Annotated in this window: 55 protein-coding genes, 1 tRNA gene and 1 riboswitch (1 of these 57 running past the window's edge); of the genes, 49 read left to right on the top strand and 7 right to left on the bottom strand. The window is 74.5% G+C overall.

The window, feature by feature from the left end:
- From Q0963_RS10695 to Q0963_RS10635, 13 genes are all read left to right on the top strand, one after another.
- Nucleotides 1-292, top strand: partial view of a hypothetical protein gene (locus Q0963_RS10695; protein WP_299445532.1) — the 3' portion only. Its footprint begins 89 nt before the window's first position; 292 of the gene's 381 nt are visible here — the last part of the coding sequence; the start codon falls outside the window, past its left edge; it ends in the stop codon at nt 290-292.
- 121 nt (nt 293-413) lie between these two features.
- Nucleotides 414-1,046, top strand: a complete 633-nt coding sequence (pyrR, locus tag Q0963_RS10690; protein WP_299445531.1) for a bifunctional pyr operon transcriptional regulator/uracil phosphoribosyltransferase PyrR — start codon at nt 414-416, stop codon at nt 1,044-1,046.
- The gene (locus Q0963_RS10685; RefSeq protein ID WP_299445529.1) at nt 1,043-1,987 is read left to right on the top strand and encodes an aspartate carbamoyltransferase catalytic subunit; all 945 of its coding nucleotides are present in this window, start codon (nt 1,043-1,045) and stop codon (nt 1,985-1,987) included. Before pyrR ends, Q0963_RS10685 begins: the two co-directional genes overlap by 4 nt.
- Nucleotides 1,984-3,291: a dihydroorotase gene (locus Q0963_RS10680; protein ID WP_299445527.1), complete on the top strand. Its 1,308-nt coding sequence runs from the start codon at nt 1,984-1,986 to the stop codon at nt 3,289-3,291. Before Q0963_RS10685 ends, Q0963_RS10680 begins: the two co-directional genes overlap by 4 nt.
- A complete protein-coding gene (gene carA / locus Q0963_RS10675; RefSeq protein ID WP_299445525.1) occupies nt 3,285-4,424 on the top strand; it encodes a glutamine-hydrolyzing carbamoyl-phosphate synthase small subunit in 1,140 nt (379 codons plus the stop codon). Before Q0963_RS10680 ends, carA begins: the two co-directional genes overlap by 7 nt.
- Nucleotides 4,425-4,497: 73 nt before the next feature.
- Nucleotides 4,498-7,809: a carbamoyl-phosphate synthase large subunit gene (gene carB / locus Q0963_RS10670; RefSeq protein WP_299445523.1), complete on the top strand. Its 3,312-nt coding sequence runs from the start codon at nt 4,498-4,500 to the stop codon at nt 7,807-7,809.
- A complete protein-coding gene (locus Q0963_RS10665) occupies nt 7,806-8,681 on the top strand; it encodes a dihydroorotate dehydrogenase electron transfer subunit (protein WP_299445522.1) in 876 nt (291 codons plus the stop codon). Before carB ends, Q0963_RS10665 begins: the two co-directional genes overlap by 4 nt.
- Before the next feature lie 8 nt (nt 8,682-8,689).
- Entirely contained in the window at nt 8,690-9,640 is a 951-nt protein-coding gene (locus Q0963_RS10660) for a dihydroorotate dehydrogenase (protein ID WP_299445521.1), read from the top strand.
- Nucleotides 9,637-10,497, top strand: coding sequence for an orotidine-5'-phosphate decarboxylase (pyrF, locus tag Q0963_RS10655; RefSeq protein WP_299445519.1), 861 nt, complete (start codon nt 9,637-9,639; stop codon nt 10,495-10,497). Before Q0963_RS10660 ends, pyrF begins: the two co-directional genes overlap by 4 nt.
- A gap of 97 nt (nt 10,498-10,594) precedes the next feature.
- Nucleotides 10,595-10,912: an integration host factor, actinobacterial type gene (gene mihF, locus Q0963_RS10650; RefSeq protein ID WP_299445517.1), complete on the top strand. Its 318-nt coding sequence runs from the start codon at nt 10,595-10,597 to the stop codon at nt 10,910-10,912.
- Nucleotides 10,909-11,490 (top strand): guanylate kinase, encoded by a 582-nt coding sequence (gmk, locus tag Q0963_RS10645; RefSeq protein WP_299445515.1) that lies wholly within the window; start codon nt 10,909-10,911, stop codon nt 11,488-11,490. The genes mihF and gmk overlap by 4 nt, the downstream gene beginning before the upstream one ends.
- A 3-nt stretch (nt 11,491-11,493) precedes the next feature.
- Nucleotides 11,494-11,781, top strand: coding sequence for a DNA-directed RNA polymerase subunit omega (gene rpoZ / locus Q0963_RS10640; protein ID WP_299445513.1), 288 nt, complete (start codon nt 11,494-11,496; stop codon nt 11,779-11,781).
- A 5-nt stretch (nt 11,782-11,786) separates the two neighbouring features.
- Entirely contained in the window at nt 11,787-13,091 is a 1,305-nt protein-coding gene (locus Q0963_RS10635) for a phosphopantothenate--cysteine ligase family flavoprotein (RefSeq protein ID WP_299445512.1), read from the top strand.
- A gap of 48 nt (nt 13,092-13,139) precedes the next feature.
- On the opposite strand, the gene Q0963_RS10630 is transcribed toward Q0963_RS10635, so the two are convergent.
- Together Q0963_RS10630 and Q0963_RS10625 are read right to left on the bottom strand one after the other, a co-directional pair.
- Nucleotides 13,140-14,390 (bottom strand): hypothetical protein, encoded by a 1,251-nt coding sequence (locus Q0963_RS10630; protein WP_299445511.1) that lies wholly within the window; start codon nt 14,388-14,390, stop codon nt 13,140-13,142.
- Entirely contained in the window at nt 14,390-15,880 is a 1,491-nt protein-coding gene (locus Q0963_RS10625) for a hypothetical protein (RefSeq protein WP_299445509.1), read from the bottom strand. Before Q0963_RS10625 ends, Q0963_RS10630 begins: the two co-directional genes overlap by 1 nt.
- A 131-nt stretch (nt 15,881-16,011) precedes the next feature.
- Between Q0963_RS10625 and metK the strand changes: the two genes are divergently transcribed.
- The 5 genes from metK to Q0963_RS10600 all read left to right on the top strand — a co-directional run bounded on the left by metK (nt 16,012) and on the right by Q0963_RS10600 (nt 22,130).
- Nucleotides 16,012-17,232 carry a methionine adenosyltransferase gene (gene metK / locus Q0963_RS10620; RefSeq protein ID WP_299445507.1) on the top strand — a complete coding sequence of 407 codons (1,221 nt, stop codon included), beginning with the start codon at nt 16,012-16,014 and terminating at the stop codon, nt 17,230-17,232.
- A gap of 70 nt (nt 17,233-17,302) precedes the next feature.
- Nucleotides 17,303-19,357, top strand: a complete 2,055-nt coding sequence (locus tag Q0963_RS10615) for a primosome assembly protein PriA (protein ID WP_299445506.1) — start codon at nt 17,303-17,305, stop codon at nt 19,355-19,357.
- 31 nt (nt 19,358-19,388) lie between these two features.
- Nucleotides 19,389-20,327: a methionyl-tRNA formyltransferase gene (locus Q0963_RS10610; RefSeq protein ID WP_299445505.1), complete on the top strand. Its 939-nt coding sequence runs from the start codon at nt 19,389-19,391 to the stop codon at nt 20,325-20,327.
- Between the two features lie 58 nt (nt 20,328-20,385).
- Nucleotides 20,386-20,748, top strand: coding sequence for an HNH endonuclease (locus tag Q0963_RS10605; RefSeq protein WP_299445504.1), 363 nt, complete (start codon nt 20,386-20,388; stop codon nt 20,746-20,748).
- Nucleotides 20,749-20,783: 35 nt separating this feature from the next.
- A complete protein-coding gene (locus Q0963_RS10600) occupies nt 20,784-22,130 on the top strand; it encodes a serine hydrolase (protein ID WP_299445502.1) in 1,347 nt (448 codons plus the stop codon).
- A gap of 3 nt (nt 22,131-22,133) precedes the next feature.
- On the opposite strand, the gene Q0963_RS10595 is transcribed toward Q0963_RS10600, so the two are convergent.
- Complete coding sequence (locus tag Q0963_RS10595; RefSeq protein WP_299445500.1) at nt 22,134-22,967, bottom strand: DinB family protein; 834 nt, start codon at nt 22,965-22,967, stop codon at nt 22,134-22,136.
- Nucleotides 22,968-23,065: 98 nt separating this feature from the next.
- Here Q0963_RS10595 and Q0963_RS10590 point away from each other — a divergent pair, with 98 nt between their 5' ends.
- The 4 genes from Q0963_RS10590 to Q0963_RS10575 are packed head-to-tail and all read left to right on the top strand — an operon-like array spanning nt 23,066 to nt 26,282.
- A complete protein-coding gene (locus tag Q0963_RS10590; protein ID WP_299445498.1) occupies nt 23,066-24,556 on the top strand; it encodes an RsmB/NOP family class I SAM-dependent RNA methyltransferase in 1,491 nt (496 codons plus the stop codon).
- Entirely contained in the window at nt 24,549-25,001 is a 453-nt protein-coding gene (locus Q0963_RS10585) for an SgcJ/EcaC family oxidoreductase (RefSeq protein ID WP_299445496.1), read from the top strand. Before Q0963_RS10590 ends, Q0963_RS10585 begins: the two co-directional genes overlap by 8 nt.
- 10 nt (nt 25,002-25,011) lie before the next feature.
- The gene (gene rpe / locus Q0963_RS10580; RefSeq protein WP_299445494.1) at nt 25,012-25,668 is read left to right on the top strand and encodes a ribulose-phosphate 3-epimerase; all 657 of its coding nucleotides are present in this window, start codon (nt 25,012-25,014) and stop codon (nt 25,666-25,668) included.
- A 2-nt stretch (nt 25,669-25,670) separates the two neighbouring features.
- Nucleotides 25,671-26,282 (top strand): pentapeptide repeat-containing protein, encoded by a 612-nt coding sequence (locus Q0963_RS10575; RefSeq protein ID WP_299445493.1) that lies wholly within the window; start codon nt 25,671-25,673, stop codon nt 26,280-26,282.
- 24 nt (nt 26,283-26,306) lie between these two features.
- On the opposite strand, the gene Q0963_RS10570 is transcribed toward Q0963_RS10575, so the two are convergent.
- Entirely contained in the window at nt 26,307-26,984 is a 678-nt protein-coding gene (locus Q0963_RS10570) for a PIG-L family deacetylase (protein WP_299445491.1), read from the bottom strand.
- Between the two features lie 51 nt (nt 26,985-27,035).
- Between Q0963_RS10570 and Q0963_RS10565 the strand changes: the two genes are divergently transcribed.
- The 10 genes from Q0963_RS10565 to Q0963_RS10520 all read left to right on the top strand — a co-directional run bounded on the left by Q0963_RS10565 (nt 27,036) and on the right by Q0963_RS10520 (nt 35,593).
- Complete coding sequence (locus tag Q0963_RS10565) at nt 27,036-27,632, top strand: GNAT family N-acetyltransferase (protein WP_299445489.1); 597 nt, start codon at nt 27,036-27,038, stop codon at nt 27,630-27,632.
- Entirely contained in the window at nt 27,610-29,403 is a 1,794-nt protein-coding gene (locus tag Q0963_RS10560) for a GNAT family N-acetyltransferase (protein WP_299445487.1), read from the top strand. Before Q0963_RS10565 ends, Q0963_RS10560 begins: the two co-directional genes overlap by 23 nt.
- A gap of 72 nt (nt 29,404-29,475) precedes the next feature.
- Nucleotides 29,476-29,606: riboswitch (FMN riboswitch) on the top strand.
- A gap of 122 nt (nt 29,607-29,728) precedes the next feature.
- Nucleotides 29,729-30,745, top strand: coding sequence for a bifunctional diaminohydroxyphosphoribosylaminopyrimidine deaminase/5-amino-6-(5-phosphoribosylamino)uracil reductase RibD (gene ribD / locus Q0963_RS10555; protein WP_299445485.1), 1,017 nt, complete (start codon nt 29,729-29,731; stop codon nt 30,743-30,745).
- Between the two features lie 3 nt (nt 30,746-30,748).
- A complete protein-coding gene (locus tag Q0963_RS10550; RefSeq protein WP_299445483.1) occupies nt 30,749-31,363 on the top strand; it encodes a riboflavin synthase in 615 nt (204 codons plus the stop codon).
- Nucleotides 31,360-32,604, top strand: coding sequence for a bifunctional 3,4-dihydroxy-2-butanone-4-phosphate synthase/GTP cyclohydrolase II (locus tag Q0963_RS10545; protein ID WP_299445482.1), 1,245 nt, complete (start codon nt 31,360-31,362; stop codon nt 32,602-32,604). Before Q0963_RS10550 ends, Q0963_RS10545 begins: the two co-directional genes overlap by 4 nt.
- 27 nt (nt 32,605-32,631) lie before the next feature.
- Nucleotides 32,632-33,102 (top strand): 6,7-dimethyl-8-ribityllumazine synthase, encoded by a 471-nt coding sequence (ribH, locus tag Q0963_RS10540; RefSeq protein WP_299445480.1) that lies wholly within the window; start codon nt 32,632-32,634, stop codon nt 33,100-33,102.
- On the top strand, nt 33,099-33,854 hold the full coding sequence (gene pnuC, locus Q0963_RS10535) for a nicotinamide riboside transporter PnuC (protein ID WP_299445478.1): 756 nt from the start codon (nt 33,099-33,101) through the stop codon (nt 33,852-33,854). Before ribH ends, pnuC begins: the two co-directional genes overlap by 4 nt.
- Before the next feature lie 156 nt (nt 33,855-34,010).
- Nucleotides 34,011-34,274 carry a phosphoribosyl-ATP diphosphatase gene (locus Q0963_RS10530; RefSeq protein WP_299445476.1) on the top strand — a complete coding sequence of 88 codons (264 nt, stop codon included), beginning with the start codon at nt 34,011-34,013 and terminating at the stop codon, nt 34,272-34,274.
- 18 nt (nt 34,275-34,292) lie between these two features.
- Nucleotides 34,293-35,138: an ATP phosphoribosyltransferase gene (hisG, locus tag Q0963_RS10525; protein ID WP_299445474.1), complete on the top strand. Its 846-nt coding sequence runs from the start codon at nt 34,293-34,295 to the stop codon at nt 35,136-35,138.
- Nucleotides 35,126-35,593: a PH domain-containing protein gene (locus tag Q0963_RS10520; protein WP_299445472.1), complete on the top strand. Its 468-nt coding sequence runs from the start codon at nt 35,126-35,128 to the stop codon at nt 35,591-35,593. Before hisG ends, Q0963_RS10520 begins: the two co-directional genes overlap by 13 nt.
- A 2-nt stretch (nt 35,594-35,595) precedes the next feature.
- Here Q0963_RS10520 and Q0963_RS10515 read toward each other — a convergent pair whose 3' ends face one another.
- Genes Q0963_RS10515 through Q0963_RS10505 form a run of 3 tightly spaced genes read right to left on the bottom strand, consistent with a single transcriptional unit; the run spans nt 35,596 to nt 38,544 of the window.
- Entirely contained in the window at nt 35,596-36,819 is a 1,224-nt protein-coding gene (locus tag Q0963_RS10515; protein WP_299445470.1) for a CynX/NimT family MFS transporter, read from the bottom strand.
- A gap of 43 nt (nt 36,820-36,862) precedes the next feature.
- On the bottom strand, nt 36,863-37,969 hold the full coding sequence (locus Q0963_RS10510) for an aromatic acid exporter family protein (protein WP_299445468.1): 1,107 nt from the start codon (nt 37,967-37,969) through the stop codon (nt 36,863-36,865).
- Nucleotides 37,966-38,544 carry an AAA family ATPase gene (locus Q0963_RS10505; protein WP_299445466.1) on the bottom strand — a complete coding sequence of 193 codons (579 nt, stop codon included), beginning with the start codon at nt 38,542-38,544 and terminating at the stop codon, nt 37,966-37,968. The genes Q0963_RS10510 and Q0963_RS10505 overlap by 4 nt, the downstream gene beginning before the upstream one ends.
- Nucleotides 38,545-38,580: 36 nt before the next feature.
- Between Q0963_RS10505 and hisF the strand changes: the two genes are divergently transcribed.
- From hisF to Q0963_RS10420, 17 genes are all read left to right on the top strand, one after another.
- Nucleotides 38,581-39,354: an imidazole glycerol phosphate synthase subunit HisF gene (gene hisF / locus Q0963_RS10500; protein WP_299445465.1), complete on the top strand. Its 774-nt coding sequence runs from the start codon at nt 38,581-38,583 to the stop codon at nt 39,352-39,354.
- Between the two features lie 62 nt (nt 39,355-39,416).
- The gene (locus tag Q0963_RS10495; RefSeq protein WP_299445463.1) at nt 39,417-40,070 is read left to right on the top strand and encodes a Pr6Pr family membrane protein; all 654 of its coding nucleotides are present in this window, start codon (nt 39,417-39,419) and stop codon (nt 40,068-40,070) included.
- Between the two features lie 35 nt (nt 40,071-40,105).
- The gene (gene hisI, locus Q0963_RS10490) at nt 40,106-40,474 is read left to right on the top strand and encodes a phosphoribosyl-AMP cyclohydrolase (RefSeq protein ID WP_299445461.1); all 369 of its coding nucleotides are present in this window, start codon (nt 40,106-40,108) and stop codon (nt 40,472-40,474) included.
- Nucleotides 40,471-42,039 carry an anthranilate synthase component I gene (locus Q0963_RS10485; protein WP_299445459.1) on the top strand — a complete coding sequence of 523 codons (1,569 nt, stop codon included), beginning with the start codon at nt 40,471-40,473 and terminating at the stop codon, nt 42,037-42,039. Before hisI ends, Q0963_RS10485 begins: the two co-directional genes overlap by 4 nt.
- Nucleotides 42,036-42,641 (top strand): Trp biosynthesis-associated membrane protein, encoded by a 606-nt coding sequence (locus Q0963_RS10480; RefSeq protein WP_299445457.1) that lies wholly within the window; start codon nt 42,036-42,038, stop codon nt 42,639-42,641. The genes Q0963_RS10485 and Q0963_RS10480 overlap by 4 nt, the downstream gene beginning before the upstream one ends.
- Nucleotides 42,642-42,705: 64 nt before the next feature.
- Complete coding sequence (locus Q0963_RS10475) at nt 42,706-42,933, top strand: HGxxPAAW family protein (RefSeq protein ID WP_299445455.1); 228 nt, start codon at nt 42,706-42,708, stop codon at nt 42,931-42,933.
- A gap of 13 nt (nt 42,934-42,946) precedes the next feature.
- Nucleotides 42,947-43,747, top strand: a complete 801-nt coding sequence (trpC, locus tag Q0963_RS10470; RefSeq protein WP_299445453.1) for an indole-3-glycerol phosphate synthase TrpC — start codon at nt 42,947-42,949, stop codon at nt 43,745-43,747.
- Nucleotides 43,744-44,994, top strand: a complete 1,251-nt coding sequence (gene trpB, locus Q0963_RS10465; RefSeq protein WP_299445451.1) for a tryptophan synthase subunit beta — start codon at nt 43,744-43,746, stop codon at nt 44,992-44,994. The genes trpC and trpB overlap by 4 nt, the downstream gene beginning before the upstream one ends.
- On the top strand, nt 44,991-45,806 hold the full coding sequence (trpA, locus tag Q0963_RS10460; protein WP_299445449.1) for a tryptophan synthase subunit alpha: 816 nt from the start codon (nt 44,991-44,993) through the stop codon (nt 45,804-45,806). Before trpB ends, trpA begins: the two co-directional genes overlap by 4 nt.
- The gene (locus Q0963_RS10455; protein WP_299445448.1) at nt 45,803-46,315 is read left to right on the top strand and encodes a MauE/DoxX family redox-associated membrane protein; all 513 of its coding nucleotides are present in this window, start codon (nt 45,803-45,805) and stop codon (nt 46,313-46,315) included. Before trpA ends, Q0963_RS10455 begins: the two co-directional genes overlap by 4 nt.
- Nucleotides 46,316-46,331: 16 nt before the next feature.
- The gene (locus Q0963_RS10450; protein WP_299445446.1) at nt 46,332-47,111 is read left to right on the top strand and encodes a thioredoxin domain-containing protein; all 780 of its coding nucleotides are present in this window, start codon (nt 46,332-46,334) and stop codon (nt 47,109-47,111) included.
- Nucleotides 47,108-48,004: a prolipoprotein diacylglyceryl transferase gene (gene lgt / locus Q0963_RS10445; RefSeq protein ID WP_299445444.1), complete on the top strand. Its 897-nt coding sequence runs from the start codon at nt 47,108-47,110 to the stop codon at nt 48,002-48,004. Before Q0963_RS10450 ends, lgt begins: the two co-directional genes overlap by 4 nt.
- A gap of 125 nt (nt 48,005-48,129) precedes the next feature.
- Nucleotides 48,130-52,671: a glutamate synthase large subunit gene (gene gltB / locus Q0963_RS10440; protein WP_299445442.1), complete on the top strand. Its 4,542-nt coding sequence runs from the start codon at nt 48,130-48,132 to the stop codon at nt 52,669-52,671.
- A complete protein-coding gene (locus tag Q0963_RS10435; RefSeq protein WP_299445441.1) occupies nt 52,664-54,124 on the top strand; it encodes a glutamate synthase subunit beta in 1,461 nt (486 codons plus the stop codon). The genes gltB and Q0963_RS10435 overlap by 8 nt, the downstream gene beginning before the upstream one ends.
- 75 nt (nt 54,125-54,199) lie before the next feature.
- Nucleotides 54,200-55,684 carry a pyruvate kinase gene (pyk, locus tag Q0963_RS10430; protein ID WP_299445439.1) on the top strand — a complete coding sequence of 495 codons (1,485 nt, stop codon included), beginning with the start codon at nt 54,200-54,202 and terminating at the stop codon, nt 55,682-55,684.
- Nucleotides 55,685-55,723: 39 nt separating this feature from the next.
- Nucleotides 55,724-55,806: transfer RNA gene (locus tag Q0963_RS10425), tRNA-Leu, on the top strand.
- Between the two features lies 1 nt (nt 55,807).
- On the top strand, nt 55,808-56,401 hold the full coding sequence (locus Q0963_RS10420; protein ID WP_299445438.1) for an ANTAR domain-containing response regulator: 594 nt from the start codon (nt 55,808-55,810) through the stop codon (nt 56,399-56,401).
- Nucleotides 56,402-56,474: the final 73 nt, after the last annotated feature.

Raw genomic sequence — 56,474 nt, 5'->3', positions numbered from 1 at the left:
CCGGGGCCTGACCCCCGGACGCGCCTGGGAGGGCACCGGCCCCGACGACCTCGTCGAGGTCCTGTTCGGCTGCTGGTTCGGGGATGCCGACGAGATCACCGCCCTCGTCGACGTCACCGCCGGAGCGCCCGTCGAGGACACCCAGCGGGTCTCCTACCGGCTCGCCCTGCGGACGCCCGACGGTGCCTACGCCGCCGAGCAGCAGGCGTACTACCGCGCCGACGGCGACCACATCGGGTTCCTGCGGATCCTCTGCTCCGGCTTCCGGCCCGCGGGCGCCACCGCCGGCTGAGCCGACACGGACCGGCGCCGTGGACGGTGTCGCCCGAGGCGCTCCGGACCAACTACAGTGGCGCCCGCCAGACATCCTTTAACGACCTGTCCCGTGAGGCAGGGAAGGAGGTCGCACGCGGATGACGCGCGCCGACGACACGCTGCCCCCCGGAGCCCTCGAGGCCTCCGCCACCGCCCGCACCGTCATGAGCGAACCGGACATCTCCCGGGCTCTGCGGCGCATCGCCCACGAGATCGTCGAGCGCAACAAGGGCGCCCACGACCTCGTCCTGCTCGGCATCCCGACCCGTGGAGTCGAGCTCGCCCGCCGCCTCTCGGAGCTGCTCCTGGAGATCGAGGGCGTCGAGGTCCCGGTCGGCGACCTCGACATCACGATGTTCCGCGACGACCTGCGCCACCAGCCCACCCGCGCCCCGATGCCGACCCGCATCCCGAGCAGCGGGGTCGATGACCGGATCGTCGTCCTCGTCGACGACGTCCTGTACTCCGGCCGCACCATCCGGGCCGCGCTCGACGCGCTCTCGGACCTCGGCCGCCCCCGCGCCGTCCGGCTGGCCGTGCTCGTCGACCGGGGCCACCGCGAGCTGCCGATCCGGGCCGACCACGTCGGAAAGAACCTGCCCACCGCGCACACCGAGCGGGTCATGGTCCGGCTCAGCGGGGTCGACGACACCCCGGAGTCGGTGACCATCGCCTCCGGGGAGACCCGGGCGGGCAGTCCGTCGACGCCGGCCGCAGGGGGGCACCGATGAGGCACCTCCTCTCCAGCGCCGACCTCAGCCGCGACGACGTCCGGATGCTCCTCGCCACCGCCGCCGAGATGCACGAGGTCCAGCGCCGCGACGTCAAGAAGCTCCCGACCCTGCGCGGGCGCACCATCATCAACCTCTTCTTCGAGGACTCCACCCGCACCCGCAGCAGCTTCGAGATCGCGGGCAAGTGGATGTCGGCCGACACCATCAACATCACCGGCAAGGGCTCGTCGGCGTCCAAGGGTGAGTCGCTGCGCGACACCGTGATGACGATCGACGCGATGAGCGTGGACTGCGTCGTCATCCGGCACATGGCCAGCGGCGCCGCCCACCAGGTGTCCCAGTGGGTCGACGCGAGCGTCGTCAACGCGGGGGACGGCACCCACGAGCACCCCACCCAGGCGCTGCTCGACGCGTACACGATGGAGCAGCGGCTCGGGCCGCTCGCCGGCCGCCGGGTCGCCATCGTCGGCGACCTCACCCACAGCCGGGTGTTCCGGTCCAACGCGATCACGCTGCGCACCCTCGGCGCCGACGTCACGCTCGTCGCCCCCCCGACCCTGATGCCCAGCGGCATCGGGGCGTGGGCGGCCGCCGACGGGCTGCACCTCACCGACGACCTCGACGAGGTCCTCGCCTCCGGCCCGGACGCGGTGATGATGCTGCGCGTCCAGCGCGAACGGATGAGCGGCGGCTTCTTCCCGACCCCCAGGGAGTACACCGTGGGCTTCGGCCTCACCCGCGACCGCCTCCGGGCCCTGACCGACGCGAACGGCGAGGCGGTCATCTGCCACCCGGGCCCGATGAACCGCGGGCTCGAGATCAGCGCCGACGCGGCCGACGCCGCCCAGAGCCTCGTCCTGGACCAGGTGTCCGCGGGAGTGGCGGTGCGGATGGCCGTGCTCTACCACCTGCTCGCCGGAGAGGAGGACGCGGCATGAGCGACCTGCTGATCACCGGCGTCACCTACCTCGGCCCCGACGGGGCCGAGCAGCGCGGTGACCTCGCCGTGCGCGACGGGCTCGTCGCCGAGGTCGGCCGGGTCGAGGACGTCAGCGGCCTCGACCGGCTCGACGGCGACGGGCTGACCGCCCTCCCCGGGTTCGTCGACCTGCACACCCACCTGCGCGAACCGGGCCGTGAGGACGCCGAGACGATCGCCTCCGGCTCGCGCGCCGCCGCGGCGGGCGGGTTCACCGCGGTCCTCGCGATGGCCAACACCTCCCCGGTCACCGACACCGCCGAGGCAGCCGAGCGCATCCTCGACCTCGGTCGCGCGGCCGGGCTCGTCGACGTCGTCCCGGTGGGCGCGGTCACGAAGGGCCTCGAGGGCGTCGAGCTGGCCGAGCTCGGCCTCATGCACCGCTCCCGCGCCCGGGTCGGGGTCTTCAGCGACGACGGGCACTGCGTGGCCGACGGCCGCGTCATGCGCCGGGCCCTGGAGTACGTCCGGGCCTTCGGCGGTGTCGTCTCGCAGCACAGCCAGGACCCCGCGCTCGCCGGGGCGCAGGCCTGCTGCCACGAGGGCGAGCTGTCCGGGCGGCTCGGCCTGCCCGGCTGGCCCCCGGTGGCCGAGGCGAGCATCATCGCCCGCGACGCGATGCTCGCCGAGCACACCCGCAGCCGGGTCCACGTCGCGCACGTGAGCACCGCGGAGGGCCTGGACGTCGTGCGCTGGGCGAAGGCCCGCGGCATCGCCATGACCGCCGAGGTCACCCCGCACCACCTGGCGCTGGGCACCGACCTGCTCGCCGGCTACGACCCCGTGTTCAAGGTCAACCCGCCGCTGCGCCCCACCGCCGACCAGGAGGCGCTGCGGGCGGGGCTGCTCGACGGCACGATCGACGCCGTCGCCACCGACCACGCCCCGCACGCCCGGCACGACAAGGAGCACGCCTTCGTCGACGCGGCATTCGGGATGCTCGGGCTCGAGACCGCGTTCGGGGTGGTCCACGACCTGCTCGTCACGACCGGCTCGATGGGGCTGGCCGACCTGGCCCGGGTCATGTCGGTCAACCCGGCCCGCATCGCCGGGCTGGCCGGCCACGGCCGGCCGCTCGCGCCGGGGGAGCCCGCCAACCTCGTCCTCGTCGACCCCGCTGCCACGGTCACCGTCGACCGCGCCGCCTCGCAGTCCCTGTCCCGTAACACCCCGTGGCACGGGCGGACCCTCACCGGAGCCGTCCACGCCACCATCCTGCGCGGCACCGTCACCGCGCGCGAAGGAGAGCCCGCAGCATGCTGACCCACCGCGAGCCCGCCGTCCTGGTCCTCGAGGACGGCCGGACCTTCCCCGGCCGCGCCTACGGCCACCGTGGCACGACCGTCGGCGAGGCCGTCTTCTCCACCGGCATGACCGGCTACCAGGAGACCCTCACCGACCCCAGCTACCACCGCCAGGTCGTCGTCATGACGGCCCCGCACGTCGGCAACACCGGGTGGAACGACGAGGACGACGAGTCGGGCCGGATCTGGGTCGCCGGCTACGTCGTGCGCGACCCCGCGCTGCGGCCGTCGAACTGGCGCTCCCGGCGCTCGCTCGAGGACGAGCTCGACGCCCAGGGCGTCGTCGGCCTCTGCGACGTCGACACCCGGGCCATCACCCGGCACCTGCGCGAGCGCGGGGCGATGCGAGTCGGCATCTTCTCGGGGGACGCGGCTTCCCGGCCGCCCGCCGAGCTGCTCGCCGAGGTCGCGGCAGCCCCCGAGATGGCCGGCTCGTCCCTGGCCGCCGAGGTCGCGACCACCGAGGCGTACGTCGTCCCGGCGGTGGGGGAGCGGCGCTTCACCGTCGCCGCCGTCGACCTCGGCATCAAGGCGATGACGCCGCGGATGATGGCCGAGCGCGGCATCGAGGTGCACGTGCTCCCGGCCACGGCGACCGTCGAGGACGTCCGGGCGCTCGCGCCGGACGGGGTGTTCCTCAGCAACGGCCCGGGCGACCCGGCGACAGCCGAGGCCCAGGCCGAGCTGCTCCGCGGCGTGCTGCGCGACGGGACCCCGTACTTCGGCATCTGCTTCGGCAACCAGATCCTCGGCCGGGCGCTGGGGTTCGGCACCTACAAGCTGAAGTACGGGCACCGCGGCATCAACCAGCCGGTCATGGACCGCACGACCGGCAAGGTCGAGGTCACCGCCCACAACCACGGCTTCGCCGTCGACGCGCCGCTCGACCGGGCGACCGAGACCGAGTTCGGCATCGTCTCGGTCAGCCACGTCTGCCTCAACGACGACGTCGTCGAGGGCCTGGAGGTGCGCGACGGCGAGCGGCTCGTCGCCTTCTCGGTCCAGTACCACCCGGAGGCCGCGGCCGGCCCGCACGACGCCGCCTACCTGTTCGACCGCTTCACCGATCTCATGCAAGGAGCAAAGAAGTGACTTCAACCGGTATTCGGGGTCCCCGCGAAGTATCGGAGCGAGGCACGAGCGCAGAACTTCGTGGGGTGAACTGATGCCCAAGCGCGACGACATCACGAGCGTCCTGGTCATCGGCTCCGGCCCGATCGTCATCGGGCAGGCCTGCGAGTTCGACTACTCCGGCACCCAGGCGTGCCGCGTCCTGCGGGAGGAGGGGATCCGGGTCATCCTCGTCAACTCCAACCCGGCGACGATCATGACCGACCCGGAGTTCGCCGACGCCACGTACATCGAGCCGATCACCCCCGAGATCGTCGAGAAGATCATCGCCAAGGAGCGCCCGGACGCCGTGCTGGCGACCCTCGGCGGCCAGACGGCGCTCAACTGCGCGATGGACCTGCACGAGCGCGGCATCCTCGAGAAGTACGACTGTCCCCTCATCGGGGCCAACGTCGAGGCGATCCAGCTCGGCGAGGACCGCGAGAAGTTCAAGGGCGTCGTCGAGCGCTGCGGCGCGGAGTCGGCCCGCTCGATGATCTGCCACTCGATGGACGAGGTGCTCACCGCCGCCGACGAGCTCGGCTACCCGGTGGTCGTGCGGCCCTCCTTCACGATGGGCGGCCTGGGGTCCGGCTTCGCCCACACCCCCGACGAGCTGCGCCGCATCGCCGGGGCCGGGCTGCAGTACTCGCCGGTCACCGAGGTGCTCCTCGAGGAGTCCATCCTCGGGTGGAAGGAGTACGAGCTCGAGGTCATGCGCGACCACGCCGACAACGTCGTCGTCGTCTGCTCGATCGAGAACGTCGACCCCGTCGGCGTCCACACCGGCGACTCCATCACGGTGGCGCCGGCGCTGACGCTGACCGACCGCGAGTACCAGCGGCTGCGGGACATCAGCATCGACATCATCCGAGAGGTCGGCGTCGACACCGGCGGCTGCAACATCCAGTTCGCGGTGGACCCCCGGGACGGGCGGATCATCGTCATCGAGATGAACCCCCGCGTCTCGCGGTCCTCGGCGCTGGCGTCCAAGGCCACCGGCTTCCCCATCGCGAAGATCGCCGCGAAGATGGCGATCGGCTACACCCTCGACGAGGTGCCCAACGACATCACCGAGGAGACCCCGGCCTCCTTCGAGCCGACGCTCGACTACGTCGTCGTCAAGGTGCCGCGGTTCGCGTTCGAGAAGTTCCCCGCGGCCGACGACACGCTGACGACGACGATGAAGTCGGTCGGCGAGGCGATGGCGATCGGCCGGTCGTTCACCGAGGCCCTGCAGAAGGCGCTGCGGTCGCTCGAGAAGGCGGGCAGCAGCTTCCACTGGGACGGCGCGACGCCCACCACCGAGGCCGGGCACGCGCTGCTCGACTCGGCCCGGCGCCCCACCGACGGGCGCATCGTGCAGGTCCAGCAGGCCCTGCGCGCGGGCCTGACGGTCGAGGAGGTGCACGACGTCACCCGGATCGACCCGTGGTTCCTCGACCAGATCGCGCTCGTCAACGACGTCGCGGCGGCCGTGGGCGAGGCCGAGCAGCTGACGCCGGACCTGCTGCGCCTCGCGAAGCGGCACGGCTTCAGCGACGTCCAGCTCGCCTCGCTGCGGGCGATGCCCGAGGCCGTCGTCCGGGGGGTGCGCCAGGCGCTCGGGGTCCGCCCGGTGTTCAAGACCGTCGACACCTGCGCGGCCGAGTTCGCGGCCCGCACGCCGTACCACTACAGCTCCTACGACGAGGAGTCCGAGGTCGCGCCGCGCGAGCGCGAGGCCGTCATCATCCTCGGGTCCGGGCCGAACCGGATCGGGCAGGGTGTCGAGTTCGACTACTCCTGCGTGCACGCCTCCTTCGCGCTGCGCGACGCCGGCTACGACACGGTCATGGTCAACTGCAACCCCGAGACCGTCTCGACCGACTACGACACGAGCAGCCGCCTGTACTTCGAGCCGCTGACCCTGGAGGACGTCCTCGAGGTCGTCCACGCCGAGCAGCTGGCCGGCCCGGTCGCCGGGGTCATCGTCCAGCTCGGCGGGCAGACCCCGCTCGGGCTCGCGAAGGCGCTCAAGGCGGCCGGCGTCCCCATCGTCGGCACGAGCCCGGAGGCCATCGACCTCGCCGAGGACCGGGGCGCGTTCGGCCGGGTGCTCGCCGAGGCCGGGCTGCCCGCGCCCAAGCACGGCACCGCCTACAGCGCCGCGACGGCCGTCGCCATCGCCCGCGAGATCGGGTATCCCGTCCTGGTCCGGCCGTCCTACGTGCTCGGTGGCCGGGGGATGGAGATCGTCTACGACGACGAGACCCTCGGTGCCTATGTCGAGCGGGCGACGGTCGCGGGGCCCGAGCATCCGGTGCTCGTCGACCGCTTCCTCGACGACGCCATCGAGATCGACGTCGACGTCCTCTTCGACGGCGACGAGATGTACCTCGGCGGGATCATGGAGCACATCGAGGAGGCCGGCATCCACTCCGGGGACTCCTCGTGCGCGCTGCCGCCGGTCACTCTCGGCGCCACCGAGATGGAACGGGTGCGCGACTCGACCCGCAAGCTCGCCGAGGGCATCGGGGTCCGCGGGCTCATGAACGTGCAGTTCGCCCTCGCCCAGGACATCCTCTACGTCCTGGAGGCCAACCCCCGGGCGTCCCGCACCGTACCGTTCGTCGCGAAGGCCACCGGTGTCGCGCTGGCGAACGCCGCGGCCCGGATCATGCTCGGCGCCTCGATCGCCGAGCTGCGCGCCGAGGGCGTGCTGCCCCAGCACACCGACGGCGGCCGGATGCCCGCGACGGCGCCGGTCTCGGTCAAGGAGGCCGTCCTGCCGTTCAAGCGGTTCCGGACCGCGGACGGCCTCGTCGTCGACAGCCTCCTCGGGCCCGAGATGCGCTCGACGGGGGAGGTCATGGGGATCGACACCGACTTCGGCCGCGCGTTCGCCAAGGCCCAGCTCGCGGCGATCAGCGGCCTGCCCACGGCCGGCACGGTCTTCGTGTCGGTCGCCAACCGTGACAAGCGGGCGATCATCTTCCCGGTCAAGCGGCTCGTCGACCTCGGCTTCCGGATCCTGTCGACCTCCGGCACCGCGGACGTGCTGCGCCGCAACGGGATCGAGGCCGACGTCGTGCTCAAACACGCCGAACGCGGGGCGGGCGGCACGTCGGTCGTCGACCTGATCAACGCGGGCGAGATCGCGATGGTCGTCAACTCCCCGAGCGGGCCCAGCGCCACGACCCGCGCCGACGGGTACGCGATCCGCGCCGCGACCACCGCGATGGACAAGCCGATCATCACCACCGTCCAGCAGCTCGCGGCGGCCGTGCTCGCCATCGAGGCGGTCCAGCAGGGCGGCCTCGAGGTCACCTCGCTCCAGGAGCACACCGCGGCGCTCGACCTGTTCGGTGTGGAGGCGGGCGCGTGAGCACAGGCGTCGTCCAGGTCGCCGGCGAGCTCATCGCGAACCGGCGGGTCGGGGCCTACCACCACCTGACGCTCGTCGCGCCGGGGGTCGCGGAGCTCGCGGACCCCGGGCAGTTCGTGGCGCTGGCGGTGGGCGGGCCCACCTCGGCCACCCTCCTGCGCCGGTGCTTCTCGATCCACAAGGTCAAGCCGTCCGGCACCTACGGGGGCACCGTCGACATCGTCGTCGCCGCGCACGGCCCGGGCACCCGGTGGCTCGCCGCGCTGCGGCCGCACGACCCCGTCGACGTCGTCGGCCCGCTGGGGCGGCCGTTCCCGCTGCCGGCCGAGCCGGTGGCGTGCGTCCTCGTCGGAGGCGGCTACGGGTCGGCACCGCTGTTCTGGCTCGCGGAGTCACTGCGGGAACGGGGCTGCCACGTCGAGATGGTGCTCGGCGCGGCCTCCGAGGACCGCCTCTTCGGGGTGGTCGAGGCCCGGCGCAGCGCGGACGCGGTGCACGTGACGACCGACGACGGGTCGGCCGGGCGCCGGGGCTGGGTCTCCGACGTGCTCGGCGAGGTCGTCGACCGCACCGAGGCCGCGGTCGTCTACGCGTGCGGGCCGATGGCGATGCTCCGGTCGGTCACCGAGGTGGCGGGGCGGCACGGGGCCGTCGCGCAGGTCGCCGTCGAGGAGTCGATGGCCTGCGGCATCGGGGTCTGCATGACCTGCGTCATGCCGGTCACCGGCTCCGACGGCGCCACCCGGATGGTCCGCTCGTGTGTCGAGGGCCCGGTGTTCCGCGGTGACCGGGTCCGCTGGGACGCGATCTCCGGCGGCGTCACCCGGGTGCCCGAGGACGCGGTCGGGGCGCCGCGGGCGGGGGGCCACTGATGGTGGACATGAGCACGACGCTCGCCGGGATGCGGCTGCCGAACCCGGTGCTGACCGCGTCGGGCTGCGCCGCCAACGGCAAGGAGCTGCAGCGGTTCTTCCCGGTGGCCGAGCTCGGTGCCTTCGTGACCAAGACCGTGATGCGCGACCCCCGGTCCGGGCGGCCGACGCCGCGGATGGCCGAGACGCCGTCCGGGATGCTCAACTCCATCGGGCTCCAGGGCCCGGGCATCGACGCGTTCTGCACCCAGGACCTGGTGTGGCTCGCCGACCACGGGGCCCGGGTGCTCGTGTCCGTGGCGGGCAACACGGCCGAGGAGTTCGGTGAGGTCGTGGACCGCCTCGTCGCCGGCCCGGCGTGGGACTGCGTCGTCGGGGTCGAGGCGAACATCTCGTGCCCCAACGTCGCCAACCGCGGGCTCGTGTTCGCCTGTGACCCGGAGTCCTCGGAGCGGGTCGTGCGGATCGTCCGCGACCGGGTCCCCGAGGGGGTCCCGGTGTTCGCCAAGCTGACCCCCGACGTCACCGACATCGTCGCGATCGCCGCGGCGGCGCTGGGTGCCGGGGCGGACGGCCTGACGATGATCAACACGCTGCTCGGCATCGTCATCGACACCGACCTCCTGCGCCCGCAGCTGGCCGGCGTCACCGGCGGCCTCTCCGGGCCGGCGGTGCGGCCGGTGGCGGTGCGGGCGATCTGGCAGGTGACCGCGGCGATGCGCGGGGGTCGCCTGCCCACGGCGCCGGTCATCGGGGTCGGGGGAGTGCGCACCGGAACCGACGCCCTGGAGCTCGTCGCGGCCGGCGCGGCGGCCGTCCAGGTCGGCACCGCCACGTTCAACGACCCGTCCGCGCCGCGCCGCGTGCTCACCGAGCTCGAGGCCGAGGTGCGACGGCACGGCTTCGACCGCTTCGCCGACGTCGTCGGCATCGCCCACGAGAGGATGGTCCGCCCATGACCCGCACGCCCTTCGGTGAGCGTCTGCGCGCCGCGATGGACGCCCACGGCCCCTTCTGCCCGGGGATCGACCCGCACGCGGCGCTGCTCGACGCCTGGGGCCTGCCCGACTCCGTCGACGGCCTCGAGCGGTTCGCCCTGACGTGCGTCGAGGCGTTCGGGGGCACCGTCGCGTGCGTCAAGCCGCAGTCGGCGTTCTTCGAGCGGTTCGGCTCCCGCGGCGTCGCCGTCCTCGAGCGCACGCTCGAGGGGCTGCGCGAGGCGGGCACACTGAGCCTGCTCGACGCCAAGCGCGGCGACATCGGCACGACGATGGCCGGCTACGCGCAGGCGTACCTCTCGGACGACTCGCCCGTGCGGGCCGACGCCGTGACCGTGAGCCCGTACCTCGGGTACGAGTCGCTGCGCCCGGCGCTCGACCTCGCCGCCGCCACCGGCCGCGGCGTCTTCGTGCTCACGCTCACCTCGAACCCCGAGGGCGCCTCGGTCCAGCACGCGGTCCGGGACGACGCCACGGTGGCCGCGTCGATCGTCGACGGTGCGGGCGCCGACAACGCGGCGGCGCGGGCCCGGGGCGCGCTCGGCAGCGTGGGCCTCGTCGTCGGGGCCACCGTGGGCTCGGCCGTCGCCGACCTCGGGCTCGACCTCGCCGGCTCGGCCGCGCCGATCCTCGCGCCCGGGCTCGGCGCCCAGGGCGGGACGCCGGACGGGCTGCGGCGGACCTTCGGCGACGCCATGCCCCAGGTCCTCGGCAACTCCTCCCGGGCGGTGCTCGGTGCCGGGCCGGGGGTGGCGGCGCTGCGCGCGGAGGCTCGGCGGGCCGCGGACGACCTCGCGAACGCGGCGAGCCGGCGATAGACCGGATCTCGCAGGTCGCAGGCCCGTCGGTTAGAGTCGCGACCGTACCGCCGGGCGTTGAGCAGCCAGCGTCTGCAGTGACAGCAAGGATCATTCCGTGGCACTTCCCCCGCTCACCCAGGAACAGCGCAGCGCCGCCCTCCAGAAGGCCGCCGCGTCCCGACGCGAGCGAGCCGAGGTCAAGCACCGGCTCAAGCACTCGAACGCCTCCTTGGAGCACGTGATCGCCGAGGGGCGGACCAACGACGTCATCGGCAAGATGCGGGTCTCCGCCCTGCTCGAGTCGATGCCGGGTGTCGGCCGGGTCCGCGCCCGCCAGATCATGGAGGAGATCGGCATCTCCGAGAGCCGGCGCCTCCGCGGCCTCGGCCAGAACCAGGTGACGGCCCTCCTCGACCGCTTCGGGCGGCAGTGACGACCCCCGCCCGCCTCACCGTCCTCGCCGGGCCGACAGCGGTCGGCAAGGGGACCCTTGCGGCGTACGTGCGCGAGCACCACCCCGAGGTGTGGCTGTCGGTGTCCGCGACGACCCGCCGCCCCCGCCCGGGCGAGGTCGACGGCGTCCACTACCACTTCGTCTCCGAGGAGCGGTTCGAGGAGATGGCGCGCAACGGCGACCTCCTCGAGTGGGCCGTCGTCCACGGCCGGGCCAAGTACGGCACGCCACGCCGTCCGGTCGAGGAGGTCCTCGCCTCCGGCCGGCCGGCGCTCCTCGAGATCGACCTCCAGGGCGCGCGGCAGGTCCGCGAGACCATGCCCGAGGCCTTCTTCGTCTTCCTCGCGCCTCCCAGCTGGGACGAGCTGGTCCGCCGGCTCGTCGGCCGCGGCACCGAGGACGAGGAGGAACGGGCCGCCCGGCTCGCCACCGCCAGGGTCGAGCTGGCGGCCGCCGCCGAGTTCGACGTGACCGTCGTCAACGACGACGTTCGGCGGGCGGCCGAGGAACTCGTATCATGGATGGGAACCCCCGTCCCCACGACGAATCGAGACTGACGCGTGTCTGGAACCATCGCGAACCCCATCGGCATCACCAACCCGCCGATCGACGAGCTCCTCGAGCGAGCCGACTCCAAGTACGCGCTCGTCCTGTACTCGGCCAAGCGGGCCCGCCAGATCAACGCGTACTACGCCCAGCTCCAGGAGGGCCTGCTCGAGTACGTCGGCCCGCTCGTCGACTCCGAGGTGCACGAGAAGCCGCTGTCGATCTCCCTCCGTGAGATCAACGAGGGTCTGCTGACCTCCGAGCCCACCCCCGAGGGCGGCGAGCAGCCCGCCGAGGGCTGACCGGCGTGAAGGTCGTCCTCGGGGTCGCCGGGGGCATCGCGGCGTACAAGGCGTGCAGCCTGCTGCGTCTCCTGTCCGAGGCCGGCCACGACGTCACGGTCGTGCCGACCGCCTCCGCCCTGCACTTCGTGGGCGAGGCCACCTGGTCGGCGCTGTCGGGCAAGCCGGTGCACACCGACGTGTGGTCCGACATCACCGAGGTCCCGCACGTCCGGATCGGCCAGGAGGCCGACCTCGTCGTCGTCGCCCCGGCCACCGCCGACCTGCTCGCGCGCGCGGCCACCGGGCAGGCCGACGACCTCCTCACCAACGTCCTGCTCACGGCCCGCTGCCCCGTGGTCATGGCCCCGGCGATGCACACCGAGATGTGGGAGCACCCGGCCACGCAGGCCAACGTCGCGACGCTCTCCGAGCGCGGCGTGCACGTCGTGCCGCCGGCGTCCGGGCGGCTCACCGGGCAGGACTCCGGCCCGGGCCGGCTGCCGGAGCCCGAGGACCTCTTCGCGATCTGCCAGCGCGAGCTCTCCCACCCCGGCGCGTCCCCCACTTCTCATGCTGGGGCCCGCGCGAGCGGGGCCGCCGGCGGCGTGTCGGCGGACGCCAGCCTGAAAAGTCGGGGAGATCTGGAGGGGCGGCGGGTGGTCGTCTCCGCCGGCGGGACCCGGGAGCCCCTCGACCCGGTGCGGTACCTCGGCAACCGGTCCTCCGGCAAGCAGGGCTACGCCCTCGCGGCCGTCGCCGTGCAGCGGGGCGCCGACGTCACGCTCGTCACGACGTCCGGGCTGCCGGTGCCGCCGGGAGCCACGGCCGTCCACGTCGAGACGGCGCTCGAGATGCAGGCCGCGGTCCGTGAGGCGGCCGCCTCCGCTGACGTCGTCGTCATGGCCGCCGCGGTGGCCGACTTCCGCCCGGCGCAGGTGGCGGCCCACAAGATCAAGAAGACCCACGGCCCCGATGCCGACGGTGCGGCCGACGACTCGGCGCCCACGGTCGCCCTCGTGCGCAACCCCGACATCCTCGCCGGGCTCGTCGCCGAGCGCGGCGGTGCCTCGGCCCCGGTGCTCGTCGGCTTCGCCGCCGAGACCGGCGACGGCACCGGGTCGGTGCTCGAGCACGGCCGCGCCAAGCTCGCGCGCAAGGGCTGCGACGTCCTCGTCGTCAACGAGGTGGGCGCGGGCGTGACGTTCGGCAAGGACGAGAACACCGTTCACGTCCTGCGCCGGGGGAGCGAGCAGGTCCTCGACGTCGGCCCGGCGACCAAGACCACGGTCGCCGGCGCCGTGTGGGACGTCGTCTCCGACCTGCTCTGAGGCCGGCCGGAGCGCCCGGCGGCCGCGTGAGCCGCCGCCGGTCCCGGGTCAGCGGTGCGCGGCCGCGCGCTTCTTCTTCTGCTTCCCGCCCTCGGCGTGGCCCTGGTCCGCCGCGTCCGCGCCGACCGCGTCCTCGGGCTCGACCTCTTCGTCGGCCTCTTCGTCGGAAACCTCGACGACCGTCTCCTCGGTCGACCCGTCCGTGGGGGCCTCCTCGTCGGCCGGCTCACCGTCGGTGGCGGCCTCGTCCGAGACCGTCTCGTCGGTGACCGTCTCGTCGGTGGCGGCGTCGTCGGTGACCGGCTCCTCGGGCTCCTGACCCGCCGCGGCGTCCTCGGCCGGCGGCGCCTCGGTGCTCGCGACGATCGCCTCGGCCGCAGCCGGGCCACCGAGGGTCGCGAGCATGTTGCGCACGTTGGACAGCTGCGCGGTGATGCTGTCGCGGCGGGCCGTCGCGGCGGCCAGCTCGCGCTCGGAGTCACGGCGCACCCGCTCGGCCTGCTCCTTGGACACCCGGACGATCTCGGCGGCCTCGGCGCGGGCCGACTCCAGGATCCGGTTCGACTCGGCGAGCTTGGCGGTGTGGTCCTCGTCGGCCTCGCGGGCCAGCAGGTCCGCGCGCTCCTGGATGGCGCGCAGCGCGTCGTCCTGGGTGGCCATCTGCTCGTTGAACTCCGCCGCGGACCGCTCGCGCCGCTCGCCGAGCGTCCGCTCGAAGTCGGCGGCCTGCGCGGCAGCGGTGGCCCGCTGCTTCTCGTAGTACGCCTCGGCCTCCTCATGGCGGGCGGCGGCCTCCCGCGCGGCGTCGTCGACGATCGAGTCGGCCTGCGCCTTGGCGCGCGAGAGGATCTCGGCGGCGTCGGTGTCGGCGCGGTTGCGCACCTCCTCGGCGTACCGGTCGGCCTCCGCGCGGACGAGCTGGCTCTCGTCGGTGGCGGCCCGGCGGACCTCGTCGGCCTGCGCGGTGGCGGCGTCGCGGATCGACCCGGCCTCCTCGTCGGCGAGCCCGAGCATCCGGCCGATCCGGTCGCCGAGGTCGGCGAAGGTCGGGTTGGAGACCTGCCGGGACTGCTCCTCGAGCTCGGCCACCTTCGCGCGGTGCGACTCGAGCTCCTCGCTCGCGGACTCCCGGTCCTGGCGCGCCTTCGTCAGCTGGACCGAGTTCTCGGCCGCCTCCTGCCGCGCGGCCTCCGCCTCCCGGCGGGCCGACTCGACGGCCTGGTGCAGCGCCGCGACGTGGGCGTCGACCTGCACGGGGTCGTAGCCACGGAAGACGGTCGGGAACTCCGGCTGGTTCATCAGGACTCCTGTGGATCTGAGGTGGAGATGTGGGTCTGGTCGACGGCGGCGGCGTCGCTGTCGGCGTGTGCCGGGCCCGCGGACCCGTCGTGGACGGCCAGGGCCTCGATGACCCCGGACAGCCGCCCGAGCTGAGCGTTGATGGCATCACGGCGCGCTGCGAGTGTATGCACCTCGGCGCGCGCGCGCTCGACGGCGGCGTGCGCCTCGGCCCGGACGCCGTCCGCCCGCTGCCGGGCCTGCTCGGAGGCCGTGACGATCTCGGCCCGGGCGGCACGGTGGTACTCGTGGGCCTCGCGGTGCATGCGCTCGACGTCCTCGGCGGCCGCCTGGCGGACGAGCCGGGCGCCGTCCTCGGCCTCGCTGAGCCGGCGGTCGGCCCGGGCGTTGGCCTCGACCTCGCGGCGGCGGGCCTCCTCGACGAGTCGCGCGGCTTCCTTCGCGGCGGCGTCACGGGTGCGCTCGGCGTCGGCCCGGGCCTCGGCGAGGACGGACTCGGCGAGCTCGCGCATCCGCCGGGACTCCGACTCGGCCTCGGCGAGACGGTCGCGCGACTTCGCCGTGGCACTCCCGAGGATGGTCTGCACCCGCTGCCGGTGGGTGCGGGTGCGGGCGGTGAGCTCCTGGTGGTGGGTGCGAGCCCGGTGTTCGCGCTCGGCCTCGGCCCGGTCGAGGATCTCGCGCACCGTGCCCTGCGCCCAGGCGAGGTGCTTCTCGGCGGTGTCGATCGTGTCGCGGGCCTCGGCCTCCGCGTCGCCGACCAGCCGGGCCGCCATCGCCCGGGCATCCTCGACGAGCCGGTCGACGTCCGCGCGGGACTGCTCCTCACGGGTCGCCACGTCCTCGAGCCGGGCGAGCGCCTCGGCCTCGGCGGCACCGCGGTGCCGGGCCGCGTACTCGTCGGTCTCCCGGCGCAGCGCGGCGAGCTCGGACCCGGTGGACTCGCGCAGGCTCGCGAGCTCGGCGGCGTGCGCCGCATGCTCGGCCTCCCACCGCTCCTGGTGGGCCCGCTCCTCCTCGGCCAGCCGGGCCATCGTCGTCTCGTGCTCGGTCCGCGCCCGGTCGAGCAGCGCGGTCGCACGGTCCTGCGCGTCGGCGACGAGCGCGGCGGCCTGCTCCTCGGCGATCGAGATGGCCTCGTCGCTGGCCTTGGTCGCGCGGGCCCGCAGCAGCGAGGCCTGGTCGGCGGCGTCGGCGAGCATGATCTCGACCTCGGACCGGGTCTCTTGCAGGCTGCGCTCGGCCTCGGCGCGGCCCTCCTCGACCCGGGTGGTCAGCTCGGCGAGCTCGTGCGCCGCGGCCGCGGCCTCGGCCCGGAGCCGGGCCGACTCGGCGCGCGCGTCGGTCAGCTCGCGCCCGGCCTCCTCGCGCAGCTGGTCGGCGAGCGTCTGGGCGCGGGTCAGCAGGGTGAGCGCCTCGTCGACCGGGCTCTCGGGCGCGCTCGACCCGGAGCCGAGCGTCGTTGTCACACCGTTGGTCCCGTCAGACACGACCCCCATGATTCCAGATGAAGCCCGGAGGTCGGACTCGCCGGGCGGCGCGCCCGCCGACAGGTAGATTGGGCCGGGTGCCCGCCGCCCCCAGCCGGTGGTCGCCACCCCCCACACGAAGGAGAAGCCGCGTGTCCGCACGCCTGTTCACGTCCGAGTCCGTCACCGAAGGTCACCCGGACAAGATCTGCGACCAGATCTCCGACAGCATCCTCGACGCCCTGCTCGCGCAGGACCCGCGCAGCCGTGTCGCCGTCGAGACCATGGTGACGACCGGGCTCGTCCACGTCGCCGGTGAGGTGACCACGGAGGCGTACGTCGAGATCCCGCAGGTGGTCCGCGAGACGGTGCTCGGTATCGGCTACGACTCCTCGACGAAGGGCTTCGACGGCGGGTCGTGCGGCGTCTCGGTCTCGATCGGCCAGCAGAGCCCCGACATCGCCCAGGGTGTGGACACGGCCTTCGAGAACCGGACGGGCGGGGTCGACCCGCGGGACAAGCAGGGCGCCGGCGACCAGGGCCTGATGTTCGGCTATGCCTGCGACGACACCCCCGAGCTCATGCCGCTGCCGGTCTTCCTCGCGCACCGGCTCTCGGAGCGGCTGTCCGCGGTCCGCAAGAACGGCGACCTCTCGTACCTGCGCCCCGACGGCAAGACCCAGGTGACGATCGCGTACGACGGCGACACGGCCGTCTCGCTCGACGCCGTCGTCCTCTCGACCCAGCACGCCGAGGACATCAGCCTCGACGGGCTGCTGGAGCCGGACATCCGCACCCACGTCATCGAGCCCGTCCTCGCCGAGCTCGCCGAGGCCGGGACCGAGCTGCGCACCGACTCCTACCGCAGCTACATCAACCCCACCGGCAAGTTCGTCATCGGCGGCCCGATGGGTGACGCCGGGCTCACCGGCCGCAAGATCATCGTCGACACCTACGGCGGCATGGCCCGCCACGGTGGGGGAGCGTTCTCGGGCAAGGACCCGTCCAAGGTGGACCGGTCCGGCGCCTACGCGATGCGCTGGGTCGCCAAGAACGTCGTCGCCGCGGGCCTCGCCCGGCGCTGCGAGGTCCAGGTCGCGTACGCCATCGGCGTCGCCCACCCGGTCGGGCTGTACGTCGAGACCTTCGGCACCGAGACCGCGCCGGTCGAGAGGATCCAGGCCGCCATCGACGCCGTCTTCGACCTTCGGCCCCTCGCGATCCTCGAGGACCTCGACCTGCTGCGTCCCATCTACAAGCCGACCGCCGCGTACGGCCACTTCGGCCGCACGACGGCGCCGGGCGTCACCGACGCGTTCACCTGGGAGCGCACCGACCGGGTCGAGGCGCTGCAGCGCGCCGTGGCCGGCTGACCGCTGCGTCATCCACAGGTGGAGCCCGCCGCCCCGTCGGGGGTCGGCGGGCTCCGCTAGGTTCGGGAACGTGACGGCGACGAGCGACGAGGGCGAGCAGCTGGCCCTCCTCGCGGGGGCGCGGCCGGCCCGCCCGCGCCGGCTGGCGGGCGCCGACCCCGTCACCGACGACCGCCCGGTCGCGCTGGTCCAGGTCGACACCGGGCTCGCCCACCTCGACCGTCCCTTCGAGTACGCCGTCCCCGAGTCGATGGCCGACGGGGCCGAGCCGGGCACCCGGGTCAAGGTGCGCTTCGCCGGTCAGGACCTCGACGGCTGGGTGCTCGAGCGTCGCGACGCGGCCGAGCACGTCGGGCGGCTGTCGGCGCTGCGGCGGCTCGTCTCGCCCGAGGCCGTCCTCACCCCGGCGGTCCTCGACGCCGCGCGGGCCGTGGCCGACCGCTATGCGGGGACCCTCGGCGACGTGCTGCGCCTGGCCGTGCCACCCCGGCACGCGCGCGCCGAACAGGCGCTCCCCACCGACCCGCCCGAGCACCCGGCCCTGCCGCCGCACGAGCCCCGGGCCTGGGCCCCGTACGTCGCCGGCCCGGCGTTCCTCACCCACCTGCGCGAGGGCGGGGCGCCCGCCGCGTCGGTCCTGGCGCTGCCCGCGGCCGACCCGACCGCGGCCTGGCCCGCACTCCTCGCCGGGGCCGTGCGGGTCGCCGTCGAGGCCGGGCGCGGAGCCGTCGTCGTCGTCCCCGACCACCGCGACGTGGTCCGGGTCGAGGCAGCCCTCGTCGCGGCGCTCGGCGCCGGGCGACACACCCGTCTGACGGCCGACCAGGGCCCCCAGGCGCGGTACACGGCGTTCCTCAAGGCCCGACGCGGCCACACCCCCGTCGTCGTCGGCACCCGCGCGGCGGCCTTCGCGCCGGTCCGGGACCTCGGGCTGGTGGTGTGGTGGGACGACGGCGACGACCTCCTCGACGAGCCGCGGGCGCCGTACCCGCACGTCCGGGAGGTCCTCCTCGCGCGGGCGCACCGTGAAGGGGCGGCCGTGCTCGCCGCCGGGCTCACCCGCTCCGCCGCCGTCGCCGACCTCGTGGCGCGCGACGTGCTCAAGGCCCTCGACGCGCCGCGCGCGGTCGTGCGCGCCGCCGTCCCGGCGGTGCACGTCGCGGGCGAGGGCAGCGACCTCGAACGCGACCCCGCGGTCGCCGCCGCCCACCTGCCGTCCGTGGCCTGGCGCGCCGCGAAGGAGGCGCTGGCGAGCGGGCCGGTGCTCGTCCAGGTCCCGCGGCGGGGGTACCTGCCCTCCCTGACGTGCCAGGACTGCCGGCGGCCGGCCCGGTGCCGGGAGTGCTCGGGTCCGCTCGGGCTGCCGGGTCCCCAGGGCCCGCCCGCCTGCCGGTGGTGCGGCCGGGTCGAGACGCGGTTCTCGTGCCCCGCGTGCTCCGGCTCCCGGCTGCGGTCCTCCGTCGTCGGGGCCCGGCGCACCGCCGAAGAGCTGGGCCGCGCCTTCCCGGGCGTCCCCGTCGAGCGGTCCGGCGCGGGGACCGTGCTCGACGAGGTCGGGCCCGGTCCGCGGCTCGTGGTGGCCACGCCCGGCGCCGAGCCGGTCGCCCCCGAGGGCTACGCCGCCGCGCTGCTCCTGGACGCCTGGGCCCTCCTCGACCGGCCGACCCTCGACGCCGGCGAGGAGGCGCTGCGCCGCTGGTGCGCCGCCGCCGCTCTCGTCCGGCCCGCCTCCGCCGGTGGCCGGGTGGTCCTGGCCGGGGCGCCCACCCATGTCTCGGTCCCCGCGGTCGAGGCGCTCGTGCGCTGGGACCCGGTCTGGTTCGCCGACCGAGAGCTCGACGAGCGGCGCGAGCTGGCGCTCCCGCCCACCGCCCGCCTCGCCGCGCTCACCGGCTCGCGCGCCGCCGTCGGCTCGGCCCTCACCGAGCTCGAGCTGCCCGCGTCGGCCTCCACGCTCGGCCCCCTGCCGCACGGGCCGGAGCGCTGGCGAGCCCTCGTCACCGTCCCGGTCTCGGACGGTCCGGCCCTCGCCCGCGAGCTCGCGGCGCTGCGCGCCCGCGCGTCCGCCCGCAAGGAGCCGGACCCCGTCACCGTCCGGGTCGACCCGCGCGACCCGGCGTCCTGACCACCCCGGCGGCGCCTCCTAGACTCGCCGGGTGCGTCTCGTCCTCGCCGGAACCCCCGCCACCGCCCTCCCGTCCCTGCGTGCGCTCCTGGCGTCGCGGCACGAGGTCGCGGCCGTCGTCACCCGGCCCGACGCGCGCTCCGGACGTGGCCGCGCGCTCGCGCCCTCGCCGGTCAAGGAGGTGGCCCTCGAGCACGGCCTCGAGGTCCTCACCCCGGGCACACCCCGCGATCCCGACTTCCTCGACCGCCTCCGCACCATCGCACCCGACTGCTGCCCGGTCGTCGCGTACGGGGCGCTCCTGCCGCCGGTCGCCCTCGAGGTGCCGGTCCACGGCTGGGTCAACCTGCACTTCTCGCTGCTGCCCGCCTGGCGCGGTGCGGCGCCCGTGCAGCGCGCCCTCATGGCCGGCGACGAGGTGACGGGGGCCAGCACGTTCGTCATCGACGAAGGGCTCGACACCGGGCCGGTGCTCGGCGCCGTCACCGAGACGGTGCGCCCCGACGACACCGCCGGGAGCCTGCTGGGACGGCTCGCCGACGTCGGCGCCGGCCTGCTCGTCGCGACGATGGACGGCCTGGAGGACGGCGCGCTGTCCCCGGTACCGCAGCCCGCCGACGGGGTGAGCCACGCCCCGAAGCTGTCGACGGAGGAGGCCGAGGTCCGCTGGGGCCTGCCCTCGCACGTCGTGGACCGGCACATCCGCGGCTGCACCCCCCACCCGGGGGCCTGGACGGTGTTCCGCGACGAGCGGCTCAAGGTCGGCCCCGTCGACCCGGCCCCGGCACCGCCGCCGGACTGTCCGGCCCTGGCGCCCGGGCACCTCCACCCGACGAAGCGCGCCGTCTTCGTCGGCACCGCCTCCGGTCCGGTGGTGCTCGGCGAGGTGCGACCGCACGGCAAGAAGCCGATGGCGGCCGCCGACTGGGCCCGCGGGGTCCGGATCGGACCGGGGGAGCGGCTCGGCTGACCCGCGGTCAGCGGGCGCGTCCCGGACCGGCCCGGGCGCAGCGGCTACCGTCGCTGCCATGACAGGTGTCCGGCGGGTGCGGGCCGCCCGACGGCGGAAGCGACGCCTCGCCGGCGCCGTGCAGGACCTCACGGCCCCGCAGTGGGCCGCGGTCGTCGACGCCTGGGGGCGGTGCGCCTACTGCGGCGCCGACGACGGCCCGTACCAGCGCGACTGCGTGCTGCCGGTCTCGCGCGGCGGTCGGTACACCCTCGCCAACGTGGTCCCGGCCTGCCGCTCGTGCAACGCGAGCAAGTGCAACGCCGAGGTGACCGGGTGGATGCGGCGCAAGCGGCTCGACGAGCGGGCGTTCCTCGTCCGCCACGCGGAGGTCGTCGCCGCCCTCGTCCCGCGCTTCGCCCCCGACGAGCTGACCGGCTGAGCGGTGCGGGCGGCGCGGTGATCTAGCGTCGGGGCATGATCCGCGACTCGACGGCCGCCCTGCTCCGACGCCTCGTGCTCGAGCGTCAACGCGACGGACGGGTGCCCGGCATCCACGCCAGCATCTTGCGCCACGGCGAGGTCCTGTGGGAGGCCGGGGTGGGGACGGCCGAGGTCGGCACCGAGCGCGCCCCGGCGCGGGACGACCAGTTCCTCATCGCCTCCAACACCAAGACCTTCGTCGCGACGATGGTCATGCAGCTGCGCGACGAGGGCCGGCTCGACCTGGAGGACCTCCTCGCCGACCACCTGCCCGGGCTGTCGCACGACCTCACGGTCCGCGACGCGCTCTCGCACCTGTCCGGGATGCAGCGGGAGCCGGTCGGGGACGTGTGGGTGACCCTCGAGCACCCCGACGCGCGGGCGCTGCTCGAGCAGGCCGAGCAGGCCGAGCGCGTCCTCCGGCCCGGGGACCAGTTCCACTACTCCAACCTCGTCTTCGCCCTGCTCGGCCAGGTCGTGGCCCGGCTCGACGGACGCCCGTGGGACGAGTCGCTGCGGGCCCGGCTGCTCGACCCCCTGGCGATGGCCCGCACCACGGTCGGCTTCGACGACGGGCCCCGCGCCCACGGCTACTTCGTCGGTCCGTGGCACGACGTGCCCGCCCCCGAGGCGCTCATCGACCTTCGGGCGACGGGGCCGGCCGGGGCCCTCGCCTCGACCGCCGGGGACCTCGCCCGCTGGACCGCCTTCGTCGCCGCCCCCGACCCCGGCATCCTCGACCCCGCGACGATGGCCGAGATGACCCGGCCGCGGGCGTTCATCGACCCCGACGGCTGGCAGCTGGGGATGGGCCTCGGCTTCTTCCTGCTGCGCACGCCCGGCGGCCGGGTCCTCACCGGGCACACCGGCGGCATGCCCGGGCATGTCACGGCGGTGTTCACCGACCGGTCCTGCGGGACGGCGGTGATCGTCCTCATGAACTCCTCCACGCCACCGGACCCGATGGCGTTCGCGGCCGCGCTCCTCGACACCGTCCTCGACCGGGACCCGGCCGAGCCGGCGCCGTGGCGCCCGGGCACCGAGGTGCCCGCCGATCTGCGGCCGCTGCTCGGTCGGTGGTACTCCGAGGGGAGCCCGTGGGACTTCTCGGTGCGTCAGGGCGTGCTCGAGGCGCGGTCGCCGACGTGGCCTGCCGCGCGCGCCTCCTGGGGCTTCGAGCGGGTCGGCGAGGACCTGCTCCGCGCGACGTCCGGGGCCGAGCGGCACGAGCCCTTGCGGGTGCTGCGCGGCCCGGACGGGCGGGTCGAGTCGCTGCGCTGGGCGACCTACCGGGTGACGCGGGAGCCGCTGGGCATCGGGCAGCAGCCGGCCGGGGACTGACGGTCAGGCCCGGGACTCGAGGGCGTCGAGGTCGCGCTCGGCGAAGCGGCGGTGCCACCACTCCTCGTTGAGGATCGTGAGGAGACACTCGCGCACCGGGAACGAGACCGGCTCCGGCCAGCCGGGCCCCTCGACGGGCACCGTGGCGGCGGCGAGCCCCTCGTCGGTGAGCTCGTCGAGGTAGCGGCGCACCATCGCCTGCCGGTCGTGCCGCAGGGCCAGGACGGTGTCGAGGTCGGGACGGGCCTGCCGGTCGCGGGGGACGCCGGGAGTGTCCGGTGCCTCGTCCCACGGCAGCGAGAGCGGGTGCCAGGGGCGGGGGTCCCCGAGGATCGCGCGGGCGAGCCAGGACTCCGTCGCGAAGGCGAGGTGGCGGAGCGTCTGCACGAAGGACCACTCGCCGTCGACGGACTCGTGGAGGAGGTGCGGCTCGAGCCGGCGGGCCCGGGCCACCGTGCCGGCCCAGAGCTCCTCTAGGACGTCCCAGGCGTGCCGGAACCCGGCGGCGTCGGTGGGTCGCATCGCGGCGTGGTCGGGGAACCGGCGGTCGAGCTCGGCCTCGACGAGCGGCCCGACGTCGATGCCGTTGACGGTCAGGCCGTCGATTTCGCCGCTGATCTCGACGCGCTGGAGGGCCGAGCCGCGGAGGCGGACGTCGACGAGGAGGACGTCCCGCAGGATGGAACCGCTGAGGTCGGCCGAGCGGACGGTGAGCCCGCTGGCGAGGACGTCCTGGGCCCGCGCCCCGGACAGGTCCACCTCGCGGGCGTCCACGTCGCGCAGGGCCGCCCGGCGGACCGTGCGCCCGGACAGGTCGACGCCGTCGATGTCGCTCATGGGGCCACGGTAGGACCGGAACCGGACGATCCGTGTCCGGGACAGTCGGCGCGCCCGGGCGTTCGGTGCTGCGTGCCTCGCCCGGCTAGCCTCCTCAGGTGCCCGACCGTCCTTCACGCCCCCACCGGGGCGGACCCCGCCGCCGGTCCGCCACGACCCCCGCGCAGCGCACCCGCGCCGCCGAGCCCACCCGGTTCGCCGCCTACACGCTGCTGCGGGCCGTCGCCGAGGGGGCCTACGCGAACCTCGAGATGCCCAAGGTCATCCGGGCGCGCCGGCTCGAGGCCCGGGACGCCGCCTTCGCCACCGAGCTCGCGTTCGGCACCATCCGCTGGCAGGGCCTCTACGACGCGATCATCGCCGTCGCCGCCGACCGGCCGGCCGAGCAGATCGACGCGAACATCCTCGACGTGCTGCGGCTCGGGGTCCACCAGCTGCTCGGGATGCGGGTGCCCGCCCACGCCGCCGCCGACCAGACCGTCGGGCTCGCGCGCACGGTCGTCGGGCAGGGCGCAGCGGGCCTCGTCAACGCGGTGCTCCGCCGGGTCGGCGAGCGGACCCTCGAGGAGTGGACCGAGGCCGTCGCCCCGGCCGACGGTGGCGCCCACGCCCTCGCCGTCCGGCACTCCCACCCCGAGTGGGTCGTCGCGGCCCTGCGCGCCTCACTGCTCGGGCACGGGCGCGCGACCCCCGAGACCGTCGACGCCGAGCTCGTCGCCCTGCTCGCGGCGAACAACGAACCCCCGCGCGTGCACCTCGTCGCCCGCCCCGGCCTGAGCACCGTCGAGGACCTCACCAGCGCCGCGGACGCCGAGCCGAGCCGCACCTCGCCCATCGGTGCCGTCCTGCGCAGCGGCGACCCCGGGCGGATCGCCGCAATCCGCGACGGGCGTGCCGCGGTGCAGGACGAGGGCTCCCAGCTCCTGGCCCTCGCACTGGCCGCGGTGGACGTGCCCGACGGGCTGCCCGCCCGCTGGCTCGACCTGTGTGCCGGGCCGGGCGGCAAGGCCGGCGTGCTCGGCGCGCTCGCCGTTCGCTCCGGGGTCGACCTCACCGCCGTCGAGGTGAGCCCGCACCGGGCCGACCTCGTCCGGTCCGGGCTCGCGCTCGTCTCCGAGCGGGCCGAGGCCGCCGGTCGCCGCGTCGAGGTGCGCACCGCCGACGGCCGGGAGGTGGGGGAGGACGAGCCCGAGGCCTATGCGCGGGTGCTCGTCGACGCGCCCTGCACCGGGCTGGGCGCGCTGCGGCGGCGGCCCGAGGCGCGCTGGCGGCGCCAGCCGTCGGACCTCGCCACGCTCGGCCCGCTCCAGCGCTCCCTGCTGGCGTCGGCGCTCGACGCCGTCGCTCCCGGCGGGGTCGTGGCCTATGCGACGTGCAGCCCGCACGTCGCCGAGACCCGCTTCGTCGTCACCGACGTCCTGAAGAAGCGCGACGACGTCGAGCTGGTCGACGCCCGCCCCTTCCTCACCGACGCCGCCGGGGCCCCGATGCCGAACCTCGGTGACGGGCCCACCGTCCAGCTGTGGCCGCACGTCCACGGCACCGACGCGATGTACCTGGCCCTGCTCCGCAAGCGGGCCGATGGCTGACCCAGGCACCCCGCGATGGGTCCAGGCCGAGACCGACCGGGTCCGCCGGGTCGAGTCGGACTACGACGAGGCGTGGGGGCGCGGCGACGTCGACGGGTTGCTCCGCTGCCTGACCGACGACGTGGTGCTCGTCAGCCCGCGGGGCGACGTGGCCCGTGGCTCAGCGGAGGCCAGGGCGCTGTTGGTGGAGCTGTTCGCGGGTTGGGCCCGCGGGTCCTCACACCGGAGCACGGTGCTGCGCGTCGACCTGCTCACCGAGGACGTCGCGGTCCTCGACGGGACGGCCCGCCTCAGCGGGCTCGGGCCGCAGGCGCCCGGGGTGGACCCGGACGGATCCATGGTGCACGGCTACACCGACGTCCTGGTCCGGCGCGACGGCCGGTGGCGCATCGCCCACGTCCGTGCCCGCACCGGTGGCGAGGAACTCGACGAACCCGGTCGCTAGGGTGACGCCTGTGCTGATCTCGCCTTCGATCCTCGCCGCCGACTTCGCCAACCTCCAGTCCGAGCTCGAGGCCATCGCGACGGCCGACTGGGCTCACGTCGACGTCATGGACAACCACTTCGTGCCCAACCTCACCCTCGGGCTCCCCGTCGTCGAGCGGCTGCGCGAGGTCAGCCCCGTCCCGCTCGACTGCCACCTGATGATCGAGGACCCGGACCGGTGGGCCCCGGGGTACGCCGAGGCCGGCGCCGAGTCGGTGACCTTCCACGTCGAGGCCGCCGCGGACCCGGTCGCCACGGCCCGGGCCATCCGCGCCGCCGGGGCGCGGGCCGCGTTCGCGGTCAAGCCCGGCACCGACTTCGCACCGTACGCCGACCTCCTCGCCGAGGTCGACATGGTCCTCGTCATGACCGTCGAGCCGGGCTTCGGCGGCCAGTCGTTCATGGCCGACCAGATGCCCAAGGTGCGGCAGGTCCGCGAGGCGGTGCGCCGGCACGGCGGCGACATCTGGGTCCAGGTCGACGGCGGGGTCTCCGCCGACACCATCGAGCAGTGCGCCGAGGCCGGGGCCGACGTCTTCGTCGCCGGGTCCGCTGTGTACGGCAAGGAGTCCGCAGCCGACGCCATCGCCGAGCTGCGGGCGCTCGCCGAGCGGCACCGGCACTGACGGTGACCACCCTCGCCGAACGCGTCGCCGAGTCCGGCGGCTACCTGGCCGACGCCGACCTCACCGACGGGCTGGCCCCCGGCGAGGTCCTCGACGGGGCCGAGTTCGAGGCCTGCCGGTTCGTCGGGAACGTCCTCGAGAAGGCCGTGCTCCGCTCGAGCACCTTCGTCGACTGCACGTTCACCGGCTGCAACCTCTCGATGGCCGACCTCGACGGCTCCCGCTTCACCGACTGCCGGTTCGTCGACTGCAAGGCGCTCGCCGTCGCGTGGGGCCGGGCCGGGGCGTCACCGCTGTCGACGCGCCCGTGGGACTTCGAACGGTGCCGCCTCGACCTCGGCTCCTTCCGCGACGTCGAGGCCGCCGCGTCCCGGTTCGCCGACTGCTCGATGCACGAGGTCGACCTCGCCGGCGCCGACCTGCGCCGGGCCGTGCTCACCGGCGCGGACCTCGCCGGGGCGACGTTCGCCGCCACCGACCTGCGCGACGCGGACCTCACGGGGGCGTCGGGGTACCTCATCGACCCGTCGGCCAACCGGATCCGGGGGCTGCACGTCGACGTCGTCGGCGCCGCCGGCATCCTGCGGGCGATGGGTGTCGTCGTCGAGGGCTGACCCGCGGCGGGCGGCGGGCGGCGGTCAGCCGGTGGCCGGCTCCAGCCGGTGGCTCCAGCAGGCCGGATCGTCCAGCTGGGCGTCGAAGTACCCACGCACCGACCTCAGCCCGACCCCCCACTGGCCCGCCGCCACGTCGGTGTAGCGGTACGGGTACTGCTCCCGGTAGCCGATGTCGGCGGTCTCCCGCTCGAGCGGAGGGTGGGGGAGCCGGTCGCGGCACCAGGGGGCGACGAACGCGCGAGCCGGGTGCCGCAGGCCCCCATTTGCGGCGAGGTCCGCGACGACCGCGCCCAGAACGGAGTGGTCGGGGTTCTCGTCGTGCTCGCTGACGACCCAGACCTCGGCGTCCGGCAGGCGCTGCACCCACCCCGTGACGACCTCGTGGGTGGTGTCCCGGGTGAAGGACTTCTCCCGCTGGCGCGGTGTCGCCGCGTGCACGTGGGCCCGCTCGACCCCGAGCAGGTGGGCCGACATCGAGAACTCGCGGTCGCGCACCCGGCCGATCTCCTCCGGCGACGGCTCCCGCCCGAGCAGTGCGGGCATGTCGCGGCGCCGGACGGCGGTCCCGTCGCCGAGGCCGAAGAGGACGAGGTGGACCTCGCGACCCGCGGCGGTGGCGTTGCGCAGCGCTGCCCCCATGATGAGCAGCTCGTCGTCCTGGTGCGGCACGAGGGCGAGCACCGGAGGGGTCGAGGCCACTGCGCTAGCGTAGCCGTGACCGGTCGGGCATCCGCGAGTGGAAGGGACCACGTGGCGTCGAGGACACCGCGATACGAGCGTCTGACGACGTTCGCCCGCGACCTGACCGACCTGCCCGACCCCGGACCCGACCGTGGCTACCGGCTCGAGCGAGCCGACGAGGCACTGCTCGCCGAGTTCCACCGCACCGCTCCGAAAGGGCTGAACGCGCGCAAGCTGGCGGTGCTGCGCGACCGGCTCGGCACCGACGAGCAGGTCTGGGTCGTGCGGGACGCGGACGGGGCGTTCCTGGGCTGGTGCCACATGATCGCGGGCAGCGGGCCGAACTCCCGGATCGGGCACACCCTGCGGCTCCGAGCGGACGAGGTCTTCCTCTTCGACGACCGGACGCTCGCGGGCTTCCAGCGGCGCGGCGTGCACGCGTTCACGATCCGGCGCCGGATGGAGCTCGCCCGCGAGGCCGGGGCTCGCCGCGCCGTCACGACCATCACGAACGCGAACGCCGCGAGCCGGGCGTCCTACGGGCGGCTCGGCTTCACCCCCCGCAGCCAGCTCCTGCACGTGCCCGCACTGCACCGGACGGTCGAGCTGCCGGCCACCCCGGCCTGGCTCAGGGAGGTGGCCCGTGGACGTCGAGGTCGTCGATGACACCGCCGGGCTCGACGCCCTGGCGGACGACTGGCGGCGCCTCGACGCCGCCGACCCGCGGGCCGAGTTCTACACGACCTTCGACTGCGTCCGGGGGTGGTGGGAGGCGTACGGCGGTCTCGACACCTTCGGGCTGCGGGTCCTCGTGGCGCGGCAGAACGGCGCCGTGGTCGGCATCCTGCCGCTCGCGCTGCGGCGGCGCCGCAGCAAGGGCCGGGAGGTGCAGGTCCTGCGCTTCGCGAGCCACGGCGACTGGATGGCGCCGGTCCTCGACCCCGCCGCGCCGGTGGCGACGGTCCTCAAGGCGCTGCTCGCGCACGTCGACGCCGACGACGCATGGGACCGGCTGCAGCTCGACCACATCCGGGCCGGGTCGCACCTGTGCTCGGTCCTCCTCGCGTCCGACCACTGGAACGGCCACCTGACGCACCAGGTCGAGCACCCCCGGATCCCGCTCGCGGGGGTGGCCGGGATCGAGGCGTTCGAGCGCGACCACGGGCTGCCGTCCAAGACCCGCAAGTACCGGAACAAGCTGGTCCGGGACCACGACGTGCGCTTCGTCGTGCACGACGGCGACGACGCGGACATGTTCCACCGGCTGGGGCGCCTGCACGTCGCCGAGAAGCAGCACCTCGTCGAGGACGCGGGCCGCGACGAGCGCCACTCCTGGTACGAGGACCCGCAGCGACGCACCCACTACGAGCGGCTCTTCGCGACCCCCGGGGCGGTGCGCACCTTCTGCTACGAGTCCCCCGGGGGCGAGCTCCTCGCCGCGCGCTCGACCTTCCGACACCGCGACACCCTCCTGTCGTGGACGAGCGCGTACGACCCGGCCCTGCGCGACTACCGCCTCGGCAAGGTCATCCAGTACGACGTCCTCGACCACGTGCTCGCCGACGGTGACGTCGCCGTCTTCGACTTCGGGTCGGGCCGGTACCCGTGGAAGTTCGAGTGGACCGAGGACTTCGACCACAGCTACAGCCTGCGGGTCGAACGCCGGGGGGCGCCCGAGCCCGCACCGCCCGCTCCGGCGCCTCGGAGCGTGCCGGGCCCGGCGGGCACCGGGCCGCAGCGGCGGGTCGGTCCCCCCGCCGGGCCCAGAGCCCTCGCCCGGGGTGCGGTCCGCACCGCCCGGTCGGCGGCTCGCCGGCTCGTCGGCCTCGCCACGGGACTCGCCTCCGCGCGCACGGGCACCGAGGTCTGGTACCTGGCCCGGCCCGGGCACGAGCTGCTGGCGTTCGGGGCCGCCCTCGCAGAGGTCCGGCCCGACCACCTGGTGCTGGTGCATGCCGGCATCGGGCTCGACACGGCACGCCGGCGGGCGCTGGACGCAGAGCTGCGCGAGCCCCTGACCGACGACGCGCTCGCCGCGGCCGTCCGGGCCGAGGTGACCGACGCGGCCGCTGCGCTCGGGGTGCCGGCCGACCGCACGCGCCTCGCCGAGGGCGGGTCCCGGGCCGCCGGGCGGGCCGTCATCGCCGCGGTCGTCCGCGAGCATCCGCGGGCGCGGCACCGGGTCGCCACTGTCGACGACGAGGACGCGTGGGTGGTCGACGCCGTGCGCGAGGCGGCGCAGCGGGTCGGCGCCACCGTCGACGTCGTCACGTCCACCGCCGCGACCCCGTCGGAGCCGCGGACCCGCCGGGTCGTGGGCGCGTACCGCAGGTGGGACCCGGACGCCGGGCGGTACGCCGTCAACCGCGCCGCCGCGTCGCGCTACCTCACCGAGGTCGGGCTGGACCCGGCCGACCCGCGAGCGCACGACCTCTGACCGCCGGTCGGTGACCGACCGCACAGCAGACCGGAGGTGCCCGCAGCGGCACCGATGGCGCATAATGGCCAGGTACGTGCTCCGGGGTCGGTGCAATTCCGAGCCGGCGGTGACAGTCCGCGACCCGGCCGCAGCCAGCGGCCGGTTGACCAGGTGGAACTCCTGGACCGACGGTGAAAGTCCGGATGGGAGGCAGCACGTGCCGGTGGGACCCTCGGGTCCCGTCGGCGGCCGTGACGACGGCGCACCCCTGTGGTGCGCCGGTGTCGGCCATCAGCCCGGAGCCCGACCGACAGACCGGTTCGCGGCACGAGGGCAGGACACCATGGACGAGCACACCGCGCTGATGCAGCGGGCGCTCGATGCTGCCCTGCTCGGGCCGGAGGCCGACCCCAACCCCCGCGTCGGGTGCGTCGTCACCTCCCGGCACGGTGACGTCGTCGGCGTCGGGCATCACCGCGGGGCCGGCACCGCGCACGCCGAGGTCGACGCCCTCACGCAGGCCGGCGACGCGGCACGCGGGGGCACCGCGTACGTCACCCTCGAACCGTGCGACCACACGGGCCGCACCGGCCCCTGCACCGGTGCGCTGCTCGCGGCGGGCGTGGCCGCCGTCCGCTACGCCGTGGCCGACCCCGACCCGGCAGCCGGCGGGGGAGCGGCCCGGCTGGCCGCGGCCGGGGTCGACGTGGCGGCCGGCCCCCTGCAGGCGGACGCGGAGAGGGTCAACCGGACGTGGCTCTTCGCCCGGCGCGCGGGGCGACCCTGGGTCACCTGGAAGACGGCGTCGACCCTCGACGGCCGGGCCGCCGCCGCGGACGGGTCGAGCCGCTGGATCACCGGGGAGCCGGCCCGCGCGGACGTCCACGGGCTGCGATCGCGCTGTGGTGCGGTGCTCGTCGGCACCGGCACCGTCCTGGCCGACGACCCCGCCCTCACGGTGCGACCCGAGGACGGCACGACGCCGCGCCGGCAGCCCCTGCGGGTCGTCCTCGGGCAGCGCCCGGTGCCGCCCGACGCCCGGGTGCTCGACGGCGCCGCGGAGACGCTGGTGGTCCAGAGCCACGACCCGGCGGAGGCCCTGGCCGCCGTGACCGCCCGCGGGGTGCACCACGTCCTCCTCGAGGGCGGCCCCACGCTCGCCGCCGCGTTCCTGCGGGCCGGGCTCGTCGACGAGGTCGTGGCCTACCTCGCACCGGCCCTGCTGGGCGCCGGTGCCGCCATTGTCGGCGACCTGGGGATCACGTCCATCACCGACGCGCTGCGCCTCGAGACCCGCGACGTCGCGGTCCTCGGTGGCGATGTGCGCATCACCGCCCGACCCCTGACGACAAGGAGCTGACCCGTGTTCACCGGCATCATCGAGGAGCTCGGCACCGTCACCGCCATCGAGCGCGGCGCCGACTCCGCACGACTCACCGTCCACGGTCCGCTCGTCACCTCCGACGCCGAGCACGGCGCCTCGATCGCCGTCAACGGCGTGTGCCTCACCGTCGTCGAGCACGGTGGGGGGTCGTTCACGGTCGACGTCATGGCCGAGACGCTGACCCGCACCAGCCTCGGGGCCCTCGCGCCCGGCGCCCGCGTCAACCTCGAGCGGGCGATGGCGGCCTCGTCCCGGTTCGGCGGCCACGTCGTGCAGGGCCACGTCGACGGCACGGCCACGGTGACCGCCCGCGAGCCGGGGGAGCGCTGGGAGGTCGTCCGCTTCGCCATGCCGCCGGCGCTCGCCCGCTACCTCGTCGAGAAGGGCTCGATCACGGTCGACGGGGTGTCGCTGACCGTCGTCGACGTCTCCGACGACACGTTCTCGGTCTCGCTCATCCCCACGACCCTCGAGCTCACCACCCTCGGAGCGACGGCGGTCGGGGGCCTCGTCAACCTCGAGGTCGACGTCCTCGCGAAGTACGTCGAGCGCCTGCTCGCGGCGCGTCTTGCCCGTACGGAGGTCTCCGCATGACCAGCCCACGCCCCACCCAGGCCCTCGCCACCGTCGAGGAGGCGCTGACCGCCCTCCGGGCCGGCCGGCCGGTCCTCGTCGTCGACGATGCCGACCGCGAGAACGAGGGCGACGTCGTGCTCGCCGCCGAGACGCTGACCGCCGAGTGGACGGCCTGGACCGTCCGGCACACCTCGGGCTACCTCTGCGCGCCGATGCCCGACGCGACCGCCGACCGCCTCGGGCTGCCGCTCATGGTCCGCGACAACCACGACCCGCTGCGGACCGCGTACACCGTGACGGTCGACGCGGCGGCGGGGGTGACGACGGGGATCTCGGCGGCCGACCGCACCCGGACCGCGCGGGTGCTGGCCGACCCCGCGTCGACCGCCCAGGACCTGATCCGGCCCGGTCACCTGATCCCGCTGCGGGCACGGCCCGGCGGGGTGCTCGTCCGGCCCGGCCACACCGAGGCCACCGTCGACCTGTGCCGGCTCGCCGGCCTCCAGCCGGTGGGCGTCATCGGCGAGCTCGTCGAGGACGACGGGACGATGACCCGGCTGGGCGGCGTCCTCGCGCTCGGCGCGGAGCACGACCTGCCGGTGCTCACCATCGCCGACCTCGTCGCCTGGCGCCAGCGTCACGACCGGGTCGAGCGCGCCGCCGACACCACGCTGCCGACCGCGCACGGGACGTTCCGCGCGCTCGCCTACCGGGACACCGTGACCGGGGACGAGCACCTCGCGCTCGTCAGCCCCCGCGGCCTCGGCGGCCGGGCCCCGCTGGTCCGGGTGCACTCGGAGTGCCTGACCGGGGACGTCCTCGGCTCGCAGCGCTGCGACTGCGGGCCCCAGCTGGACCGGTCCCTGGAGCTCGTGGCCGCCGACGGTGGAGCGGTCGTTTACCTGCGCGGCCACGAGGGCCGTGGCGTCGGCCTGGCCGACAAGCTGCGCGCCTACGAGCTGCAGGACCAGGGCCGCGACACCGTCGACGCCCAGGTCGAGCTCGGCCTGCCCGTCGACGCCCGCGACTACTCCGTGGCGGCGGGGATCCTCACCGACCTCGGGGTCGGCTCCCTCCGCCTGCTGACGAACAACCCGGCCAAGGTCGCGGGCCTGCGCGCCCACGGCATCGAGGTGTCGGCCGTCGAGCGGCTGCGCACCGCGCCGCTGCCGACGAACGCCGCCTACCTGCGCACCAAGCGGGACCGGATGGGGCACGACCTCGTCCTCGACCCCGCCGACGACGCCACATCCGCCTGACCCCACCCCCACGAGGAGACCCCACCGATGAGCGGTACCGGAGCACCCACCGTGCGAGCCGACGGACGCGGGCTCCGTGTCGCCGTCGTCGCGGCGTCCTGGCACGAGGAGGTCATGGACGGGCTGCTCGACGGGGCCCGACGCGCCCTCGTGGAGGCCGGCGTCGAGGAGCCGCTCGTCGTCCGGGTGCCCGGCACCTTCGAGCTGGGCGTCGCATGCGCGCGGCTCGCCCCGACACATGACGCCCTCGTCGCCCTCGGCGTCGTGGTGCGCGGCGGGACCCCGCACTTCGAGTACGTCTGCCAGAGCGCCACGGCGGCGCTCACCGAGGTCGCCGTCCGCACCGGGGTCCCGGTGGGCTTCGGGGTACTGACCTGCGACGACGACGAGCAGGCCCGCGACCGGGCCGGGCTGCCCGGCTCGCGGGAGGACAAGGGGCACGAGGCCGCCACGGCGGCGGTGTCCACCGCGGTCACGCTGCGCGGGGTACCGGGGTGAACGCGCTCGTCGCCGCAGCCGACCCGTCGCACAACCTCTTCCAGCAGGTCATCGACGCCGCCGTCCCGATCGGTCCCTACGAGCTGCACTGGCTGGAGGTGCTCGGGGTCACCATCGGCATCGCCTCCGCCTGGTTCGGGATGCGCCGGGTGGTGTGGGCCTGGCCCGTCGGGATCGTCGCGAACATCCTGCTGTTCTTCGTCTACGTCGGCGCAGCGTTCGGCGCCGACGAGCGCGTCCCGCTCTTCGGCCAGTCCGGCCGGCAGGTCTTCTTCATCGTCGTGAGCGTCTACGGCTGGGCCCGGTGGGCCCGGTACCGCCGGGAGACCGGCGGCTCCGGCGGCGCACCCGCGGTCATGCCGCGGTGGATGACCGCGCGGGAGCGGCTGGTCCTCGCCGGCGGGTGGCTCGCCGGGACGGTCGTCGTGCACCAGGTCTTCGTCGCGCTGTGGAACCTCGCGCCCAACCCGTTCTGGGCACCGCAGTGGTGGTTCTACTGGAGCGACGCGTGGATCTTCGTCGGCTCGATCGTCGCGACCTATGCGATGGCCCGGGGCTGGAACGAGTTCTGGCTCGCGTGGATCGGCGTCGACCTCGTCGGGGTCCCGCTGGGGTTCGCGACGGGCTACGTGCCGACGTCGGTCATGTACATCTTCTACGGCCTCTTCGTCGTCTACGGCTTCACCCGCTGGGTCAAGGTGACCCGCGAGTCCGCGGCGCCGGCCGCCCGGGAGCCGGCCCCCGTCGGCTGACCGTCCCCGAATCGACCGATAGGTCACGGAAGGTACGGGTCCGGGCGGGGTGTGGTGTACCTGGCGTGACCTATTGGTCGTTGGGGGTGCGGGGCGGGTTGGCGCCGACCGGACAGCGCGCCGGAGCGCCGTCGGCGCCCCGTACCCTTGTCTCTCGTGAAGACCTTCGACGCGCTGTTCGCCGAGCTCGGCGAGCTGTCCCGCACCCGGCCCGAGGGCTCCGGCACCGTGGCCGCCCTCGACGCCGGCGTCCACTCGATCGGCAAGAAGATCGTCGAGGAGGCCGCCGAGGTGTGGATGGCCGCCGAGCACGAGGGCCGCGAGCGGACCGCCGAGGAGATCAGCCAGCTGCTGTACCACCTCCAGGTGCTCATGCTCGCGAGCGACCTGACCCTTGACGACGTCTACGCCCACCTCTGACCCCGAGGACCACGACCCATGCTGCGCATCGCCGTCCCGAACAAGGGATCGCTCGCCGAGCCCGCCGCCGCCATGCTGCGGGAGGCCGGCTACCGCATCCGCCGCGACTCCAAGGAGCTCGTCGTCCGTGACGAGGCCGGCGACGTCGAGCTGTTCTACCTGCGCCCCCGCGACATCGCCGTCTACGTCGGCTCCGGCACCGTCGACTGCGGCATCACCGGCCGCGACCTCCTCCTCGACTCCGGCTCGGCGGCCGTCGAGATCATGGCGCTCGGCTTCGGGAGCTCGACGTTCCGCTACGCCGCGCGCCCCGGCACCGCGTCCCGCATCGAGGACATCGCCGGGCACCGCGTCGCGACCTCCTACGAGGGCCTCGTCGAGAAGCACCTCGCCGACCACGGCGTGAGCGCGGAGGTCGTCCGGCTCGACGGCGCCGTCGAGACCGCCATCACCCTCGGCGTCGCGGACGTCATCGCCGACGTCGTCGAGACGGGTGCGACCCTGCGCAGCCAGGGCCTGGAGGTGTTCGGCGACCCGATCCTGCGCAGCGAGGCCGTGCTCGTGCGCCGTGGCACGAGCGAGGACCAGGCCGCGATCGAGGTGCTGCGTCGCCGCCTCCTCGGGGTCGTCACCGCCCGGCACTACGTGATGCTCGACTACGACGTCCCGGCCGCCCTCGTCGACCGCGCGTGCGGCATCACCCCCGGCCTCGAGAGCCCCACCGTCTCGTCGCTGCAGAACCACGACTGGTGCGCGGTGCGGGCGATGGTGCCGCGGGCCGTGACGAACACCGTCATGGACGAGCTGTACGACCTCGGTGCCCGGGCGATCCTGGTCACCGACATCACCGCGTGCCGCTTGTGACCCCGCCCGAGGTCGCCCTCGACGCCCCCTTCCGCCCTCGCCGCGGCCGCGTCGTGCCCCTGGTCGTCGGGGCGACCTTCATCCTGGTGTCGACCGCGGTCGCCGTCGGCATGGGCGTCAGCGGGCAGTGGACCGGTGTCGACCAGGCGGCTCTCGTGGCCTTCGGGCTCCTCGTCGGGGGGTTCATCTGGCGGTACGCCGGGATCCGCGCCGTGCCGAGCACCGAGGGCCTCACCGTCCGCAACCTCGTGCTGACCACGACCGTGGGTTGGGACGAGATCGTCGAGGTCCGCTTCCCCGACGGCGACCCGTGGGTCACCCTGGAGCTCGAGGACGGCGAGGACCTCGCGGTCATGGCGATCCAGCGGGTCGACGGTCCGAGCGGCCGGGACGAGGCCGCGCGCCTCGGGCGGCTCGTCGAGGCGCGGCGCCCGCGCCGGCCCGCGGCCGGCTGACCTCAGGCGCGGGCCCGGTCCGGCTCGCGGTCCCCGACCGGAGGGGAGTCCGGCCGAAGGCGCACCACCGCGGCCAGCTGCGGAAGGGCGACGAGCGTCAGCGCGCCCCAGAGCCACCCGTACGAGCCGGTGGCGTCGCGCACCGCGCCCATCGTCGTCGGCCCGGCCGACGCGACCGTGTAGCTGACGAGGAACGCCATCGCCGTGAGGCGGGCGCTGTCCTTCGGCGTCGCGGAGTACCGGACGAGCAGCCCGAGCCCGAGCGCGAAGCACGCGCCCTGGCCCGCGCCGACGAGCAGGACCCACACCCACGGGGCGGCGCCGGGCGCGAGCCACACCCCGGCCTGGCCGAGCCCGCCGAGGCCGGTGGCGGCGACCAGGAGCATCCGGGGGTCCCGCACCCGGTCCAGCAGCGTCGGCGCCACCAGCCCCGAGACGAGCTGGGCCCCGGTGAACACCGACATGAGCAGGCCGGCGTCCCGCGCGCTCCAGCCGAACGACTCGTACGTCGGGGCCAGCCACGCGAGCGCCGAGTAGAACTGCCAGGACTGGAACGACAGGTACGCGGCGAGGACCCAGGCGGTGACGCTGCCCCACGGCAGGGCGTGCGAGCCGGTGACGAGCGGCCTGCCCAGCGCGCGGCCCCGGGCGAGCCGCAGCGCCGGGACCCACGCGACGAGGGCGACGGCCGCGAGGGGGACCCACGCGAGCAGTGACCCCGACCACCCGCCGAGCACCCCGGCCAGGGGAACCGCGGTGGCCGAGGCGACGCCCGCCGCGCCCATCATCGCCATCATGGTGAGCCCCGTGCCGAAGCCCGAGCGGTGCGGCGGGAACGCCGACTTCACGATGCCCGGCAGCAGTGTCCCGGCGACCGCGATCCCGGCGCCCGCGACGAACGTCCCCGTGTAGAGCGACCAGACCTGCCCGCCGCCCAGGCCGCGGACCACGAGACCGACGAGGACGAGCCCGACGCCGAAGCCCACCGCCGTCGTCGGACCCACCCGGCGACCGATGCGGTTCGCGACCGGCGCGAGCAGGCCCATGCACAGCACCGGGAGGGTCGTGAGCACCCCGACCATCGCGTTCGAGAGCCCCAGGTCGGACCGGACGTCGTGGACCAGCGGCGGCAGGCTGGCCATCAGGGTGCGCAGGTTGGCCGCGACGAGGACGATCCCCACGACGACGGCCCAGCGCGGGATCATCGGGGTCGGCGGCTCGCTCACCGACGCATCGTGCCACCCCGCCGGGCGGGAGCCGCGCCACGGCTCACGGGAGGTGCGACTCCGGGACCAGCTGGAGCGCCTCGTCGTCGTCGAGGCCGGCGACGACGAGGAGGTCGACGACCATCGACCGCACCTGGCCGCGGATCATCTCGGCGGAGAGCCCGGCGGCCGGGTCGGCGCGGGCCGAGAGCCCGGCCACCCGTTCGAGGACGACCCGCCCCCGGGCGGGCTGGGTGTGCTCGTCGAGGACGCGTGCGAGGTCGTCGGCGGCCCGCGCGAGCTCCGCGACGAGGTCGACGTACCGCTCCGGCACCGGCTCGTCCCGGCGCACGGCGACCGCCGCCCGGCGCGCCAGCACCCGCAGGTTGCGTACGCACCGGTCCAGGGGCGCGACGAGGGCCGAGGCCGCGACCGCCTGGGGGCGGTGGCTCCGCAGCAGCGGGGAGTGCCGGACCACGGCGATCCCCTCGGCGGCCGCCGTCCGCAGGTCCGCGAGCTGGTCCTCGATGGACCGGGCCTCCTCGAGCGCGGCCGCGGCGGCCGGCCGGTCCCCGGAGCGCAGGGCGGTCGCGACGTCCCGGAGGGTCTGCCCGATCAGCCGGACGGTCCGGGCGGCCTCGGCGCGCGGCCTGGCCAGGGGCGTGGTGGGCGCCACAGCGCCGATGACGAGGGCGACGAGCCCGCCGAGCACGGCGTCGAGCCACCGGCCGACGCCCTCGGTGGTCGAGGACACGAACGCGACGATGAACACCGACTGGACGCCCGCCTGGATGATGACGAGCGGCCCGGTGGACACGACGATCGCGATGGCCATGGCCGCCATGACGACCAGGGCCATCTGCCAGCCACCGCTGCCGAGCAGCAGGACGACGACGTCCCCCACGAGCACCCCGATCGCCACCCCGAGGCTCACCTCGACGATCCGTCGCAGCCGCTGGCCGTAGGTGAGGCCGAGGCAGAGGATCGCGGTGACGGGGGCGAAGAACGGCTGCGGGTGGTCCAGGACCTCGCGGGCGAGCGTCCAGGCGAGGGCGACGGCCACGCCGATCTGCGCGAGGAAGACGAGGCGGTCCCGGAGCCGGCGCACGCCCCGTTCGAGGGCCACCCGGCCCCCGCCGACCGCGGTGGCGGCCCGGCCGGTCGCCGTCATGGGGGAGGACCGGTCGTGACGACGACGTCGGCGCGCGCGCGGGTGCCGTCGGCGGTGAACAGCGCCGCTTCCTGGGCGGCCCAGCGCTCCCAGTGCGGCCGGTACGTCTCGCCGTCGCGGGCGAGGCCGCGGCGCATCCGCTCCGACGGCGGGGCCTCGACCCAGACCCGCACCGCGGCCAGGTCCCCGGCCGGGCCCGCGCTGGAGGCGCAGCCCTCGACGACGAGCAGCGGGCCGGGCTCGACCTCGCGGGTGCCGCCCCAGGTGTCGGCGTCCCAGTCCCACACGCGGTAGCGGGCTCGCTCACCCCGGGAAAGGGGGAGCAGCACCTGGTCCACGAGCAGCGGCACCGCCTCGGCGAGCCCGTCCCACCCCGGGAAGAGCTCGTCCATGTGGACCACGGGGCAGGACAGGGCCTCGACGAGGGCCTTCGCGAGCGTGGTCTTGCCGGAGCCGCTCGGGCCGTCGACCGCGACGACCCGGACCGCCCCGCACCGCGGCGCGGCCGCGCTGAGCTGGGTGAGGACGGCGTCGACGTCTGCGGGGTCGGCGGGGTCCGTGACCTGGAACCACACGGAAGGTGACCCTAGCGCCGCGACTAGGCTGGCCCGGTGTCGGTCGCCGTCCGGGTCATCCCCTGTCTCGATGTCGACGCGGGCCGCGTCGTCAAGGGCGTCAACTTCCGCGGCCTGCGTGACGCCGGCGACCCCGTCGCCCTCGCCCGCCAGTACGGGCTGCAGGGCGCCGACGAGCTGACCTTCCTCGACGTCACCGCCAGCAGCGGTGACCGGGCGACGATGTACGACGTCGTCGCCCGGACCGCCGAGGAGGTGTTCATCCCCCTGACGGTCGGCGGCGGGGTGCGCACGGTGGCCGACGTCGACCGGCTGCTGCGGGCCGGCGCCGACAAGGTGGGCGTCAACACGGCGGCCATCGCCCGGCCGGCCCTCATCGCCGAGACCGCGGACCGCTTCGGGGCCCAGGTGCTCGTGCTCTCGGCGGACGTCCGGCGCCGTCGCGACGAGTCCGGCCGGGTCGTCGCCGGCTTCGAGGTCACGACCCACGGGGGTCGCACCGGCACCGGCATCGACGCCGTCGAGTGGTGCGCTCGCGCCGAGGCGCTCGGCGTCGGCGAGATCCTGCTCAACTCCATGGACGCCGACGGCACCAAGGACGGCTTCGACCTCGAGCTCATCCGGCTCGTCAAGGCCGCGGTCACCGTCCCGGTCGTCGCCAGTGGGGGCGCGGGCGCGCTCGAGCACTTCGCGCCGGCCGTGGCGGCGGGTGCCGACGCGGTGCTGGCCGCCAGCGTCTTCCACTTCGGCGAGCTGACGATCGGCCAGGTCAAGGACGCCCTGCGGGACGAGGCGCTCCCGGTCCGCTGACGGCACGCCTGGCCGCGACCGGGTCCGCACCACCCGCGTCGGCCCGCCCTACGCTGACCCGCGTGACCGCTGCCCGCGCCCGCGTCGTCCACCTCGTCGTGGCCCTGGTGGCCACGCTCGCCCTCGTGCTCCAGACGGCCCTCGTCATCAGCGGCGCGTCCGTCCTGGACGAGACCGAGGTCCCCGGGCTCGCGACCCGGCTGGTGCGCCTCGTCTCCTACTTCACGATCCAGAGCAACGTCCTCGTCGCGGTCACCGCGTGGCAGCTCGCCCGTGACCCGGGCCGGGACGGCCGGTGGTGGCGCCCGGTGCGGCTGGCCGCCCTCGTCGGCATCACGGTGACCGGCCTGGTCCACTTCGTGCTCCTCCGCCCGCTGCTCGACCTCGAGGGCGCGAGCCAGGCCGCCGACACCCTGCTGCACCTCGTCGTCCCGGTCCTCGCGCTCGGCGCGTGGGCGGTCGCCGGCCCCCGCCCGCGCACGGCCTGGCGGACCGCGGCCGAGGCCGTGCTCTGGCCGCTGGCGTGGCTGGGCTACACCGTGGCCGTCGGGGTCGCGACGGGCTGGTACCCGTACCCGTTCCTCGACCACCGCGAGGCCGGCGTGGGCGGGGTCGTCGCCGTGAGCGCCGGGATCCTCGTCCTCTTCGTCGTCCTGTTCGCCGCGGTCATCGCCGTCGACCGTCGGCTCCGGCCCGTCCCGGACGCCGACCGCTGACCGGGGCCCTCGACCCGCCACGGCAGAATGGAGCGGTGACCTCCGACGCCGCCCTCGACCACTCGGTCGCTGCTCGCCTCACCCGCGACGCCTCCGGCCTCGTCGCCGCCGTCGTCCAGCAGCACGACACCGGTGAGGTCCTCATGCTCGGGTGGATGGACGACGAGGCCCTGCGGCGCACCCTCACCGAGGGGCGGGTGACCTTCTGGTCCCGCAGCCGGCAGGAGTACTGGCGCAAGGGCGACACCTCCGGGCACGTCCAGCACGTGAAGTCCGTGGCGCTCGACTGCGACGGCGACGCGCTCCTCGTCCGGGTCGACCAGGTCGGCGCCGCCTGCCACACCGGCGAGCGGACCTGCTTCGAGGGCCGCGACCTCGGCGCCGCCGTCGGCGGGGCTGCATGACCGCCTCCGCACCGGCCGCCGAGACCCCCGACCTCACGTACGGGCAGACCTGGCCCGGGCTCGACACCTTCGGCGTCCTCGCCCGGGACCGTCGCGTCATCCCCGTCGTCCGCCGCCTCATGGGTGACGGCGAGACCCCGGTCGGCGTGTACCGCAAGCTCGCGGGGGACCGGCCCGGCACCTTCCTGCTGGAGTCCGCCGAGCACGGTGGGGTGTGGTCGCGCTGGTCGATCGTGGGGGCCGGGAGCCGCGCCACCCTCACCGAGAAGGACGGTCGGGCCCACTGGATCGGCGAGCCGCCGGTCGGCGTCCCCACCGAGGGGCTCGCCACCGACGCCCTGCGCGCGACGATGGAGGCACTCGCGACCCCACCGATCGCCGGGCTCCCGCCGCTGACCGGCGGCATGGTCGGCGCGATCTCCTACGACGCCGTCCGGCGGTGGGAGCGGGTCCCCGCGGACCTGCCCGACGAGCTCGGCCTCCCCGAGCTCGCGATGACCCTCGCCACCGACCTCGCCGTGCTCGACCACGCCGACGGCTCCATCCTGCTCGTCGCCAACGCCGTCAACTACGACGACACCGACGCCCGGGTCGAGCCGGCGTGGGCCGACGCCGTCGCCCGCCTCGACGCCATGACGGCCGCCCTGGCCGCCCCCGCGCCCAGCACCGTCGCCGTCGTCGACGTCCCGGGGGCCGAGGCGGCGCTGCACCGGGTCCGGTCCAACACGACCCCGGAGCGCTACGAGGAGATCGTCGAGCTCGCCAAGGAGGACATCCGCGCGGGCGAGGTGTTCCAGGTCGTCCTCTCGCAGCGGTTCGCCCTCGACTGCCCCGCCGACCCGCTCGAGGTCTACCGGGCCCTGCGCGCCTCGAACCCGAGCCCCTACATGTACCTGTTCCGGCTGCCCGCCCCCGACGGGTCCGCCTACGCGATCGTCGGGAGCTCGCCCGAGGCGCTCGTGCGGGTCACCGGGGAGCAGGCCATCACCCACCCGATCGCGGGGTCCCGGCCCCGCGGCAAGACGCCCGAGGACGACGTCCGGCTCCAGGACGAGCTGCTCGCCGACCCCAAGGAGCGGTCCGAGCACGTCATGCTCGTCGACCTCGGCCGCAACGACCTCCAGCGCGTCTGCCGCCCCGGGACCGTCGACGTCGTCGAGTTCATGGACGTGCGCCGCTACAGCCACGTCATGCACATCGAGTCCACCGTCGTCGGGGAGACCCGCCCGGGCGCCTCGGCCTACGACGTCCTCGTCTCGACGTTCCCCGCCGGCACCCTGTCGGGGGCGCCCAAGCCCCGGGCCCTCGAGCTCATCGAACGCTACGAGCCCTCGCGCCGGGGCATCTACGGCGGCGTCGTCGGGTACCTCGACTTCCACGGCGACCTCGACATGGCGATCGCCATCCGCACCGCCGTCGTCAAGGACGGCACCGCATACGTCCAGGCCGGGGCCGGGATCGTGGCCGACTCCGTCCCCGTCCGCGAGCACGAGGAGTGCGTCGCCAAGGCGGCCGCCGTGCTGCGAGCGGTCGCGACCGCCGGGGCGATGCGGACCGTGACATGAGGCGGCTCACCGGCAAGGGTCCGGTGGTCCTCGTCGCGCTCGTCGGGTCGGGGGTGCTGCTCCTGGCCGGCCTGCGCCCCTGGGTGAGCGGGACCGTCGCCGACGCCGTCCTCGGGGGGAGCCGGGTCGTGGCCACCGGGTCGGAGGTCGCACCCGGGCTGTCCGCCGTCGCCCTCGCGGTGGCCGCCGCCGCCGTCGCGGTGGTGGCCACGGGCCGGGTCGGGCGGGTCATCGGGCTCGTGCTGTGGGCCGCCTGCACCGCCCTCGCCGCCGGGCTCACGCTCCGGGTGGTCCTCGACCCGTCCGCGGCGCTCGGGCCCGTCGCCGCCCGGCGGGTCGGCCGCACCGGGTCGGTGGAGGCCGTCGCCGCCACGACGGCCTGGCCGTGGGTGGCGCTCGTGGCGCTCCTGGTCGTCGTGGGGGCCCTCGTCCTGGCCGTGCTCGGGCGCCGACGCTGGGGTGCCCCGTCGCGCCGGTACGAGGCCCCGGCCGCGGGGGAGGGCCACGTCGCCGGCTCCCGGGGCGAGCGCGTCAGCAGCGCGTGGGACGACCTCTCGGCGGGACGTGACCCGACCGACGTCGGCGAGGACCCCCGGACCTGACAGAATCGGTCCCGAGAGAGGCGGCCCCGACCGCCACCGGCCCACGAGACCTAGGGTGGACCCCATGGACGAGCACGAAGACCACGGCCACAGTGTGGCGGCCTGGACGGCGGTGGCGATCGTCATCGTCGCCTCGACGATCATGTCCTTCGCCGTCCTCTTCCCCAACGTGTGGCTCTTCGTCGGCGGGGCGGTCCTCGCCGTCGTCGGTGGGGTGGCCGGCAAGGTCCTCTCGATGGCCGGGTACGGCGCCGCCGGACGCGACCCCGAGCAGGAACCCTCGATCCGGTGACAGCAGGTCACCCATGACCTCCGTCCTCGACGACATCATCGCGGGCGTGCGCCAGGACCTCGCCGACCGGCAGCGCGTCACGTCCCTGGCCGACCTCCGGGCGGCCGTGCTCACTGCGCCGCCGGCGCGCGACGCCGACGCGGCCCTGCGCCGCCCCGGGCTCTCGCTCATCGCCGAGGTCAAGCGGGCGAGCCCGAGCAAGGGCGCGCTCTCGGACATCCCCGACCCGGCCGCCCTCGCGGTGGCCTACGCCGACGGCGGCGCGAGCGCGATCTCGGTGCTCACCGAACGGCGGCGGTTCGGTGGCAGCCTCGCCGACCTGGACGCGGTCCGGGCCGCGGTGGACGTGCCCGTGCTGCGCAAGGACTTCGTCGTCACCGACTACCAGGTGTGGGAGGCGCGCGCGCACGGCGCGGACCTCGTCCTGCTCATCGTCGCGGCCCTCGACGACGCCACCCTGCGGGCCCTCCTCGCCCTTGTCGGCGAGCTCGGGATGACCGCGCTCGTCGAGGTGCACGACGAGGACGAGACCCAGCGCGCCGTCGATGCCGGGGCGAGTGTCATCGGGGTCAACGCGCGCAACCTCAAGACCCTCGACGTGCACCCCGACACGTTCTCGCGGCTGCGCCCGATCCTGCCGCCCGGCGTCGTCGCGGTCGCCGAGTCCGGCATCACCGGGCCGGCGGAGGCGGCGTCGTACGCGGCCCAGGGGGCCGACGTCGTGCTCGTCGGCGAGGCCCTGGTCCGCACCGGCGACCCGCGTGGGGCCGCCGCCGCCATCGTGCGGGCCGGAACCACCCAGGAGGTCTCATGAGCCAGAACGACGCGGCCCCGGCACCCGCCGACCTCACCGTCGAGGACCTGCCGCCGGCCGGCCGGTTCGGTGACTTCGGGGGTCGCTACGTCCCCGAGGCGCTCGTGCCGGCCCTGGAGCAGATCGACGAGGCGCGCCAGAAGGCCGCCGTCGACCCCGAGTTCCAGGCCGAGCTCGCGCGCCTGCACGCGACGTACACCGGCCGGCCGAGCATCATCACCGAGGTGCCCCGGTTCGCCGCGCACTGCGGCGGCGCCCGGGTCCTGCTCAAGCGCGAGGACCTCAACCACACCGGCTCGCACAAGATCAACAACGTGCTCGCCCAGGCGCTCCTCACGAAGCGGATGGGCAAGACCCGGATCATCGCCGAGACCGGGGCCGGCCAGCACGGCGTCGCCACCGCGACGGCCGCCGCGCTCATGGGTCTGGAGTGCACCGTGTACATGGGCCGGGTCGACACCGAGCGGCAGGCCCTCAACGTCGCCCGGATGCGGATCCTCGGGGCCGAGGTCGTCGCCGTCGAGCACGGCAGCGCCACCCTCAAGGACGCCATCAACGAGGCGATGCGGGACTGGGTCACCAACGTCGGCACCACCCACTACGCCATCGGGACGGTCACCGGGCCGCACCCCTTCCCCGAGATGGTCCGGGACTTCCACGCCGTCATCGGCGAGGAGGCCCGCGCCCAGGTCCTCGAGCTCACCGGGCGCCTCCCCGACGCCGTCGTCGCGTGCGTCGGCGGCGGCTCGAACGCGATGGGGATCTTCCACCGCTTCGTCGGCGACGCCGACGTCCGGCTCGTCGGGGTCGAGGCCGGGGGAGAGGGCATCGAGTCCGGTCGCCACGCGGCGCGCTTCGCGGGCTCCTCCGCGACCCCCGGCGTGCTGCACGGGGCGATGAGCTACCTCATGCAGGACGCCGACGGCCAGACCGTCGAGTCGCACTCGATCTCGGCCGGCCTGGACTACCCCAGCGTCGGCCCCGAGCACTCGTTCCTGCGCGACTCCGGGCGCGCCGAGTACCGGTACGCCACCGACGACCAGGTCATGGAGGCCTTCTCGCTCCTCTCCCGGACCGAGGGCATCATCCCGGCGCTGGAGTCCGCGCACGCGCTCGTCGGCGCGATGCAGCTCGGCCGGGAGCTGGGCCCCGACGGCCTGGTCCTGGTCAACCTGTCGGGTCGCGGCGACAAGGACATGCACACCGCGGCCGCCTACTTCGGCCTCGTCGGCGAGGGCACCCAGTGACGGCTCTCGCCACCGGCGTCGAGGCGGTCCTGCGGTCCTGCCGTGCGCAGGGGCGCGCCGCGCTCGTCGGCTACCTGCCCGTCGGCTACCCCACCGTCGAGGGGTCCGTCGAGGCGATGCGCACGGTGGTCGACGCGGGCTGCGACATCGTCGAGGTCGGCGTCCCGTACAGCGACCCGCTCATGGACGGGCCGGTCATCCAGGACGCCGCCGCCACCGCCCTCGCCGGGGGCGCCCGGGTCGACGACGTGTTCACCGCCGTCGCCGCCGTCCGCGACGCCGGCGCGACGCCGGTCGTGATGACGTACTGGAACCTCGTGCTGCACCGCGGCGTCGAGCGCTTCGCCGCCGATCTCGCGGCCGCCGGGGGCGCCGGCCTCATCACGCCCGACCTCATCCCGGACGAGGCGGCGGAGTGGATCGCCGCCAGCGACCGGCACGGGCTCGACCGGATCTTCCTCGTCGCTCCGAGCAGCACCCCCGAGCGGCTCGCCCGGGTGACGGCGGCCTGCCGGGGGTTCGTGTACGCCGCCTCGACGATGGGCGTCACCGGCGCCCGGACCAGCGTGGACTCCGACGCCCGGGGCCTCGTCGAGCGGGTCCGCGCCGTCACCGACCTGCCGGTGTGCATCGGCCTGGGGGTCTCCACGCGGGAGCAGGCGGCGGAGATCGCGGCCTACGCCGACGGGGTCATCGCCGGGTCGGCGCTCGTGCGCGCCCTCGGCGGCGACCAGGATCTCCCGACCCGGCTGCAGGCGCTGCATGCCCTGACCTCGTCCCTGGCCGAGGGCGTGCGGGCCGGCCGCCGATGAGCACGAGCCTCGACGAGCGAGACGCCGCGGCCCGTCCGTGGTACCGCCGGGACGTCGTCCTCGACACCGTCGGGCTGCTGGCCCGGCTGTTCCTCGGGACCGTCCTCATCGTCGCGGGCGCCGTGAAGGTCGGCCACCCGCTGACCTCGCAGCGGGCGGTCCAGGCCTACGAGATCATGCCGATGACGCTCGCCGGCTACGTCGGGCTGGCGCTGCCGTTCGTCGAGGTGGTCCTCGGCGTCCTCCTCGTGGTCGGGCTCCTCACCCGCCCGGTCGCCGCCGTGTCCACCCTGCTCATGGTGGCGTTCGTCGTCGGGATCGCGCAGGCGTGGGCTCGCGGGCTCACGATCGACTGCGGCTGCTTCGGAGGTGGGGGTCAGATCGGCGCGGACGAGACGAAGTACCCTCAGGAGATAGCCCGCGACGCGAGTTTCGCCGCGGCGGGCGTGTGGCTCTGGTGGCGGCCCCGGTCGCTCGCCGCGCTCGACCGCCTCCTCTTCGGACACTGAAAGGCACGACCCCACCATGGCCAAGACGCCGCCGACCAAGGGCAAGAAGCCCGCCAACGCCCGCCAGGCCAAGATCGAGGCGGCCCGCTCCGGTGCCGGCGCGGGGGCGAACAAGATCGTCGTGGCGACGGTCGTCGTCATCGTCGCGATCATCGCCGTCGTGGCCGGGGTCATTCTCTCCACGCGCGGGGACGACGCGCCCGCCGCCGGCGGCGCCCTGCCGCCCGGGGTCTCGGCCATGGGCGAGGGCTTCCCCGCCTTCAGCGAGGTGACTCCCGAGCCGAACGCCCCCACGGTGGACCTCTACGAGGACTTCCAGTGCCCGGCCTGCGCCCAGTTCGAGTCCCTCGTCGGGCCGACGATCACCGGGCTCGCCGCGGAGGGCAGGATCAAGCTCGTCTACCACGTGAAGAACTTCCTCGACGACAACCTCGGCAACGGGAGCTCCACCCGGGCCGGCACCGCCGCGTTCTGCGCCGCCGACACCGGGCGCTTCCAGGAGTTCCACGACCAGGTCTTCCCGGGCCAGCCCGCCCAGGAGGGCCAGGGCTTCACCGACGAGCTGCTCACCGAGTTCGCGACGAACGCCGGGATCGAGGGCGAGGCCCTCGCGACCTGGGAGACCTGCCTGACCTCGGGGCGGTACGACGCCTACGTCGACTCCGTCGAGGCGTCGAGCTTCGAGGACGGGGTGCGTGGCACCCCGACGGTGCGGATCAACGGTGAGGAGCAGGACCTCAACACCATCGTCAGCCCCGAGGGGTTCACCCAGGCCGTCGAGGCGGCCACGGAGTGACGTCGACGATCCCCAGCCCGACGGTCGGCGCCCTCGACCTCGGGCCGCTGACCCTGCGGGCGTACGCGCTGTGCATCCTCGCCGGCATCGTGCTCGCCGTCTGGCTCACCGGCCGGCGGCTCGTCGCCCGCGGCTACGACTCCGCGGTGACCCTGGACGTCGCGGCCTACGCCGTGATCCTCGGCATCGTCGGCGGGCGGCTCTACCACGTCATCACCACCCCGGGCCCGTACTTCGGTGAGGGCGGCAGTCTCGTGGACGCCCTGAAGATCTGGAACGGGGGCCTCGGGATCTGGGGTGCCATCGCCCTCGGCGCCCTCGGCGCGTGGATCGGGTGCCGCCGCGCCGGGGTCTCGTTCCTCGCGTTCGCGGACGCGGCGGCGCCGGGGGTCGCCCTGGCGCAGGCCCTCGGGCGGTGGGGCAACTGGTTCAACAACGAGCTGTACGGCGGCCCGACGACCCTGCCGTGGGGCCTGGAGATCCACGAGTGGGACCAGGCCGCGGGCCGGGCCGTCACCGACGCCTCCGGCGACGCGGTCGTCCTCGGCACCTTCCACCCGACGTTCCTCTACGAGTCGATCTTCCTCGTCGTGCTCGCCACCGCGCTGCTCGTCCTCGACCGGCGCCGGCGCCTGGCCCCCGGGCAGCTCTTCGGCCTCTACGTCGCGGGCTACCCGGTCGGGCGGATTGTCATCGAGCGGATGCGCACCGACGAGGCCGAGATGATCCTCGGCCAGCGGCTCAACGTGTGGACGAGCATCGCGGTCTTCCTCCTCGGCGTCTGGATCGTCTGGTACACCGGCCGCAGGGCACCGGCGGACCCGGCCGACGATGGCGCCGAGCCGCCCGACCGTCCACGGAACGAGGACCCCGAGTCCCAGGATGTGGGATAGGTCCGCTCGAATAGCAAGACGATCGGGGTCGGAGATAGCATTCCGGGACGTGGCCAGCGTCGTCCGCGCCTGACCTTGCCGAGCCCGGCCCCAGTGGCCGACGACCTCGAGGACGGTGATGCGACGTGAGCGTCGCCCGCTTCTCCGCCCAACCCGCCGACGTCGGCCTCTACCGCCGCGAGCACGAGCACGATGCGTGCGGTGTCGCCATGGTCGCGACGATGCGGGGCACCGCCGGGCACGACATCGTCGTCCACGCGCTCGACGCCCTGCGCAACCTCGACCACCGCGGCGCCACCGGCGCCGACCCGCTCGTCGGCGACGGCGCGGGCATCCTCACCCAGGTCCCGGACGCCTTCTTCCGGGCCGTCGTCGGTGTCGACCTCCCGCCCGCCGGGGCGTACGCCGCGGGCATGGCGTACCTGCCCACCGACGAGGCCGAGCGCACGGCCGCCGAGCGCCGCATCGAGGACATCGCCGCGTCCGAGGGCCTGCGCGTCCTCGCGTGGCGCGACGTCCCCGTCGCCGCGGACCTCGTCGGCGCCGCGGCCCGCGAGACGATGCCCTGCTTCCGCCAGGTCTTCGTCGGCTCCGACGCCGGGCTCGCGGGCATCGAGCTCGACCGGGTCGCGTTCGCCCTCCGCAAGCGTGCCGAGCGGGAGGCCGAGGTCTACTTCCCGTCGCTGTCGGCGCGGACCGTGGTCTACAAGGGGATGCTGACCACCGGGCAGCTCGAGCCGTTCTTCCCCGACCTGTCCGATGAGCGCTTCGCCACCGAGCTCGCGCTCGTCCACTCCCGCTTCTCGACCAACACCTTCCCCAGCTGGCCGCTGGCCCACCCGTACCGCCTCATCGCGCACAACGGCGAGATCAACACCGTCAAGGGCAACCGGAACTGGATGCACGCCCGCGAGAGCCAGCTCGCCTCCGACGTGCTCGCCGGCGACCTGTCCCGGCTGTCGCCGGTCTGCACCCCCGGGTCCTCGGACTCGGCGTCCTTCGACGAGGTGCTCGAGCTCATCCACCTCGGCGGCCGGTCCCTGCCGCACGCGGTCCTCATGATGATCCCGGAGGCCTGGGAGAACCACGACACGATGGACCCCGCGCGCCGGGCGTTCTACGAGTTCCACTCCACCTTCATGGAGCCCTGGGACGGCCCGGCCTGTGTCGCCTTCACCGACGGCACGCTCGTCGGGGCGGTCCTGGACCGCAACGGCCTGCGGCCCGGCCGCTACTGGGTCACCGACGACGGGCTCGTCGTCCTCGCCTCCGAGGCGGGCGTGCTCGACCTCGAGCCCGCCAACGTCGTCCGGCGCGGGCGCCTCCAGCCCGGCCGGATGTTCCTCGTCGACACCGCCGCCGGGCGCATCGTCGGCGACGACGAGGTCAAGTCCGGCCTGGCGGCGGAGCACCCGTACGAGGAGTGGCTGCACGCCGGCCTCATCAGCCTGCCCGACCTGCCCGACCGCGAGCACATCATCCACACCGCGGCCTCGGTGGCCCGCCGCCAGCGCACCTTCGGCTACACCGAGGAGGAGCTGCGCGTCATCGTCGCCCCGATGGCCCGCACCGGTGGCGAGGCCCTGGGGTCGATGGGCACCGACACCCCCATCGCGGTCCTCTCGGAGCGGCCGCGGCTCGTCTTCGACTACTTCACCCAGCTCTTCGCGCAGGTGACCAACCCGCCGCTCGACGCGATCCGCGAGGAGCTCGTCACGTCACTCGCGAGCGCCATCGGCCCCGAGGGCAACCTGCTCGACGCCAACTCCGCCCACGCCCGGCAGGTCGTCCTGCCCTTCCCGGTCCTCGACAACGACGAGCTCGCGAAGATCGTCCACATCAACGCCGACGGCGACCTGCCCGGCTTCGAGACCGTCGTGATCCGCGGGACCTACGACGTGAGCGGTGGGGAGGACGCCCTTCGCAGCCGCCTCCACGAGATCTTTGCCGAGGTGTCGCAGGCCATCGCGGCCGGCGTGCGGTTCATCGTGCTGTCGGACCGTGACTCCGACCGCGACCTCGCGCCCATCCCGTCGCTGCTGCTCACCTCCGCGGTGCACCACCACCTCATCCGCGAGAAGACCCGGACCCAGGTCGGTCTCATCGTCGAGGCCGGCGACGTCCGGGAGGTCCACCACGTCGCCCTCCTCATCGGGTACGGGGCGGCCGCCATCAACCCCTACCTCGCGATGGAGACCGTCGAGGACATGGTCCGTCGCGGCGACATCACCGAGGTCACCGAGGAGCAGGCCGTCGCCAACCTCATCAAGGCGCTCGGCAAGGGCGTCCTGAAGGTCATGTCGAAGATGGGCATCTCGACGGTCGCGTCCTACCGCGGGGCGCAGGTGTTCGAGGCCATCGGGCTGTCCCAGGACCTCGTCGACGAGTTCTTCACGGGCACCGTCTCGCAGCTCGGTGGCGTGGGCCTGGGGGTCCTCGCCGCCGAGAACGCCGCCCGGCACGCCCAGGCGTACCCGCCGGACGGCATCCGCCAGGCGCACCGCAAGCTCGTGACCGGCGGGGAGTACCAGTGGCGCCGGGAGGGCGAGCCGCACCTGTTCGACCCCGACACCGTGTTCCGGCTCCAGCACGCCACCCGGCAGCGCCGCTACGACGTCTTCAAGCAGTACACCCAGCGCATCGACGAGCAGTCCGGCCGGCTCATGACCCTGCGCGGGCTCTTCGAGCTCGGGGGAGCGGAGCCGCGCGAGCCCGTGCCGCTCGAGGAGGTCGAGTCGGTCGCCGACATCGTCACCCGGTTCTCCACCGGCGCGATGAGCTACGGCTCCATCAGCAAGGAGGCCCACGAGACCCTCGCGATCGCGATGAACCGGCTCAAGGCCCGGTCGAACACCGGTGAGGGCGGCGAGGACGCCGACCGGCTCATGGACCCGACCCGGCGCTCGGCGGTCAAGCAGGTCGCCTCCGGCCGGTTCGGCGTCACCTCGCTCTACCTCACCCACAGCGACGACATCCAGATCAAGATGGCCCAGGGCGCCAAGCCGGGGGAGGGCGGCCAGCTGCCCGGCCCCAAGGTCTACCCGTGGGTGGCCAAGACCCGGCACTCGACCCCGGGCGTCGGGCTCATCAGCCCCCCGCCGCACCACGACATCTACTCGATCGAGGACCTCGCCCAGCTCATCCACGACCTGAAGAACGCCAACCCGCAGGCCCGGGTCCACGTCAAGCTCGTCTCCGAGATCGGGGTCGGCACCGTCGCGGCCGGGGTGAGCAAGGCGCACGCCGACGTCGTGCTCATCTCCGGGCACGACGGCGGCACCGGCGCCTCGCCGCTCACCTCGCTCAAGCACGCCGGCGGCCCCTGGGAGCTGGGCCTGGCCGAGACCCAGCAGACGCTCGTCCTCAACGGGCTCCGCGACCGGATCGTCGTCCAGGTCGACGGTCAGATCAAGACCGGTCGCGACGTCGTCATCGCCGCGCTGCTCGGCGCCGAGGAGTTCGGCTTCGCGACCGCGCCCCTCGTCGTGTCGGGCTGCATCCTCATGCGGGTGTGCCACCTCGACACCTGCCCGGTCGGCATCGCCACCCAGAACCCCGAGCTGCGGGCCCGGTTCTCCGGCGCCCCCGAGTTCGTCGAGACGTTCTTCGAGTACATCGCCGAGGAGGTCCGCGAGCACCTCGCCGCGCTCGGGTACCGCAGCATCGAGGAGGCCATCGGCCAGATCCAGCACCTCGACGTCGGCAAGGCGGTCGAGCACTGGAAGGCCTCCGGCCTCGACCTCTCGCCGATCCTCACGAAGGTCGAGAGCCCCGACGGCTCGGGCATCCGGCACCGGGTGGCCCAGGACCACGGGCTCGAGAAGGCGCTGGACCACCAGCTCATCGCCGCGGCGCGCGACGCGATCGACCACGGGGAGCCGGTCGCGGCCAGCTTCGCGATCCGCAACGTCAACCGCACGGTCGGGACGATGCTCGGTCACGAGGTGACGAAGGTGCACCCCGAGGGGCTGCCCGACGGCACCATCGACATCGCGTTCACCGGGTCGGCCGGGCAGAGCCTCGGCGCCTTCCTCCCGGCCGGCATCACGCTGCGCCTCGACGGCGACGCCAACGACTACGTCGGCAAGGGCCTCTCCGGCGGGCGGGTCGTCGTGCGCCCCGCCCCCGGCTCGGCGCTCGTCGCCGAGGACAACGTCATCGCCGGCAACGTCATCGGGTACGGCGCGACCTCGGGCGAGCTGTTCCTCCGCGGCCGGGTCGGCGAGCGCTTCTGCGTCCGCAACTCCGGTGCCACCGCGGTCGTCGAGGGCGTGGGCGACCACGGCCTCGAGTACATGACCGGTGGCGTGGCGCTCATCCTCGGGCCCACCGGGCGCAACGTCGCGGCCGGGATGTCCGGAGGCGTCGCGTACGTCCTCGACCTCGACCCGGCGCTGGTCAACCCCGAGCTCGTCGACCTGCGCCCGCTGCGACCCGACGACGAGCTCGTCGTCCACGACCTGCTCGAGCGCCACCAGCGGTGGACCGACTCCTCGGTCGCGGCGCGGCTCCTCGCCGACTGGGGCAGTGCCCGGTCGGCGTTCACCCTGGTCCTTCCCCGCATGTACCAGCGCGTCCTCGACGTCCGCGCCAAGGCGGAGGCGGAGGGCCTCGACCCCGACGGCACCCAGGTGTGGGAGCGGATCATGGAGGCGTCCCGTGGCTGACCCCCAGGGCTTTATGAAGACCCGTGAGCGCGAGCTGCCCCGGCGGCGCCCGGTCCCGGTGCGGATCCGGGACTGGAAGGAGGTCTACGAGGACCAGCCGGTCCCCGAGCTCCAGCGTCAGGCCGGTCGCTGCATGGACTGCGGCATCCCGTTCTGCCACAGCGGCTGTCCCCTCGGGAACCTCATCCCGGAGTGGAACGACCTCGCCCGCCGCGGCGAGTGGCGCGAGGCGATCGAGCGGCTGCACGCGACGAACAACTTCCCGGAGTTCACCGGGCGGCTGTGCCCGGCGCCGTGCGAGGCGTCGTGCGTCCTCGGCATCAACCAGCCCGCGGTCACGATCAAGCAGATCGAGGTCTCGATCGTCGACCGCGCCTTCGAGAACGGGACGGTCACGCCCGTCTCGCCGGAGCGGCTCTCGGGCAAGACCGTCGCCGTCGTCGGGTCCGGCCCGGCGGGGCTCGCCACCGCCCAGCAGCTGACCCGCGCCGGCCACACCGTCGCCGTGTACGAGCGGGCCGACCAGCCGGGCGGCCTGCTGCGCTACGGGATCCCCGAGTTCAAGATGGAGAAGGCGGTCCTCGACCGGCGCATCGCGCAGATGAAGTCCGAGGGCACCCGGTTCCGGACGGGCGTCTCGGTCGGCGAGGACCTCACCGGCACCGACCTCAAGAAGCGCTTCGACGCGGTCGTCGTCGCCGTCGGCGCCACCGTGCCGCGTGACCTGCCGGTGCCGGGGCGCGAGCTCGACGGCGTCATGCAGGCCATGGACTACCTGCCGCCGGCCAACCGGGTCGCGCTCGGCCAGACCGTCGAGGGCCAGGTGACCGCCGCCGGCAAGGACGTCGTCGTCATCGGCGGCGGCGACACCGGCGCCGACTGCATCGGCACCGCCCACCGTCAGGGTGCGCGGTCGGTGACGAGCCTCGAGATCATGCCGCAACCACCCGCCGACCGGGCGGACCAGCACCCCTGGCCGACGTACCCGATGCTCTTCCGGGTCGCGTCCGCCCACGAGGAGGGCGGCGACCGGGTGTACTCCGTGTCGACGAGCGAGATCGTCGGCGACGAGGCCGGCCGGGTGCGGGCGCTGCGCCTCCACGAGGTCGTCATGGGCGAGAGCGGCTTCGAGAAGGTCGACGGCTCCGAGCGGGAGATCCCGGCCCAGCTCGTCCTCCTCGCGATGGGCTTCCTCGGCCCGCAGGCCGAGGGGCTGCTCGAGCAGCTCGGCGTCGAGAAGGACCCGCGGTCCAACGTGGCCCGGGACGGCCACTTCATGTCGAGCGTGCCGGGAGTGTTCGTCGCCGGGGACGCCGGACGCGGCCAGTCGCTCATCGTCTGGGCGATCGCCGAGGGCCGGTCCGTCGCCCACGAGGTCGACGCGTGGCTCATGAACAAGCCGTCGCGGCTGCCCCGTCCCGTCCACCCGACGGACCGGCCGCTCACGGCCTGAAACGGGGCGCGCGGGGGCTGCTCGGGATGTGGCCCGCGTCACGGCGCAACCGCTTCCACTTGTAGGCTCGCTCGCATGCGCCGCGCCAAGATCGTCTGCACCCTCGGCCCCGCCACCTCCTCCGCCGAGCAGCTCCGCGAGCTCGTCGAGGCCGGCATGGACGTCGCCCGGCTCAACCTCTCGCACGGCTCGCACAAGGACCACGAGCAGGTCTACCGCGACGTCCGCAAGGCCAGCGACGACGTCGGCCGGGCCGTCGGGGTGCTCGTCGACCTCCAGGGGCCGAAGATCCGCACGGCCCGGTTCCAGGACGGTCCCGTCCAGCTCGAGAAGGGCGCGACCTTCACCATCACGACCCGCGACGTGCCGGGCGACGTCCACGAGGTCGGGACCACCTACTCGGGGCTCCCTGGCGACGTGCACGCGGGCGACCGCATCCTCATCGACGACGGCAAGATCGCCCTCGTGGCCACCGAGGTCACCGACTCCGACGTCGTCTGCGAGGTCGCCGAGGGCGGCACGCTGAGCAACAACAAGGGCATCAACCTGCCCGGGGTGGCGGTCTCGGTGCCCGCGCTCTCGGAGAAGGACGAGGACGACCTCCGCTGGGCGCTGCGGACCCGCGCCGACATGATCGCGCTGTCCTTCGTCAGGTCGCCGGACGACATCCTGCGCGTCCACGAGATCATGGACGAGGAGGGGCTCCGGCTCCCGGTCATCGCGAAGATCGAGAAGCCGCAGGCGGTCGACAACCTCGACGAGATCATCCGCGCCTTCGACGGCGTCATGGTGGCCCGCGGCGACCTCGGCGTCGAGATGCCGCTCGAGCAGGTGCCGCTCGTGCAGAAGCGCGCCTGCGAGATCGCCCGGCGCCGGGCCAAGCCGGTCATCGTCGCCACCCAGGTGCTCGAGTCGATGATCGACAACAGCCGCCCCACCCGGGCCGAGGCCTCCGATGCCGCGAACGCGGTGCTCGACGGCGCCGACGCCCTGATGCTCTCGGGCGAGACGAGCGTCGGCAAGCACCCCTTCGCCGCGGTCCGCACGATGGCCAAGATCATCGAGAACACCGAGACCCACGGCCTGCACCGGATCCGCCCGCTCGGCACCCGCCCCAACTCCAAAGGCGGCGCCGTCACCGCGGCCGCGGCCGAGATCGGCGAGCTGCTCGGGGTGCGGTTCCTCATCACCTTCACCGAGGGCGGCGACAGCTCCCGCCGGCTCGCCCGGGTGCGCCCGCGCATCCCGATGCTCGCGTTCACCCCGAACCAGGCGACGCGCAGCCAGCTGGCCCTCACCTGGGGCATCGAGACCTTCCTCGTCGGCAAGGTCCGGCACACCGACGACATGGCGCTCCAGGTCGACGAGCTGCTGCTGTCGATCGGGCGGGTCAAGGAGGGCGAGAACGTCGTCATCGTCGCGGGGTCACCGCCCGGGATCCCCGGGTCCACGAACGCGCTGCGCGTGCACCGGGTCGGCGACGCCAAGAACCGGGTCGCGCCCGCCTACAGCGACGCTGCGGCCGACGCTGCGGCCGACGCCGCCGCCGGACAGGCCTGAGGTCCACCGCGGGTCGCTGGCTATGCTGACAGCGCCCCCGCCGGGGTGGTGGAACGGCAGACACGGAGCACTCAAAATGCTCTGCCCGCGAGGGCGTGCGGGTTCGAGTCCCGCTCCCGGCACATGAGTCAGAGTGCACCCACCCCCACCCGTGTCCTCGTCGCCGAGGACGAGGCCATCATCAGGCTGGACCTCGCAGAGATGCTCCGCGAGGCCGGCTACGACGTCGTCGGCCAGGCCGGCGACGGTGAGCAGGCCGTCGAGATGGCCAGGTCGCTGAACCCGGACATCGTCATCATGGACGTCAAGATGCCCGTCATGGACGGCATCACCGCGGCCGAGACCATCGGTGGCGAGCGCATCTGCCCGGTCGTCATGCTCACCGCCTTCAGCCAGCGCGAGCTCGTCGAGCGGGCCCGCGACGCCGGGGTCATGGCGTACGTCGTCAAGCCGTTCACGGCGGGCGACGTCACCCCGGCCCTGGACATCGCCCTGTCCCGGTGGGCCGAGCTGAAGACCCTCGAGGCCGAGGTCGCCGACCTCGGCGACCGGCTCGAGACCCGCAAGGCCGTCGACCGGGCCAAGGGCGTACTCATGGCGAAGCTGAAGATCAGCGAGGCCGACGCCTTCCGCTGGATCCAGAAGACCGCGATGGACCGGCGGATGGGCATGCGCGAGGTGGCCGACGCGGTCATCGCCGGCATGGAGAACGCCTGACCCACGCCGCGGGTCGCCGGTCGGCGAATTTCGCGGGCCACACCCCCTTCCGCGGGCCCACCCGCGAGGGACA

This window comes from uncultured Phycicoccus sp., assembly GCF_947495705.1.
GTDB lineage: Bacteria > Actinomycetota > Actinomycetes > Actinomycetales > Dermatophilaceae > Phycicoccus.
This window is presented reverse-complemented; position numbering and strand designations above follow the sequence as displayed.

What these genes read in the sequence shown, in the direction of transcription:
- ribH (WP_299445480.1), top strand. Translation starts at nt 32,632, where the DNA reads ATGAGCGGTACCGGAGCACCCACCGTGCGAGCCGACGGACGCGGGCTC.
- Q0963_RS10685 (WP_299445529.1), top strand. Translation starts at nt 1,043, where the DNA reads ATGAGGCACCTCCTCTCCAGCGCCGACCTCAGCCGCGACGACGTCCGG.
- pyk (WP_299445439.1), top strand. Translation starts at nt 54,200, where the DNA reads ATGCGCCGCGCCAAGATCGTCTGCACCCTCGGCCCCGCCACCTCCTCC.
- Q0963_RS10605 (WP_299445504.1), top strand. Translation starts at nt 20,386, where the DNA reads ATGACAGGTGTCCGGCGGGTGCGGGCCGCCCGACGGCGGAAGCGACGC.
- Q0963_RS10660 (WP_299445521.1), top strand. Translation starts at nt 8,690, where the DNA reads ATGAGCACGACGCTCGCCGGGATGCGGCTGCCGAACCCGGTGCTGACC.
- carB (WP_299445523.1), top strand. Translation starts at nt 4,498, where the DNA reads ATGCCCAAGCGCGACGACATCACGAGCGTCCTGGTCATCGGCTCCGGC.
- pyrR (WP_299445531.1), top strand. Translation starts at nt 414, where the DNA reads ATGACGCGCGCCGACGACACGCTGCCCCCCGGAGCCCTCGAGGCCTCC.
- Q0963_RS10545 (WP_299445482.1), top strand. Translation starts at nt 31,360, where the DNA reads ATGACCAGCCCACGCCCCACCCAGGCCCTCGCCACCGTCGAGGAGGCG.
- trpB (WP_299445451.1), top strand. Translation starts at nt 43,744, where the DNA reads ATGAGCCAGAACGACGCGGCCCCGGCACCCGCCGACCTCACCGTCGAG.
- Q0963_RS10630 (WP_299445511.1), bottom strand. Translation starts at nt 14,390, where the DNA reads ATGAACCAGCCGGAGTTCCCGACCGTCTTCCGTGGCTACGACCCCGTG.
- trpC (WP_299445453.1), top strand. Translation starts at nt 42,947, where the DNA reads ATGACCTCCGTCCTCGACGACATCATCGCGGGCGTGCGCCAGGACCTC.
- Q0963_RS10595 (WP_299445500.1), bottom strand. Translation starts at nt 22,967, where the DNA reads ATGAGCGACATCGACGGCGTCGACCTGTCCGGGCGCACGGTCCGCCGG.
- Q0963_RS10450 (WP_299445446.1), top strand. Translation starts at nt 46,332, where the DNA reads ATGGCCAAGACGCCGCCGACCAAGGGCAAGAAGCCCGCCAACGCCCGC.
- Q0963_RS10585 (WP_299445496.1), top strand. Translation starts at nt 24,549, where the DNA reads ATGGCTGACCCAGGCACCCCGCGATGGGTCCAGGCCGAGACCGACCGG.
- pyrF (WP_299445519.1), top strand. Translation starts at nt 9,637, where the DNA reads ATGACCCGCACGCCCTTCGGTGAGCGTCTGCGCGCCGCGATGGACGCC.
- Q0963_RS10480 (WP_299445457.1), top strand. Translation starts at nt 42,036, where the DNA reads ATGAGGCGGCTCACCGGCAAGGGTCCGGTGGTCCTCGTCGCGCTCGTC.
- Q0963_RS10600 (WP_299445502.1), top strand. Translation starts at nt 20,784, where the DNA reads ATGATCCGCGACTCGACGGCCGCCCTGCTCCGACGCCTCGTGCTCGAG.
- Q0963_RS10475 (WP_299445455.1), top strand. Translation starts at nt 42,706, where the DNA reads ATGGACGAGCACGAAGACCACGGCCACAGTGTGGCGGCCTGGACGGCG.
- ribD (WP_299445485.1), top strand. Translation starts at nt 29,729, where the DNA reads ATGGACGAGCACACCGCGCTGATGCAGCGGGCGCTCGATGCTGCCCTG.
- Q0963_RS10485 (WP_299445459.1), top strand. Translation starts at nt 40,471, where the DNA reads ATGACCGCCTCCGCACCGGCCGCCGAGACCCCCGACCTCACGTACGGG.
- Q0963_RS10680 (WP_299445527.1), top strand. Translation starts at nt 1,984, where the DNA reads ATGAGCGACCTGCTGATCACCGGCGTCACCTACCTCGGCCCCGACGGG.
- Q0963_RS10420 (WP_299445438.1), top strand. Translation starts at nt 55,808, where the DNA reads ATGAGTCAGAGTGCACCCACCCCCACCCGTGTCCTCGTCGCCGAGGAC.
- carA (WP_299445525.1), top strand. Translation starts at nt 3,285, where the DNA reads ATGCTGACCCACCGCGAGCCCGCCGTCCTGGTCCTCGAGGACGGCCGG.
- Q0963_RS10455 (WP_299445448.1), top strand. Translation starts at nt 45,803, where the DNA reads ATGAGCACGAGCCTCGACGAGCGAGACGCCGCGGCCCGTCCGTGGTAC.
- hisG (WP_299445474.1), top strand. Translation starts at nt 34,293, where the DNA reads ATGCTGCGCATCGCCGTCCCGAACAAGGGATCGCTCGCCGAGCCCGCC.
- Q0963_RS10510 (WP_299445468.1), bottom strand. Translation starts at nt 37,969, where the DNA reads ATGACGGCGACCGGCCGGGCCGCCACCGCGGTCGGCGGGGGCCGGGTG.